Consider the following 54904-nt stretch of genomic DNA (forward strand, 5'->3'; position numbering starts at 1 on the left):
CTTCGGCAGCTCCTACACTGATCCCTGTAGGAGCTGCCGAAGGCTGCGATCTTTTGATCTTGTGTTAAGCCGACTTGGCCATGATCAATCCTGTCTCACTCGCCGCTTCCAACCGAATCGCAATGAACTTCGATGTCGGCGTGTGGCTGCCATCCCCGGTGCTCTCCAATGGCACCAACGGATTCACTTCCGGGTAGTAAGCCGCTGCCTGCCCCGCCGGGATATCAAACGCCAACAGCGTAAAGCCCTTCACCCGACGCTCGCGACCATCGTCCCACAGCGAAACGATGTCAGCCTTCTGTCCCGGGCGGAAGCCCAGGCGGATGATGTCGGCCTCGTTGGCGAACAACACATCACGCTGGCCCTTCACCCCGCGATAACGGTCGTCGAGGCCATAAATCGTGGTGTTGTACTGATCGTGGGAGCGCATCGATTGCAGGATCAGATCCGGCAATTGGCCGGTGGCGCGGGTGCGTTCGTGCACCAGGTCTTTGGGCAGCAGGTTCGCGCGGAAATTGGCGCGCGCCGACGGCGTGTTCCACTTGCGCGCGCCGGCGCTGTTGCCGAGGTAGAAACCGCCCGGGTTCTTGACCTTTTCGGCGAAGTCCTTGAAGCCCGGGATGGTGTCGGCGATCAGCTCGCGGATGCGCCCGTAATCGGCCACCAGCCAGTTCCAGTCCACCGGTTTGCTGCCCAGAGTGGCGGCAGCGATGCCCGCGATGATCGATGGTTCCGAGCGCATCTGGTTCGACAGCGGCTGCAACTGGCCGTTGGAGGCGTGAACCATGCTGAACGAGTCTTCGACGGTGACCGCTTGCGGGCCTTCGGTCTGGATGTCGATGTCGGTACGACCGAGGCACGGCAGGATCAACGCGTCTTTACCGTGTGCCAAATGGCTGCGGTTGAGCTTGGTGCTGATCTGCACGGTGAGGTCGCAATTGCTCAGCGCTTCGAACGTGCGCGGACTGTCCGGCGTCGCTTGCGCAAAATTGCCGCCCAGGCCGATGAAGACTTTGGCGCGACCTTCGGCCATCGCGTGGATCGCCTCGACCACGTTGTGACCGTTGTGACGCGGCACCTTGAATTGGAAGCGACGTTCCAGCGAATCGAGGAACGCCACCGGCGGACGCTCGTTGATGCCCATCGTGCGGTCGCCCTGCACGTTGCTGTGACCGCGCACCGGGCACAGGCCAGCGCCCGGTTTGCCGATGTTGCCGCGCAGCAGCATCAGGTTGGCGATTTCCTGGATGGTCGGCACCGAATGGCGATGCTGGGTGATGCCCATCGCCCAGCACATGATCACGTTCTTGCCTTTGGCGTACATGCGCGCGGCTTGCTCGATCTCGACCAGAGTCAGGCCGGACTGCTCAACGATTTGCTCCCACGGCGTGTCATCGACGACACCGAGGTACTCCAGCACATTGGCGCTGTGGGCATTGAGGAAGTCGTGATCGAACACGGCGGGTTCGCCAGCCTTCTGCGCATCGCGCTCCCATTGCAGCAGGAACTTGGCCATGCCACGCAGCACCGCCATGTCGCCGCCGAGTGCCGGGCGGAAATATGCAGTGTTGGTGGGCTTGTCGCCGTTGGTGAGCATTTCGATCGGGTGTTGCGGGTGTTGGAAACGTTCCAATCCGCGTTCTTTCAGCGGGTTGATGCACACCACTTGCGCGCCACGTTTCACCGCTTCACGCAGGGGTTCGAGCATGCGCGGGTGGTTGGTGCCCGGGTTCTGGCCCCAGACGAAAATCGCGTCGGCGTGTTCGAAATCGTCGAAGGTCACGGTGCCTTTGCCGACGCCAACGCTTTGCGCCAACGCGACACCGCTGGCCTCGTGGCACATGTTCGAGCAATCAGGGAAGTTGTTGGTGCCGTAGGCGCGCACAAACAGTTGGTACAAATACGCTGCTTCGTTGCTGGCACGACCCGAGGTGTAGAACTCGGCCAGATCCGGGCTCGGCAGACTTTGCAGGTGTTTGGCGATCAGCGCGTAAGCGCCGTCCCAGCTGATTGGCTTGTAGCGATCGGTTTCGGTGTCGTAGACCATTGGCTCGGTCAGACGACCCTGATATTCCAGCCAATAGTCGCTCTGCTCCAGCAGCGAAGTGACGCTGTGCTTGGCGAAGAATTTGGCATCGACGCGGCGCTTGGTCGCTTCCCAGTTCACCGCTTTCGCGCCGTTTTCGCAGAATTTGACCATGCCGCTTTCCGGCGAATCGCCCCACGCGCAACCCGGGCAATCGAAGCCGCCGTTCTGGTTGGTCTTGAGCATCATGCGCAGGTTTTTCAGCGCGTTGTCGCTGGTCAACCAGGCCTGGGCCACACTGATCAGGGCACCCCAGCCGCCGGCGGCGCCTTTGTAAGGCTTGTAGCGCGGGACAGGTTTCTGGTCGGCTTGATGATGTTGGCTCACGCTTGATTCTCCATCGCGGGGCTATACACCCGCGGCGCATTTTTCTGCGGCAGGTGGATGAGATTGAGGTTGTGTCGACGAGCCCATTGCACGGCAAGGCCCGTGGGTGCGGACAGGCTGATCAGGGTCTGGATGCCGGCACGCAAAACTTTCTGGATCAATTCGAGGCTGCAACGGCTGGTGACAATCGCCAGCCCGCCGTCTGTGGATATCTTCTGGCGGATCAGGCCGCCGATCAGTTTGTCGAGGGCGTTGTGCCGGCCGATGTCTTCGCGCCCGAGCAGCAATTCACCGCTGGCGTTCATGAACACTGCCGCATGCACCGCGCCGCAATGCTGCCCCAACGGCTGAAACGCGCCGATGCGTTGGCGCAAACCGTCGAGCCATTCAATCGGCGGCAACGGCGCACCCGCCAACACTTTGAGATCGGGGAGCGCCTGCTCCACCGCTTCAACACCGCACAATCCGCAACCGCTGGTGCCCGCCAGTTGCCGGCGCTGTTGCTTGAGGTTCCAGAACGCGCGGTTGGCGATGGTCACTTGCGCGTATTGCGCAGACCCGGCGCCGGTCAACTGCAGGTCGTAAATGTCTGTAGCGTCTTCGATGATGCCGCTGCCGAGGCTGAAGCCGACGATGAAGTCTTCAAGGTCGGTCGGCGTCACCAGCATCACCGCTTGGCTGATGCCGTTGTAGGCGATCGCCAACGCGACTTCTTCGGCCAACGCGGTGCTGGCCGATTCCTCACGGGGTAAATCGCTGTAACTGTAGGTCTGGCTGGCGGTTGGCGCGGGCGTTTCGAGTGCTGGCGCCGCGCAGGCTGGGCGCTTGGCGTTCATGACATCACCGACGGTTTGATCAACGTTAAGACTAGGCGCGGCAAGTTGTCGCGTCTAATCGCTAGTGTCGATCTATCGATAGATGCCGTCGATCAAGTCGCCGTTGGCGATTGCTGATAAAGCGCGAAACAGGCCTCGGCGAGCGCTGAACGCGGGGCGCCGCGACGCATGATCAGGCCAAGCGGGGCGAGGGTCCTAGCGTTTTCGATGGGTTGCAGACGCAGGTGATCGGTGAGTTTTTCCAGGCCAGCGTCGAGCGGCATGATTGCGCAGCAAAAACCGCCGTGCACGGCTTGTAACAATTGATGGACGGCATCGGTTTGCAGCAACGGTTGCGGCGTCAGGCCACGGCTGTGGAAGTTGTGGTCGATGGACTGGCGAAAGTGCATGCCGCTGGTGAGCATGCCCAGCGGCAGTTCGATCAGCGACTCCCAACTCAACGGCGCCTCGCCGAACGTGAAGGTGCGTTGATCGTAGAGCAGGCCCATGCGGGTTTCATGGAAGGCGAGGGACTCGAAGCGCTCATTATCCAGACGATCCAGATAAGACACGCCAATGTCGATGCGGTTATTCGCCAGGTGTTCGAGGATTTGCTCGGAGCTGAGTGCCGACATCTCGAAACGCAGGTTCGGATGCGCAGCGTGCAGGCGTTGCATCAACGGCAGCGGATCAAAGCTTGATAACGGCACCACACCGAGCCGCAACGTACCGATCAGGTTGCCACGACACGCCGCCGCCTCCGCGTGCAAACCGTCATAGGCCGCCATCACCGAGCGCGCCCACGCCAGAACGCGCTCCCCCGGCGCGGTAAAACCTTCGAAGCGCTGGCCGCGGTTGACCAGCGGCAGGTCGAGTTCTTCTTCGAGATTGCGCAAGCGCATCGACAGCGTCGGTTGGGTGATGTGGCAACGCGCGGCGGCCTGGCCGAAGTGGCGGGTTTCGTCGAGGGCGATGAGGAATTTCAGCTGCTTGATGTCCATCTTCGCTCCTGGGCTTGGCGGGGTGAGGGATTCTAACCCGTGTGCACAAGCAGGGTCATTGGTCGGCTTGGGATCGTGTTTGTCCGGGGTGGTCTAGGCTTGGACGACTGACCCTGTATTCAATGGAGAGAAGACGATGAGCCTTTTAAGTTTTGTCAAAGAAGCCGGTGAAAAACTGCTCGACCTGCTGACCCCCGGCAATGCCAATGCCGGTGAGCAGTTGAAGGAACACATTAGCAAGGTTGGCCTGGGTAACCCGAATGTGCAGGCGACGGTGGACGGTGACAAGGTCACAGTGACCGGTGAAGTGGCGAGCCAGGAAGAGAAAGAGAAGATTCTGCTGGCGGTGGGCAACATTGAAGGCGTGGGCAGCGTTGATGATCAGATCACCGTGAGCGGGCCCGTCGTGGCCGCCGCGCGTTTTGTGGTGGTTAAAAAAGGCGACACCCTCAGCGCGATTTCCCTCGCTGTGTATGGCAATGCCAACCAGTACAACAAGATTTTCGAGGCCAACAAACCGCTCCTCAAGGACGTGAACAAAATCTACCCAGGCCAGACCCTGCGTATTCCTGAGTAACACGACACCCCTGTAGGAGCTGCCGAAGGCTGCGATCTTTTGACTTTGATTTTTAAAAACAAGATCAAAAGATCGCAGCCTGCGGCAGCTCCTACAAAGATCAAAGCCCTGCAATCAAATCCCGATAATCTTCGACAGCCGCAAACTCAGCCGTGTCCTTCGGCCCTTTGCGGCTGTCCGGTTCTTTCACCGCCAGCAAATGCGCCACGCCAAAATCCCGCGCACTGCGCAGAATCGGCAAGGTGTCATCGATAAACAGGCTGCGCGCCGGATCAAAATCGATGTCCGCCTGCAGCGCATCCCAGAATTGCGGGTTCTCCTTGGGGAAACCGTAATCGTGCGAGCTGATCAGCCGTTCGAAATAAGGCGCCAGTTCGATCCGCTCCAGCTTCAACGACAGTGAGTCACGATGGGCATTGGTGATCATGATCACCCGTTTGCCCGCCCGTTTGATCGCCTCCAGAAACGTATCGGCGTCCGGTCGGAGGGCGATCAGATGGGCGGTTTCCTGTTTCAGCTCCCGCACCGACAGCTTCAGTTCGGCACTCCAGAAATCCAGGCAATACCATTGCAACTGGCCGGCGTGGCGTTTGAACAGTGGCTGCAATTCCAACTCGGCCATCGCCCGGCTCACCCCGTGCAACTCGGCGTAGCGCTGGGGCAGGTGTTCCAGCCAGAAGTGGTTGTCGAAGTGCAGATCCAGCAGCGTGCCGTCCATGTCCAGCAGAACGGTATCGATGTCGGACCACGGTAATGAAGGCATGGCAACGTCTCGAACGGTAGAAAGATATCCGACATAAACAATCGGGAAAGCCGCGTTATAGTAGCGCGTTCACGCCAAGGAGCTTTGCATGCGCCAGAAACCCACCGTACTTGCCCGCGAGATCGTCGCCACCAGTCGCCTGTTCTGCGTCGAAGAACTCAAACTGCGTTTCTCCAATGGCGTGGAGCGCACGTACGAGCGTTTGGTCGGCAAGGGTGCCGGGTATGGCGCGGTGATGATTGTGGCAATGCTCGACAGCGAGCATGCGGTGCTGGTCGAGGAATATTGCGGCGGCACCGACGAATACGAACTGTCCTTGCCCAAAGGCTTGATCGAGCCGGGCGAGGATGTGTTGGCAGCGGCCGAGCGTGAACTCAAGGAAGAAGCCGGGTTCGGTGCACGACAACTGGAACATCTGACCGAGCTGTCGCTGTCGCCCGGTTACATGAGTCAGAAGATTCAGGTGGTGCTGGCCACCGATTTGTACGAAGAGCGGCTGGAGGGCGACGAGCCTGAGCCGATGCGGGTCGACAAGGTCAACCTGCGTGATTTGTCATTGCTGGCGCAGAATCCGCAATTCTCCGAAGGGCGGGCGCTGGCGGCGTTGTACCTGACCCGAGACCTGCTGACGCAACGGGGTTTCTTTCAGTCATGAGTGAGATGTCGATGAATTTCCCCCATCCGTTGATGGCGCCCGTGGTCGAGTTGGCCTTGCAGGCGGGTGATGCGATTTTGCCGTTCTGGCGTTCAGGCGTTGAAGTCACGGCCAAGTCCGATGACTCGCCAGTAACGGCGGCAGATCTGGCCGCGCATCACCTGATCGTCGCCGGGCTGACGGCGCTGGACCCGAGCATTCCTGTGCTGTCCGAAGAGGACGCCAACATTGCGCAAAGCATCCGCGCCGGTTGGCAGCGCTGGTGGCTGGTGGACCCGCTGGACGGCACCAAGGAGTTCATCAGCGGCAGTGAAGAATTTACGGTGAATATTGCTCTGATCGACAACGGTCGGGTGGTGTTCGGTGTGGTGTCGATGCCGACCAACGGTCGTTACTACGTCGGCGGAGCCGGGCTCGGTGCCTGGCGTTGCGACCAGGGCGGCACGCCGGTTTCGATTCAGGTGCGTGATGTGCCGGGGCCGGGCGAAGCGTTCACTGTCGTCGCCAGCCGCCGCCACTCCAGTCCTGAACAGGAGCGTTTGCTGGCCGGATTGAGCGCGAGTCTGGGCGAACTGCAATTGGCGAATATCGGCAGCTCGTTGAAGTTTTGCCTGTTGGCTGAGGGCGCGGCGGATTGCTATCCGCGTCTGGCCCCGACTTCGCAGTGGGACACGGCGGCGGCGCAGGGTGTGCTGGAAGGGGCGGGCGGTGAGGTGCTGGATCTACGCGGTGAAGCGTTCTGCTATCCGGCGCGGGAATCGCTGCTCAATGAGTTCTTTTTGGCATTGCCGGCGAAGGCGGCTTGGCGCGCAAGATTGCTCGAATTGGCTCGCTCTTGATTTCAAAAGATCGCAGCCTTTGGCAGCTCCTATCGGGAATGTATTTCACTGTGGTAGCTGCCGAAGGCTGCGATCTTTTGCTTTACCGGTGCAAAACATACTGCCCGGTAAACGTCACGGCATCGTCCGCGCTGCCCTGATTGACGATCCGCGTCTGCAGCGTCAACCGCGCCCGTCCATAACGCTGATACGTCGCGAGAAACTTCTGCCACACCTTCGCATCAGGCGCCGGGCAAATCGCTGTGGCATCGCCGGTGACGGGCAATGGATAACTGATCTGCCCCTCCTGAATCACGATGTGCCCGTCCTCGATCCCTTCTTTCTTCAGGCGCAAATGCAGCCATCCCCAACCGGCCAGCACCGCGCCGCAGTAGAGGCTGCCGCCGAACATGGTGCTTTTGTGATTGACGTTAGGTTCGAGTGGCAAGTGCAGGCTTAGCTGCTGCTCATGCCAGTCGAGCACCTTGAGCCCCATGTCACGGGTCAGCGGGATGTCGTGATGCAGGACCGATTCCAGATAGCGAGTGTCGCTGCTCATTCGTTTTCCTCGGCATGGCTGCTGTCGCCGAAATTCAAGCCATGCTTGCGCAGTTTGTCGTGCAGGGTCTTGCGCGGAATGCCCAAGGCTTCGGCGAGGCTGCGCACTGAACTGTGCGAGCGCGCCAGTTCAGCGGCGATCAGCGATTTTTCGAAATGTTCGACCTGCTCGCTGAGCCCGCCGTTTATGACCTCGACAGAGCTGCCGCCGCTGCCTTCGACGCCACTGTTATCCAGCGCCAATTCCAGGCCAAGGGCGAAACGCTCGGCGGCGTTTTGCAATTCGCGCACATTGCCCGGCCAGGTGTGGCGCAGCAGCAGAGCGCGTTGTGCCGGTTGCAATTCGTGGGGCGGCAGACCGTGACGGGCACTGGCTTCGTCGGCGTAATGCTGGAACAGCAGCAGCGCATCTTCGCCGCGCTCGCGCAGCGGCGGGATGCGCAGTGGCGCGACGTTGAGGCGGTAATACAAGTCGGCGCGGAAACGGCCCTGATCGGCGGCCTGGCGCAGGTCTTCCTTGGTCGCGGCGATGACGCGGATGTCCAGCGGAATCAATTGATTGCCGCCCAGCCGTTCGACCACGCGCTCTTGCAGCATGCGCAGCAGCTTCACCTGCACATCCATGCTCATGCTTTCGATTTCATCGAGGAACAGCGTGCCGCCGTTGGCGAACTCGAACTTGCCGATCCGGCGTTTTTGCGCGCCGGTGAAGGCGCCGGGTTCGTGGCCGAACAGTTCGCTTTCCACCACGGACTCGGCCAGTGCGCCAGCGTTGATCGCCACGAACGGGCCGTTACGCCGGCTCGACAAATCGTGCAGGGCGCGGGCGACCACTTCTTTACCGGCGCCGGTTTCACCGAGGATCAGCACGTCAGCCTTGGTCGCTGCCAATGCGCCGATCTGCTCGCGCAGGCGCAGCATCGGTGCCGAGTGGCCGACCAGCCGCGCACTGAGCTCGTTGCGGTCACTCAAGGCCAGCCGCAGGCTGCGGTTGTCCAGTACCAGTCGGCGCAAGGACAGGGCGCGGCGCACGCTGTCGAGCAATGCATCGCTGGCAAAGGGTTTTTCGAGAAAGTCATACGCCCCGGCACGCATCGCTTGCACCGCCAGCGGCACGTCGCCGTGGCCGGTGATCAGCAGCACCGGCAGCTCGGGATCTTGCGCGTGCAACTCGCTCAATAATTCGAGGCCATCCATGCCCGGCATGCGAATGTCGCTAACCACCACGCCGGGCCAGTCACGCTCCAGTTGCCCGGCCAGACCTTTGGCTTCGGCCAGCGGCAGGATTTTCAGGCCGGCCAGATCCAGTGTCTGGCCGAGGGCCTGACGCAGGTGTGGATCGTCGTCGATCAACACCACCTGAATGCGATTTTCGATGGTCATGCACTTCGATCCTCGGACGGTTGCAGGCTGACCCCGGGTGCGCCGGCGCGCAGCCGCAGGGTGATCAAGGCGCCGCCTTGCTTGTGATTGGCAAATGACAATTCGCCACCGAAGGCGCGCATCAGCGTTTCACAGATGGCGAGCCCCAGACCCAGACCTTGGGTGCGGGTCTTGGTGGTGTAAAAAGGTTCGCTGGCGCGGCCGAGTGCTTCCATGCAGAAGCCTGGGCCGTTGTCGCGAATGTACAGATTGACGCCGTCCTCGGTGGATTCGGCACTCAACCACAGTTTGCGCGGCGGGCCTTTTTCGGTGAGGGCATCCAGCGCGTTGGCCAGCAGATTCCCCAGCACCTGACGCAAACGGGTTTCCCCGGCTTCAACCCACAACGTGGCAGCGGGCAGGTCGCGAATCAGCTCGACCTCCATGCTGCGGCGCCGTTTGGCCAGCAGCGCCAGCGCATCGTCCAACGCCGGTTGCAGGGCAACGCTTTCCGGGGCGTGGCGATCGCGGCGAGCGAAGGCGCGCAAGTGGGCGATGATCGAGGCCATGCGCCCGGTCAGTTCGCTGATCAGTTTGAGATTGCCGCGAGCATCGTCGGTGCGTTGATGATCGAGCAAGACTTCGGCGTTTTCGGCGTAGCTGCGGATTGCGGCCAGCGGCTGATTGAGTTCGTGGCTGATGCTCGCCGACATGGTGCCCAGCGCCGAAAGTTTGCCGGCCTGAACCAGATCATCCTGAGCGCGGACCAATTCCTGTTGCGCTGTTTCGCGCTCAAGCACTTCCTGCTTCAAGCGGCGGTTCAAACCTTCGAGATCGCTCGTTCGCTCGGCGACCCGCCCCTCCAACTCCCGACGCGCCTTGGCTTCGAACGCGATGCGTTCCAGATAGTGGCGACGACGCTGCATCATCAAACCGAGCAGCAGCATCACCACCAACAGCGTCGCGCCGCCGATGGCCACCACGGTGCGTACCGGACGATCGATCAGCGTGCGCGGCGCCAGAATGCTCACGCTCCAACCGGTCTCGGCAATGTCGTGGGTCTGGATCAGCCACGCGGTAGGGCTCAGGTTCAAGGGGCGTGGTTCGCGAGTTGGATAAGGCTGGATCGCGGTGATCGCTGAGCGCTCGGTGTCGCTCAAGTCACGGGTCGAGCGGAAACGCCATTCCGGGCGCGAGGTGAGAATGACCACGCCGTTGTGGTCGGTCACCAGCAGTTGTTCCGGGGTTTTGCCCCACAGACTTTCGGTGTGATCGAGATCGACCTTGATCACCAGCACGCCAATGATTTTTTCGCCGTTGCGCACGGCGGCGGCGAAGAAGTAACCGCGTTTGGCTGAGGTCGTACCGAGGCCGAAAAAACGTCCGAGGCGCCCGGCCATGGCTTCGCTGAAATACGGACGGAAGGAGAAATTACGGCCGACGAAACTGTCGTGCTTGTCCCAGTTCGACGCCGCCAGGGTCTGGCCGTTGGTGTCCATCAGGTACATGACTTCGGCGCCGGTCTGCGCGGCGATGTTTTTCAACAGGCGATTGGCGTTGCCTTGGCTCACGCCATCATCCGGTGCGCCGAGTACCGAGCGCAGAGCCGGCAGATCGCCGAGAATCTGCGGCAACACTTCGTAGCGGTGCAAGGTGCCCAGCAGGTTGGCGACGTACAGGTCGAGGGTCTGGCGGTTCTGGCCGGCCAGTTCGCTACGGTAGTAGCGCTCGGCGAGATGTTCCAGCGGCCACAGCAACGGCGCCAGACACAGGGCCAGCAGGGCGAGGCTGCGCCAGCGAGGTCTGCGGGGAAGGGTGGGTTTCATAAGCCGGTTGCGCCTGAGGTGACAGGCGCATTATGCCCGGCCTCAGGCGAAGACGTCAGCGTCCTTGAGCAGCGCTGCGGCCTGATCCTTGGCCGACAGCTTCGGCGCTTCGTCCAACTGCCAGTCGATGCCCAGCGCGGGGTCGTCCCAGCGAATGCTGCGTTCGGACGACGGGTCGTAGTACTTGGTGGTCTTGTAGAGGAATTCGGCGAACTCGCTGAGCACCACAAAACCATGGGCGAAACCTTCCGGGACCCACAACTGACGGTGATTGTCAGCAGAAAGACGCACGGCTACGGACTTGCCGAAATGCGGCGAGCTGCGGCGGATGTCCACGGCAACATCGAGGACTTCACCGGCGGTCACGCGGACCAGTTTGCCCTGGGTGTTTTCCAGTTGGTAATGCAGACCGCGCAGCACGCCTTTTTGCGAGCGCGAATGGTTGTCCTGCACGAATTGCGTATCCAGCCCGGTCGCTTCCTGGAACGCCTTGGCGTTGAAACTTTCGTAGAAGAATCCGCGCTCGTCACCAAAAACCTTGGGTTCGATGATCAGAACACCGGGCAGATCGGTGGTGATTACATTCATGAGGATTTCCATAGACAGGTGTGAATGGCTGCCATTCTTGCGCAAAGTGCCGAAGGGCGCGAGTGTTCGAATACAAATAGAGGCGAGCGGTGTACCGACGGTTAGGGGTTGCGCATCCTCTGCAGCAATGGCGATATAGGCGCCTAATAAAATTTCAGGGGTCGTTTCATGCCGCTCGCCACGTTGATTCATCGCGCCAGTTTGCCCAGCCCGCAGGTTTCTGCGGAGCAGGCCCAGCAGTGGCTGGCAGAACATTACGGGCTCAGCGGCACGTTGCAGGCGCTTGGCAGCCAGCAGGATCTCAATTTTCGCGTCGACAGCGCACGCGGACGGTTCGTGCTGAAAATCTGCCGTGGCGATTACGCTCTGGTGGAGTTGCAGGCCCAGCACGCCGGGCTCAAGTATCTGGCTGAACATTCCCATGTGCCGGTGCCTCGGGTGATTTCCGCCAACAATGGGCAGGACCTGTTGACGCTGGATACGGCGGGCCAAGCGGTGCATGTGCGTCTGCTCGATTACATCGAGGGCCAGCCGCTGACCGATCTCGATCATCTGGGCCAGGAGGTGGTGGCCGGATTTGGCCGGCTCTGCGGCGAGATGGATCTGGCACTGGCGGGTTTCGATCATCCGGGCCTTGAGCGCACCTTGCAGTGGGATGCCCGCCACGCCAGTGCGTTGATCAATCATTTGCTGCCCGTGATCAAAGACGAGCAGCAGCGCGCGTTAATCGCTTCTGCCGCCGAGCAAGCCGAGCATCGCTTGCAGCCCTTGCAGGACAAGCTGCCGGTGCAGGCGATCCACATGGACATTACCGACGACAACGCCGTTTGGGCGCGCGACGCTCAGCGTCATTGGCAGTTGCAGGGCGTGATCGATTTCGGTGATCTGGTGCGCACCTGGCGCATCACCGATCTGTCGGTGACGTGCGCGGCGCTGCTGCATCACGCGGCAGGTGATCCGTTTGTCATCCTGCCCGCTGTGCAGGCGTATCACGCAGTCAATCCGCTGCAGCAAGAAGAGTTGCAGGCGTTGTGGCCATTGATCGTTGCACGCGCCGCAGTGCTGGTGCTCAGCGGCGAGCAACAGGTCAGCATCGATCCGGCGAATACTTACAGCCGCGACAATCTTACCCACGAGTGGGAAATCTTCCGCGTCGCGACTTCGGTGCCGCTGGCACTGATGGAAGCGGCGATTCTGACTGCCGTCGGTCACGTTTTGCCGGCAATCGACAGCGCGGGTTTTGCGCCTTTGTTGCCGGGGCTGGTCGGGCGTGAATTTGCCTTGATCGATCTCGGTGTTCTCAGCCCGCATTTCGAGGCCGGCAACTGGGAACAGGCCGGTATCGACCAGCGTCTGTTGACTGAAGCCGCGGCGGCGCATGGTTTGGCGGCAAGCCGCTATGGTCAATACCGTTTGTCACGTACCCAGCCCGATAGCGCCGTTGAACCGGACACCTTCCCGTTGCACGTCGAACTGCGCGTGCCAAATGGCACGGCGGTGGAATCGCCGTTCGCTGGCGTCATGCATCAAGCAGCAGACGGTGCCTTGCAACTGGACGGCGCGCTGCTCAGCGTGCGGCTGTGGGGCGTAACGCCTTCACTGCACAGCGGCGCGGCACTGGTGAAAGGTCAGGAGCTGGGCGCGGTCAGCGGCCCATTGCGGGTGCAGATGTGTCGCGGGTCGGATTTGAACGCGCCGCTGTTTTGCACGCCATCTCACGCAGCGGCTTGGCAGGCGCTTTGCCCCTCGCCTGCGGCGTTGCTGGGACTGGCCTGTGATGCCGAGCCAGAGCTGGACGGGAAAACCCTGCTCGAACGGCGTGACGCCAGTTTCGCACGCACGCAAAAACATTATTACGTTGACCCGCCGCGCATTGAGCGCGGCTGGCGCAATCACCTGATCGACATGCAGGGCCGTTCCTACCTCGACATGCTCAACAACGTCGCTGTGCTCGGTCACGGCCACCCGCGCATGGCGGCGGTCGCGGCGCGGCAGTGGTCGCTGCTCAACACCAATTCGCGCTTCAACTACGCGGCGGTTGCCGAGTTTTCCGAGCGCTTGCTGGCGCTGGCGCCGGAAGGCATGGATCGCGTGTTTCTGGTCAACAGCGGCAGCGAGGCCAATGACCTCGCCATTCGCCTGGCCTGGGCCTACAGCGGCGGGCGCGACATGATCAGCGTGCTCGAGGCGTATCACGGCTGGACAGTCGGTGCTGACGCAGTGTCGACCTCGATCGCCGATAACCCGAAAGCCCTGGAGAGCCGCCCGGACTGGGTGCATCCGGTGACCGCGCCGAATACCTACCGCGGTGAGTTCCGTGGCGCCGATGCGGCAGCGGATTACGTGCGCAGTGTTGACCATCACCTGGAAAAACTTGCCGAGCAGAAACGCCAACTGGCCGGGTTTATTTGCGAGCCGGTGTACGGCAATGCCGGGGGGATTTCATTGCCGCCGGGATACCTCAAGCAGGTCTACGCATTGGTGCGCGCGCAGGGCGGGGTGTGCATCGCCGACGAAGTGCAGGTCGGTTACGGGCGCATGGGCAAGTTCTTTTGGGGTTTCGAAGATCAGGGCGTGGTGCCAGACATCATCACCATGGCCAAAGGCATGGGCAACGGCCAGCCGCTGGGCGCGGTGATCACCCGTCGAGAGATCGCCGAGGCGCTGGAGGCCGAAGGCTATTTCTTCTCCTCGGCGGGCGGCAGTCCGGTCAGCTGCCAGATCGGCATGGCGGTGCTGGACGTCATGGCAGAAGAAAAGCTCTGGGAGAACGCGCAGGTCGTCGGTGGCCACTTCAGGGCGCGGCTCGAAGCATTGATCGATAAACATCCGCTGGTGGGCGCGGTGCACGGTTCCGGGTTCTATCTCGGGCTGGAACTGATCCGTAATCGCGAAACGCTGGAACCGGCGACCGAGGAAACCGCGTTGCTCTGCGATCGCTTGCGCGAGCTGGGGATTTTCATGCAGCCGACCGGCGATGACCTGAACATCCTCAAGATCAAACCACCGATGGTGACCTCGCGGCGCAGTGTCGATTTCTTTGTTGATAGGCTCGATCAGGTGCTCGAGGAAGGTCTGTAAATCCACCGGATCTTCTGTGGGAGCAAGCTCGCTCCCACATAGGTTTGTCCGCATAGTTCGATTTGTATCGGGTTTAATTGGGTTAATTTAGACGAAATACATTTTTGCAGATTTTAAATACGATATTTATCGGTTATAAAGTCGCCATCGCTTTGAAAGCCTTCGACGGTTCCCAGGAGTCCAGATCCCATGACCACTTTGAAAAGTACCCCGCGCGCTGACGGTTTCTACATGCCGGCCGAGTGGGCGCCGCAGACGCAAACCTGGATGATCTGGCCCGAGCGCCCGGACAACTGGCGTCTGGGTGGCAAACCGGCGCAAGCCGCCCATGCCGCCGTGGCCAAAGCCATCGCCCGTTTTGAGCCGGTAACCGTGGCGGTCTCCGCCGGCCAATACGAAAACGCTCGTGCGCGTCTCGATGTGCCGAATATCCGAGTGGTCGAGATGTCCAGCGATGACGCCTGGGTACGCGACAGCGGCCCGACCTTTGTCATCAACAACAGCGGCGAAGTGCGCGGTGTGAATTGGGACTTCAACGCGTGGGGCGGTTTCGACGGCGGCCTGTACTCGCCGTGGAATCGCGACTCGCAGGTCGGCGGCAAGATCCTCGAGATCGAGCGTAGTCCGCGTTATCGCACTGAAGGTTTTGTGCTCGAAGGTGGCTCGATTCACGTCGACGGCGAAGGCACGCTGATCACCACCGAAGAGTGCCTGCTCAACCGCAATCGCAACCCGCACCTGGGCCGCGAGGAAATCGAAGCGGTGCTGAGCGCCAATCTGGCTGTGGATAAAATCATTTGGCTACCGGACGGTTTGTTCAACGACGAAACCGACGGCCATGTGGATAACTTCTGCTGCTACGTGCGACCGGGCGAAGTGTTGCTGGCGTGGACTGATGATCCGCAGGATCCGAACTACCCACGCTGCCAAGCTGCCATGAACGTGCTGCAAAACAGCACCGACGCCAAGGGCCGCCCATTTACGGTGCACAAGATGCCGATTCCGGGGCCGCTGTATGCGACCGAGGAAGAGTGCGCCGGTGTTGATCCGGTGGACGGCACGCAGGAGCGCAATCCATCCGTGCGCCTGGCGGGTTCCTACGTGAACTTCCTGATCGTCAACGGCGGCATCATCGCGCCGAGCTTCAACGATCCGATGGACGCGCCGGCGAAAGAAATTCTGCAGAAACTGTTCCCGCAGCACGAAGTGGTGATGGTGCCGGGCCGCGAACTGTTACTCGGTGGCGGCAATATCCACTGCCTTACCCAACAGCAGCCAGCGCCGCACAAAGAGTGAGTTGAGTCGTAACAGCTTGAGTTGATTACCAAATCAGCCGGGCAATGATTAGCTCGCTATGCACGTAGAGAAGCCCGCAGCCCGAAAGGACGGCGGGCTTCTTTGTATCCACTTGTCGACAAATGAGAAACATTGGCATAGCTCTTGTATTCATCACCCGTGCACTAGGGAGGGGGGAGAACTTCAACAGTTCTGTCATAAACCTTGGATAACGTAGCCGCTCACGAACGGGGAGAGAGCGCTGAAATGAACGCCGAAGTGAACGTAATCAGCGAGCGGACTTTGCATCCCATGGCCGTCAACAGCGAATCGCTCCAGATTGTTGCGCACTGGTTGAAATCCAATGGAACGCGTCAGATCAGAGAGCCTGATCCGCGCCGGATGATGATCGAGCGTTACCCCGCTGGCCTGTTCAGCGAGGCCGAACTGGAAGCGTTGTGGGATGTGATGGAAGGATAAGAAGTACAACAGGGATTGGTAAAAGCGCTGCCGGGATGGCGGCGCTTTTTTATGCGCAACAACAAAACCATCGTGGTCGTTAAACACTTGGATGATGCGGTAGCGAGGATGCATTTGACCCCACCGAATTCACTGGAAGTACGCATTTCCGTGCAAGGAGCCAGCGCAAAAATTACGTTTCTTAGACGTTTTTTACCTATTTAAAGACGATTCTTGAAATTGACACATAGTTCAGGGCGCGGCTACGATTCGGCCCAACGCCTGTGGCCAACCGCCATGACTCAAAAAAAATGAAAGGGCTCGCCAGGGTTTGGCTTTGGCGAGCCGTTTTATTTCGGGGTGAAAAGAAGAGTGCAAAAGCGCCGTTTCAGCCGTTCGACACAGCGCGTTTCAACCCGTAATAAGGAAAACAAAATGTTGAACAAGCGGATCAGTCTGATCGCATTGGGGATGTTGAGCGCCACTCAGGCCATGGCTAACGACCAAGCCGAGTCCAAAGGTTTTGTTGAAGACAGCAGCCTCAAAGTGCTGCTGCGCAATGCCTACATCAATCGTGACTACAAAGACGGCAACGCCGACAAAGCCGAGTGGGGCCAAGCGGCCATCGGTACGTTCTCGTCTGGCTTCACCCAAGGCACCATCGGTGTCGGTGTTGACGCCTTCGGTCTTTACGCACTGCGTCTGGATGGCGGCAAAGGCCGCAGCGGCGCCGGTGGTATCGACTTCTTCAAACAAGACAACGGCAACGTTGCAGGCACGCACGGCGATGCTTCGAGCGATCTGGCCAAGGCTGGCGCAGCGGTAAAATTCCGCTTCTCCAACACCGTGCTGACTTACGGTGACCAGATGCCGGCTCTGCCGGTGCTGAACTACGACAACTCGCGTCTGCTGCCGGAAAGCTATACCGGTACTTTGATCACCTCCAGAGAGATCAAGGGCCTGGAGCTGAATGCTGGTCGTTTCACCGCCGAATCGCGCAAGAGCGATGAAGGTCGTGACAGCGGTGGCCTCAAGTCGATCAATGTATTGGGCGGTAGCTACCAGTTCACTGAACACTTCAAAGGTGCGTTGTACGCTTCCGACGTTGAAGACGTGTTGAAGAAACAATACGTAAACGCCAACTACGTGTTGCCGTTCAACAAGGATCAGTCGCTGACTCTGGACTTCAACGGCTACCGCACCAAGTTGGACAACTCCTATGTCCGCGAAAACGGTGTGACCGGCGACGACAACAAGATCTGGAGCCTGGCTGCTACATTCGCTACGGGCCCGCACTCGTTCACCGTGGCGCATCAGCGTTCTACCGGTGACAGCAACCTCGGCTACGCCTACGGCGGCTACCAGAAAGATCAAAATCGTGTTGGTGACGGTGGCAACACTATCTACTTGGCCAACTCCTACTGGTCCGACTTCAACGCTGAAGACGAACGCAGCTGGCAGTTGGGCTATGGCCTGGACTTCGGCGCATTCGGCGTGCCGGGTCTGAGCTACAACTTCGCGTACGTGCGTGGTGACAACATCACCACTTCCACCAGCACCGGTGGCACCGAGCGCGAAATTTTCAACCAGTTCAAGTACGTCGTGCAGTCCGGCCCGGCCAAAGACCTGAGCGTGAAACTGCGCAGCTCGATCCTGCGTGTATCGCAGAAATCCAGCGAATACAACGTGGGCGGCAACGAAGTGCGTGTGTTCGTGGATTACCCGATCAACATCTTCTGATGATCGATCGAGTGTAAGAAACTTGAGAAAAACCCCGACTAGCTCGGGGTTTTTTTTCGACGGTTTTTCGATGAAAACCGGAAAAAACCCGTGTTTTTGTCATGTAAAAGTTGTTTTTAAGTCGCTTCAAACACCGTTTCAAACAGCGCTTTAAATGCCTGAAATTCTTTCTCATGGACGCAAATTCTCCACCTAATAGATTAGGCCGCTCAACGCAGTGGAGAATTGGGTAATGATCGTTTTGAACAGAGAAGTGGGCGAATCGCTACGGCGCGACAAGTTTGTCAACGTCCAGGGTGGTGACTTCAATCTCTACGGTCATTTTGCCGACTTCGTCAGACTGACCAAAAGTTGGGAAAACATGGAACCTGACAGTTATTACGGTCAGGCCGAAGCCGGCATGCGTTACCGTCGATACAGCGACTTCGAGTACAACCCGAAGACGCGTGAATTGAAGCAACTCGAGCACCGCGCGTACGTGCAGTCGAAGGAAAACAACGCTTATGTCGGCGGGCTGGTGCGGCACTTCCAGGATTTCTCCGATGAAGTGATCAGTTCTCCAGTCATGCGTAGCCTGATCGACACCGATTTCGAAGTGTACAAAAGCGTGCTGCCGGAAGAGTTGCACGATGAAATCTGGCAGTGCCAGATCCATCAGATCCGCATCGAGATCAAACCGGGCAAGCAACTTGAAATCACTCCGGAAGGCATTCACTGCGACGGTTACCCGTTCAGCGGTGTGCATTTCTGGGGGCGCAACAATGTCGAGGGTGCCGAGAGTCGTCTGTACGACATCCACGAGCATCAACTGGCGTCGACCACTTACCAGGAAATTCTCGACACCACTTACTTCCTCGACCGCGACATGCGCCACTACGTCACGCCAGCGCGCAACAGTCACACCCATGCCATGGCATACCGGCAGATTCTGGCGATTTCTTTCTCGCGGCCCGGGACCGCTTTCGACATTGTTCGCTAATCAGATCACCCCAATCGACGGCGTCGAGTGCTCGACGCCGGTGGTGCTGCGACGCGCCACGGCCAAGGATGCGCAGCGCATGGAGCGCTTCTTCCGCCAGTTCGACGAAGTGTCCTTCTGCGAGTGGCAGGACGCCAAGTGTCTGCGTGGCGTGCTGATCCAGAAAACCACCACGTCGTATCTCGCCTTCGACATCGCCGGCGAAATTGTCGGCGCAGTGCTCGGCGGCATGCTCGGCAGTCGCGGCACGATCAATCATCTGGCGGTCTGCCCGCGTTATCGCAGCCAAGGCGTCGGTCAACGTTTGGTTGAAGCCGCCTCGTCCGACATGAAGCGCGTGGGTGTGTTGCGGATGTTTCTGTTCGTTGACGATGCTAACCTCGCGGGCAAGCGTTTTTGGACTGCCCAGGGTTTTTGCGAGCCCCATGGCGAACGGACATTTGAGAGGGATCTATGAATGAAACGTCCGGCAGTGCGCCGCTGATGGCTGCCCATCAGCCGTCGCGCACGTTTGCCGAAGCCAGCCCGGTGGTCGCCGGGTATTTCACGGTGTCATTCGTGTTCGGGCTGATGGCCGTCAACGCCGGGCTGCCGATGTGGCTGCCGGTGGCGATGTGTCTGTTCGTGTATGCCGGCGCTTCGCAATTCGCCGCACTGGCGCTGATCTCCAGCGGCGCATCGCTGACCACCATTGTGTTGACCACATTCCTGATCAATGCGCGGCACATGCTGATGTCGGTGTACATGGCCAAAGCCCTGCGTGCATTGGGCCTGAGCCGTATGGAGCGGTGGTGCTACGCCGGTGGCCTGACGGACGAATCCTTCGCTTTCCACAGTGTGAAGCTCGGCACGGGTGCGCCGGTCAATGTGCGTTATCTGATCGGCTTCAACCTGTTCTGCCACACCTCTTGGGTACTCGGTGGCCTGCTCGGCGCGGTGTGCGCGCAGTACGCCGCGCACCTGATCAAATACCAGCTCGACTACGCACTGACCGCGATGATGCTCTACGTGCTGGTGTCGCTGTGCAATACCCGTAACAAGCTCATCGCCGCTGCGGCCGCGGTGCTGTGCATGGGCGCACTGAGCCTGATCGGCAGTTCGCCGTTTAACGTTTTCATCGCCACGTTTGTGGGCTGCGGAGTGGGTGTATGCCTGACCAAACGTTCCTGATTCTGGTTGTGGCGCTGATGATGGCCGTGACCTTCCTGCCACGCGCCTTGCCACTGCAAGTCAACACCGAGCACTGGCCGCCGTTCATTGCGCGGGCGCTGGAATACTTGCCGGTGGCGATCGTCGCTGCGATCAGCCTGACACCCTTGTTGATCAAGGATCAGCACATACAGCTCGATCGCCCGGAATTCTATGCCGCGATTCCGACGTTGTTATGTGCGTATTTCAGCAAAAACCTCTTTCTCAGTGTGGCGGTTGGGACGGCTGCGTACATTGCGCTCGGCTCGTTCATGTAAAGGCAGATCGACGACGTCGCTGAGCGCCTGGTTCGACAACTCCGGATTGTTCACCGCCAGGCGCACTTCGAGGAAATCCTCGAAACCGGGGAAAATCGTCAGGCCGTTCTTTTGTGCGGCCTCACGCGAGACCATGCCGACCGCGTCCATCTGCGTGATCAGCGACAGCGTCAACGTTTCACTGCACGAATAAACCATGCGTTGACCGTTCTCGTGATTGCCCAACCCAGCGTCTAGAAAACGCAAAAAGCTGTGGGAATACGGACAATCTTCCGCAGGACGCACCTGAAACTTGTTGCCCAGCAACGTCAGCGGATCATTTTCCTGGCCGCAATGCGCCCCGACCACTTGCACCTGCACGTCCGGCAACACAATGCTCGGTAGACCCGGTCGTTGCGGGCCGATCAACACGGCAAGATCAAAGTCCTCGTTTTTCAGTTTGCTGAGGTTCTCCATCGACTCGGCGTAACTGAATTCCATCTGATAATCGGGAAACACCTCGATCAGGCGTCCGATCATTCGCCGGTTGAAATCGGGCGACAACGTATTGTTCAACGCCACCTTCAACGTGCGCTGGCCCGGCACCTTCAGCGCCTCGACCTTTTCTTCCATCTGTCGCGTGGCAATCAGCACTTTGTCCATATAAGGCGTCAGCTCAGTGCCTTGCGGCGTCAGCGTCAGCCCTTTGTTGGAACGACGAAACAAGCGGAAACCGAACTGCTCTTCGACCTTGTTCAACTGCGCGGCCAACGCCTGCACAGTCAGGCACGAATGCTCGGCTGCGGCCGACAACGAGCCGGTCTGCACGATGCGCATCAGGTTGCGTAAGGTTCTGCTATCCATGGGTAATGCCCTCTAAAGTGGGCTGGGTATTGTTGTTTACGGGACTGCCGATCCGGCGCCATATGCTGGCTATATTCCTGTACCTGAGCATAGTTGTCGCGGGTTTAGTAGCGAATTGATGTCCCCGCCGATGGCTGGAGGCTGACACAGGATCGGGGTTTTTGGTGACGTGGGGGTGATGGAGGTCAAAAAAAGTGCGTGGTTTTGGTGCGTGGGGGCGGTTTTTCCGATGAGAAACGGCTTACATCTTCCGAGGTTTTTGCCTGCGTCACGCGCAGAACGATCTCAGGCAGAGTAGCGATTTAGCTGATAGCGCTTACCTGTCAAACGAGTTGAAATAGATGCCTGGCCTTCGATCCATGGCGGTTAACAACCACCTATCCACTTCGCGTTGACCGACGAAGATCCCTCCGACCACAATGTAGAGGTAGCGCTGATGTAGCTACAAAATCACAACGAGGTAATCGTAATGGCTGCACTACTGAAAACTACCGATGTGCGTTGCCGCATTGATGAGGATTTGAAAACGCGTGCCACTGAAGTCTTAAACGCTTGCGGGCTGAGCATCAGCGACGCTATGCGACTTTTTCTGCGACAGGTTGTTGCCACTCAGGGGCTTCCCTTCGAGGTGCGAGTTCCATCAGAGAAAACGGCGCGCGCAATGATGGAAGCACGAGAAATCCGTCAGCGTTTCGACTCCATAGACGACATGCTGAGGACTGCTGATGGCGAAACCGGAGAAAACGCAAAAACGCGCTGATCGGCCTAAACAGTGTGCACAGACTTCTGAATTCAAGAAGTCTTGGGATCGTTATAACCGTGCCGGAAGGCGAGACATGAACGACGTCCGGAATGTGATGGCGTTGTTGTTCTTGGGGCAGCAATTACCGGCAGAATATCTGGATCATGCGCTGACTGGAGATTGGTCTGGATTCCGCGAGTGTCATATCGGTGGCGATTTTCTGTTGGTTTATGAGAACACACGCCCAGACCTGATCACGTTTGTGGATTTGGGGAGCCATTCGGAATTGTTTAGATAGCGCAGAAATACATAAGCCGGCTTGACTCCGGCTTCTGTGCGTTTGATTGTTACGATTGTACGTTTGTGTATCAAAACTCTAAAAAGTTACAGTTACGTACTAGTCTTCAGCTAAGACAAAACATCAGGAGGCGTCTATGCCTACCTCATCCCCAGCCCCAACCCCACGCGAACAACTCGACGCCCCCGAAGCCGGTCGCGTCGCGCTGAAGTTCTTCTTCAACCTTATGGAGCATTGGGGCTGCAGCGCCGAGCAGCAACGCACATTGCTCGGCGGCGTCGGCAACACCACGTTCTATAAATACAAACATCTGCCGAACATACGTCTCCCACACGACACCCTTGAGCGCATCTCCTACCTGATGGGCATTCACAAGGCGTTGAGCATCATCTTCAGCAACAGCCGTGAGCGCGCCTACAAGTGGGTTAGCAGCCCGAACATGGCGGCGCCGTTTAATGGCCAAACGGCGCTGGATTACATGCTGGCGGGCAGGGTGGTCGATATCGCCGACGTGCGCCGTTACCTCGACGGGGTGCGCGGTTGAGAGCGCCGCCGCTGGTGGACGTGCCATGGCCGCGAGCCTACCGCATCGTCAATAGCAGCTTCCCGCCGATTGCGTTGTTCGAAGACGTGCTCGATCCGGAAGACCTGGAAGTTGCTTACGCCATCGAAGCGCTGACCAATGATCGCCTGATCGAACAGGCCGGTGTCCTCGCCCGAGTGCGTCCCGAAGACCGACTTTCCGGCCCCGGCTCGACTCCGGTTATGGCGGCGTTTACCCACATCGGCAAGCGCAGTCGCTTTTGCGACGGTACGTTCGGCGTGTATTACGCCGCGAGCAGCCAAGCGGCCGCTATCGCCGAAACCTGTTATCACCAGGAGCGATTTCTCGCCGCGACCCAGGAAGCGGATCTTGAGTTGACCATGCGCACTTACGTCAATCGCGTGGTTAAACCTTTGCACGACGTCCGTCACGACTTCCCGGATCTGCACAACCCGGATCCCGAGGCTTACGGACCGTCTCAGGGATTTGCCCGGCAGCTGCGCGAAACCGAGTCCTGGGGCCTTCTCTACAACAGCGTTCGCCTAGCGGGTCACGAATGTATTGCCGCGTTTCGGCCGCCTGCGGTGTCGATTCCGAAGCAGGGTAAGCATTTGCGCTATGTGTGGAGTGCGGGTCAGCAGAAGATTTCATTCGTGCTTGAGATCACTCAGGTCTGAAATGCAAAAGGCCCTCGCATCGGCGAGGGCCTTACACCACCACTCGTCCTTGGCCTTTTCCAAGCAACAAAACGAGGAGATCAGCGATGGTCGATGAACTGGAGCAATTCCAGCAGGACAGACTGGAGTCTGTACGTCAGATGAAGGCCGGTGAGGCAGCGCGCGTAACGCCGATGCCGTTCTCTGTGGCGGAGGAACCAAGCGTCGAGGCATCAAGCACTCTTGGACTGGGAAACCAGGTTGCCATTGACTCCGCCGGTTCAGTGCACTGAGAAACGCCTGCTCATGCAATTACACCGTTTTATGGGCAGGCCATAATTATTGCCAGTTCATAATTTGGCATAAAAGCGGAAATTCGGGCATTTTTGGCAAAAGCTGTGCTTTGGGGGAGAAGGGCGTCTGGCGATCAGATCGACGTGTGGGGAGGAAGGGCGCTGTTTCTACTGAAGCTGAAATGCAGCTAAAAATATAAACACCCAGAAACAACAAAGCCCCTGCATTTCTGCAGGGGCTTTGTTTTGTATGGTGCCGGCACCAGGAGTCGAACCCGGGACCTACTGATTACAAGTCAGTTGCTCTACCAACTGAGCTATACCGGCGTGTGGGCGACGATTATAGCGACTGGATAATTTCTGTAAACCCCTGAATTCAGACTATTTTTGCATCGATGCAAATCAAGCCCTGCGCAGCACATTTCGCAACGTTTGCACTGCCTTCAATGTGCGGCTGTTTTGCAGGGCAGCCAGTTGAGCTTCGGCCTGTTCGGCGCGTTGCAGAGCGTTGGCCAGTAGTTGAGCGGTGTCGAGATCGCTCGGGCTGATCGGGTGGGCGAAAGCGTGGCCTTTGCACAGTTGGAAGTTGTCGAGGTTGCACGGTGGGATGTCGAAAGCCGGTTTCAGCTTCATATATTCGTCGGCGAGGAACCAGGTGTTGAGTCCGTCGAACAGGATCGCTTGGTAACCCGCGTCGGTGACCAGCGGTTCCCAGGTGTGGTCGCGCTCCCATGGGGTCTCGATGACGATGATCCAGGGGCGGAAGCGAGCGAAGTCCATGCCGCGCAGGACGCTTTCTTCGTGGCCTTCGACGTCGATTTTCAGAAAATGGATGGGCCGGTCAGCAGCGTATTGTTCGCAGATCGAGGTCAGTGTGCGCGACTTGACTGTGAGGCTGCGCACGTCCATGCCTTGGTCTTTGTGGTGCTGGGCGACCGCTGGGTCGGCGGTAGAAAGGCCGGTATCGGGGATGGCGTAGAAGGTCACTTCGCCGGGCTGATCGCTGGCAATGCATTGCACGGTGGCGTCGCGTGGGCGTTGCTGGCAGAGCGCGTCGTAATAGTCCTGCATCGGCTCGACGTTGACGCCTTTCCAGCCGTGGTCATAGAAGGCTTTGGTGACCGAGTCGTGGTTCGGGTCGTTGGCGCCGATATCGATATAGAAGCCGTTGTCGACCTGCTTGAGGGCTCGCCATAAGCGGACGTCTTCAAAATTCTGTGCGTAAGAAATGAACGTCACGGTCGCTTCCTGTCGGTCTGATTGTTCTTGTTGGGGGCACGCTGTGGCCTTGTATAGCAAGGCTGGCGATACGTCGCAATTTTTCGCTACGAACGGATGGGTTTCGGCAGTTATGTCGTTTTGATTGGCGGCTTATGCACAACGGACTGGCACGAAACCGCGCTTAGGCAGGTTTTTGTGGAAGCGTTCTCATTTTGTTCGCAAATCCCTGTTTTATTGGTTTTTTATCCATGTGAACAAAAAATGACCAGTGCTGTTAAAGGCTTGAAACAGGCGTGAATATTGGATCCACGAAGATTTCATCAACAGAGTTATCCACAGGTCGTCAGTGGCTTACTCGCGTTCGGCCAATAGCAGCAAGTTGCGGGGTGTAAGGGGTGTTGCGCAGAAGGTGCCGAGGCGTACGACGTAGCCCTGTTCGACGAGGAAAAGTGCCCGGTCGAGATTCAGCCAAAGCTCCAACGGTCGTCGGAATAATCCGCGCATCAGTTCCAGGTTGCGAACTTCGGCCAACCGCCGCCAACCGGCTGCCTCCAGTGCTGTCCAATCTGGCGAACCGATTGTGGATAACTCTTTTAAGGCTGCCAAACCGCGACAGTAATCGGCGAAGGGTTTATCCAGCCAGGCACTGGGCAGCGATGGCGTCGGCAGGTATTGGTCGACCCCTCGTGCCTGGCGCTGCAGCAGATCAAAGGCCAGGCGTCGGGCCATCGAGGTGTCACGCTGGCGTCGGACGCGTGCACCGGCGGTGACGGTTTCACTCATCGGCAACGCTAGATCTTCGAGCGAGAGCTGTAGGAGTGATGCCGATGCGGGTGAGGACAATGGCTGATATTCGCTGCAATCGATGCGGTTGTAGCAGCACGGAGCGATGGCCATTTGTTGGCAACCGGCAGCACTAGCCAGTTGCATCAGGCGAACATGCAGATCGCCGCAGGCGTGAAGGGCGACGGGCGTGTGAGTCGCGCTCAATACGCCTGAGGCGTCCGCCGCCAGTACATCCTGTTCCACGTGCAAAGCGTGTAAATGATGACGCTGACTCAACGCCTGACCGCTGGCCACCAATGCAGGGTCGTACTCAACGCACGTGAGTTGTTGACCCGATTCCAACAGGCGTCGACCCAGGTGGCCTTTGCCCGAACACCAATCCAGCCAATGCGTCGGTTGCGTGGCAAACGACAAGCGGCTGGCAAACGCTTCGATCTGTTGCCACTTGCGCCCCGGCACATCGACATTCAAGCGATGGCCGGCGACTTCGAGCGCGTGCCCGGGCAACTCGCCCACCGCGCTGAGTTCAGCCGACAACGCTGCCAGTGAAGCAAAAGGCTCTGGCGCATCGCGGAGATCTGCAGGGGTGTTATGTGCGTTTTCCGCGTCTTCCAGTGACCTTGCCCGTAGCCATACGGCCAACTCTGGGTAGGACGCTTCCCAGGGAAGCGAAAGATGCGTGAACGGTCGAGGTTTCCACAACGCCTGATGGGTTGTGAGAAACGTATCCAGCGCGGTGAAGCGGGCGAGTAGGTGTTCGCCCGTCAGCACGTGGGAAGAATCAACGCCCTTGGCAGGCATCGACGCGCAGCCAGCGCTCCAGCAGCTTGAAGCCGCGTACCAGCACGTAAGCCATCAGCAGATAGAACACGCCCGCGGCGAAGAAGATCTCCACCGGCAGATAGGTGCGGGCAATGATCGTGCGCGCCATGCCGGTCAGTTCCAGCAACGTGACGGTGCTGGCCAGTGCACTGGCCTTGAGCATCAGGATCACTTCGTTGCTGTAGGCCGGCAGGCCGATGCGCGCGGCACGCGGTAGGATGATGTAGAACATCGCTTTCGGCTTGGACATGCCCAAGGCCCGCGCCGCTTCGATTTCGCCCGGCGGAATCGCCTGGATCGCACCGCGCAGGATCTCTGCGATGTACGCCGCCGTGTGCAGCGTCATGGTCACGGTCGCACACCAGAACGGATCGCGTAGGTACGGCCACAACGCGCTTTCACGCACCGCGTCGAACTGCGCCAGCCCGTAATAAACCAGGAACAGCTGAACCAGCAGCGGCGTGCCACGGAAAAAGAAGATGTACGCGTAAGGCAGCGAGCGCACGTACCAAAGTTTCGAAGAGCGGGCGATACCCAGCGGGATCGCCAGCAGCAGACCGGCAATCACGGCGATGGCGACCAGTTCCAGCGTCAGGGTCGCGCCCTGCGCCAGTTTCGGCAACCATTTGATAATGACTTCCCAGTTCATGAAGCGCTCCTCGCAAAGCCGCGCCCGGCGCGTTTTTCCAGGAAGTGCATGCCGGTCATCGCCAGCACGGTCAGGCCCAGGTACATCACGGCAGCGACCATATAGAAGGTGAACGGTTGTTTCGACACGGTCACGCCGATTTGCGCGTGACGCATGATTTCTTCCAGGCCAATCACCGAGACCAGCGCGGTATCTTTCATCAGGATCATGAACAGATTGCCCAGGCCGGGCAGGGCGATGCGCCACATCTGCGGCATGATCAGCCGGGTGAAGATCCGCCATTTCGACAGGCCCAGGGCCTGGCCGGCCTCACGGTGGCCTTTGGGAATGGCGAGGATCGCACCACGAAACACTTCCGTGGCATAAGCGCCGAAGCACAGACCGAGAGCGATTACACCGGCGGCGAAGGCGTTGAGTTGCAGGTCGGGGTTGCCGAAGAACTCACCGAGGGCGCGCATCAGGTTGACCGTGCCGAAGTAGATCAACAGCACCCAGAGCAATTCCGGGACGCCACGCACCAGGGTCGAATAAGTGCCGCCAAGCCATTGCAGCGGCTTGTACGGGGAAGTCTTGGCCAAGGCGCCGAGCAGGCCGAGCACCAGTCCCAGGCACAGGGCCGTGAGGGCCAGTTGGACGGTCATCAGCGCGCCGGCAGCGAGTGCCGGGCCGAATCCGTAGAGGTCGATAATCATGGAATTCTGTTCAAATTGCGGCAGGCAAAGTCGGGAGCCGGCGCCGTTGCATCACGGCGCCAGTCCCACAGGTCAGGATCAGTAGATGCTGAACGGGAAGTACTTGTCGTTGATCTTCTTGTAGGTACCGTCGGCGACGATTTCCTTCAGCGCGGCGTTCAGCTTCTCGCGCAGCGGGTCGCCTTTGCGCACAGCGATGCCGATCTTGTCGCTTTCTACAACCGGGTCGCCTTTGAACTCGTAGTTCTTGCCGGCGTCGCTTTTCAACCAGTCATAGTTGGCGTACTTGTCGGCGAGGATCGCGTCGACACGACCGGAAGTCAGGTCGAGGTAGGCGTTTTCCTGAGTGTCGTAGAGGCTGACCTTGATGTCATCGGCGTAGGTGTCTTCCAGCCAGGTACCGGCCAAGGTCGCACGCTGGGTGCCGATGGTCTTGCCTTTCAGCGAGTCCTTATCGGTTTTGAAGTCGACGTTTTTCGGGGCGATGAACTGCAGCTTGTTCGAGTAGTACGGGTCGGTGAAGTCGACCGCGCCCTTGCGCTCTTCGGTGATCGACAGCGAGGAGATCAGGAAGTCGAACTTCTTCGCGTTCAGGGCCGGGATGATGCCGTCCCAATCGGAGGTGACCACGGTGCATTCGACTTTCATCTTCGCGCACAGGGCGTCGCCGATGTCTTTGTCGAAGCCGACCACGTTGCCGCTGGCGTCTTTGTTGTTGAACGGCGGGTAGGCCGCTTCGATGCCCATCTTCAGGGTTTCAGCCATGGCACCGGCGCTGAACGCGAGGGTGACGGCGGCGGCCAGGAGGACCTTCTTGAAATTCTGCATGCATGTTGCTCCGTTAGCGGTTGCTGGACATGAATTGTTTGCAGCGCGCCGAAAGCGGGTTTTCGAACACCTGCTGTGGCGATCCTTGCTCTTCTATAAGGCCTTGGTGAAGGAACACCACTTCGCTGGAGACCTGACGGGCGAAGCCCATTTCGTGGGTCACGAGCAGCATGGTGCGGCCTTCTTCGGCCAATGCGCGGATGACACTAAGTACTTCCTGAACCATTTCCGGGTCAAGCGCCGAGGTGGGCTCGTCGAACAGGATCACCTTCGGCTGCATCGCCAGCGTGCGGGCAATTGCCGCGCGTTGTTGCTGGCCGCCGGACAGTTGCGCCGGGTAGGCGTGACGCTTGTCAGAGATGCCGACCTTGGCCAGCAGCGCTTCGGCGACTTCGATGGCCTCGGCCTTGCTCTGGCCAAGTACGCGGCGCGGCGCTTCGATGATGTTGTCGAGGATGCTCATGTGCGGCCACAGATTAAAGTTTTGAAACACAAAACCAATCTCGGAGCGCAGGCGGTTGATCTGTTTGCCATCGGCGGCAACCAGTTCGCCATTCTTGGCGGCCTTGAGCTTGAGTTCTTCACCGGCCACCAGGATCTGGCCCTGATGCGGGTTTTCCAGCAGGTTGATGCAACGCAGGAACGTGGACTTGCCGGAACCGGAGGAACCGAGGATCGAGATCACATCGCCGTCGCGGGCGGTCAGCGAGATGCCTTTGAGCACCTCAAGCTGTCCGTAGCGTTTGTGCAAGTTGCGGATTTCAAGCGCGGGCGTGGCCTCAGCCATGTGCGTTCCTCATATATGTTGCGCTCCAGCTGTTGGATGGCCTTCCTGGCGAGGCGGCCAAGCTAGCATAGCGTTTCAATGGCAGCCAACAGCGCTGCGAGCGGTAAAGGGTTGGCATGTGGCAGGTTGTCGCATCGGCACAGCAGACTGTCGCCCCGTCAACAACCGAACGGGTGTTTGATCGTGCAAACCCGTGGGTGTCGCGTAAAAAAAGGCGCGATGTTGCCAGCTTTGGCGGGGTGTTGGAAGCGCTATCCGGCCGAACGTTCATGATTCGCCCTTTTATTGTGCATCCCACACTTTTTCAGTGTGTTTCTGGTGCGCTGATTCGTCTTGAAAGTGAGTCGCAGGGTAACGCTCTGGCGGATTGCCATTAAATCCAAGGACTTGCGATGACTGTCCGGTCGCACGCAAGGCCCCGGCCCAGAACACTTTGAAATATTTTGGCGCAATTATTGCGTGCAGAATAAGGAACGCCCCGTTGGTTTCTTTTTACGAGAAGGAAATGCCAGACGGGCCGGACGCAATCGCTTTCCTCGCAAAGGTAGTTTCGATGAGCAGTACCCCAAGCTCCAATGGCCTCGAACAGGGGCTCAAACCGCGTCATGTGACCATGTTGTCGATCGCCGGTGTAATCGGCGCCGGTCTGTTCGTTGGCTCCGGCCACGCCATCGCTGCCGCCGGCCCGGCCGTGCTGCTGGCTTATGCCGCCGCCGGGACCCTGGTGGTATTGGTGATGCGTATGCTCGGCGAGATGGCCGTTGCCTCGCCGGACACCGGTTCGTTCTCGACTTACGCCGACCGTGCCATTGGCCATTGGGCCGGTTTCACCATCGGCTGGCTCTACTGGTGGTTCTGGGTATTGGTGATTCCACTGGAAGCCAACGCCGCCGCGACCATCCTCCATGCATGGTTCCCTGATGTCGGCATCTGGGCGTTCGCGCTGATCATCACCATGTTGCTTACGGTCACCAACCTGTTCAGCGTGAAGAATTACGGCGAATTTGAATTCTGGTTTGCCCTGATCAAGGTGCTGGCGATCATCGGCTTTATCGGCCTCGGGCTCGCCGCCATTTTCGGCTTCCTGCCGAACAGTCAGGTCAGCGGTGTGTCGCACCTGTTCGACAGCGGCGGCTTCCTGCCAAACGGCATGGGCGCGGTACTGGGCGCAATCCTGACCACCATGTTCTCCTTCATGGGTACCGAAATCGTCACCATCGCGGCTGCGGAATCGAAGAATCCGGGTAAGCAAATCTCCAAGGCCACCAACTCGGTGATCTGGCGGATCGGCTTGTTCTACCTCGTCTCGATCTTCATCGTTGTGGCTCTGGTGCCGTGGAACGATCCTACGCTGGCCAACCTCGGTTCCTACCAGACCGTGCTTGAGCGCATGGGCATTCCTAACGCGAAAATGATCGTCGACATCGTGGTTCTGGTCGCGGTAACCAGCTGCCTGAACTCGGCGCTCTACACCTCGTCGCGCATGCTCTTCTCCCTCGGCAAGCGTGGCGATGCACCGGCCATGTCGACCCGCACCAACAAAAGCGGCACGCCTTACTGGGCAGTGATGTTGTCCACCGGCGCGGCGTTCCTGTGCACATTCGCCAACTACGTGGCCCCGGCCGCAGTGTTCGAATTCCTCCTGGCCAGCTCCGGCGCGATCGCACTGTTGGTGTACTTGGTGATCGCTTTCTCGCAATTGCGTATGCGTAAACAGCGCATGGCGCGCGGCGAGAAGATCGTCTTCAGCATGTGGCTGTTTCCGGGCCTGACCTACGCGGTGATCATTTTCATCGTCGCGGCCCTGACCATCATGCTGTTCCAGGAAGCGCATCGCGTGGAGATCCTCGCGACTGGCCTGCTGAGCCTGATGGTGGTGGCTGCCGGTCTACTGGTGGCGCGCCGTCGCAAGCTGGAAAAACGTGGCGCGGTGGTGTTGAACTGATCCGCAACGCGTAATGCAAAACGGCCGCTGTCAGTGATGACTAGCGGCCGTTTTTGTTTGTGAGCGTGATTTATTCGCTCTTGTCTTCCTGTGCTTCCACCGACTTGCCATATGCATCCAGCGCAACCCCGAAATCGGTGATGAACTGTGGCTCGCTCAGCCAGGCCTGGGCTTCTTCGATCGTTACGCCTTCGGCCCACATGCGGTAGTCGATCAGCATGTCGGCGGCCAGGTGGGTGGCGGCCATGCCTTCGTTGTCGGCGTTTTCCATGTCCAGCAGCTCTGGATGGTCAACGATGACGAACGCGAGTTCGCGCAGCAGGGTCAGCAGCATTTCGTTGCGGCTGATGGCTTCGGCGTCGCGCATTTTGCTGAACATCGCCAGGACGTATTCCGGCACCGGCTCGGCGAGGTGGTCGAGGTCTTCGTCCTGTTCCAGTGGCTTGCGGCCGACCATACGGATTTGTTTGGCTTTGGCCTTGGCGCGTTTGGCGCGTTTCTGTTGCTTGTTCAGGGATGCCATGGGAGCTCAGTTCTTTGGTTGGGTTTGCGCGGCGATTGCGTCGGACGCCGCCACATAGTCGGCCTGGAAGGCCGGGGATTCGATCCACGCCAGCGCGCCGGCCTCGTCGGTTTCCTGCGACCACTGGCGATACTCAATCAGCGCGGCGAGGATGAAATCCATCGCGCCTTCTTCGCCTTCCTGTTCGTAAACCAGTTCGAGCAGCGGGTCTTCGAGGAATGCGCTGCACAGGGCTTGCTGGCTGATCTTCTCGGCGTCGATCATCTTTTTGAACAGTTCGGTCAGATCCACCGATTCGAAGTCGATGCGGTCGTCGTTCGGGTCCAGCTCGACCGGCGCTTCAGCGCGCTTGGTGCGGTTCTGCTTGGCCTTGGCTTTGGCCCGAGTGGCGCGTTTTTGCTGCTTGTTGGCGGAGGCCATGATGTGTTCCGTCGTGCGTTGAGAGGGCTCAGCTGCGTGGGACTTGCCGCCCGGGTGAGTCGGGGGCCAGTGCGCCGGTTTGCAGCCAAGTCAGAGCGATGGGCCATAGTGTGGCTTGGTATTCGCTGCGAAAAAAGGCGAAATGTCCGACTTGTTGTTCGCCGATGTCCTGCGGCTCGATGCGCAGGTGGGTTTTGGTCGCGTTGCAGAAGTAGCCCAGCAGGCGTTCGATGGCGGGAATCGTGCCGTAGGGATCGTCGCTGATGCTGATCGCCAGGGTCTGCGCGCGGACGCTGGCGAAGGGCAGGGCGCCAGTCTTTTTCATCAGTGCGTGGCCGCTGGGACGTCGCTCGTATTGCGCGGCAGACCTGCTCCAGTCGCGCACGACGCCTGTGGGCGTGTCCTCGAGCCAGCCGAGGCGTTTGCCGGGGAAGAATCCGCAGAACAGCGTCAGCAACGGCATCACGACATGCCATTTGCCGAACATGCGCCAGCGATGCTCAGGGGCGTAATCGCGCCAGTAGGCGAACTGCGCGCCGACAGTGACCAACCGTCGGATAACTCGTCCGGACTCGCCTAGGCCTGCCGCGCACCCGCCAAAGCTGTGGCCGACTACATCAATCGGCTGCCCGGGAAACTCCCGTTGCGCGCGTTTGAGCATCGCTTCGAAATCGAGTGCGCCCCAGTCGGTCCATGAGGCTTTCAAGCCTTTGATCGACGCGTGTCGCGATTCGCCAATGCCGCGGTAGTCGTAAGTGATGACGTCGAAGCCGTTGGCGAACAGATAAGCCGCAAAACGCGAGTAGTGACGGCAACGCACGGAGGTGGCGGCGTTGATGATGACCACCGGGCGCTGAGCATCGGCTGATGCGTGACGCCAAGTGAGACCGCCCAGCACATACCCGTCGGCAGCCGCTTCCTTGAAAGGCTCACCTTGTGCTGCATCCAAAGTCGGCGACTTTGACGGCGTGACCTGCATTGCGGGCGTGTCCTGACAGCTCATGACGATCGACCTTGGCGGGTAAGCTGCCAACGATAGTCTTCGCGCCGTCCGGGAACAATCCGCAGGTTTATTCAGTGGATTCAGTGAGCATGCGTTCCTCGATCAAGGCCTGTTCGCGATTGAGTTCAGCGCGCAGCTCCTCTTCACTCGGCAGGATCGTCTTGTAACTGCTGGCAAACAGTTGCTCATTGCCCTTGAGCATTGAGTAGCGCGCCACCGAGTCATTGCTCTCGGCTGACAGAATGATCCCGACAGTCGGCTTGTCGCCCTCGCTGCGCATGAGCTCGTCGTACATGCGCACATACATGTCCATCTGCCCGACATCACGGGCGCTGAGCTTGCCGCGTTTGAGATCGATGATCACAAAGCATTTGAGCAGATAGTTGTAGAACACCAGATCGATGTACAGATCGACGCCATCGGCACTGATGCGTTGCTGACGAGCAACCAAGGAAAAGCCTTTGCCCAGTTCAAGAAGGAAGCCTTGCAGGTGATCGATCAGGGCTTGTTCGAGACTGCTTTCCCTGACCTTGCCCGCTGACGGCAGACCGAGGAACTCCAGCATGACGGGATCGCGAATGAACTCACGCGGACTGCATTTCATCGCTTCGATGTTGGTGGTGGCTTCGTCGATCACATCAGCTTTGTCCCGGCTCATGAGGAGGCGCTCGTAGTAGAGCGTATTGATCTGGCGGTCGAGGGCGCGGCTAGACCAATTCAGGGTGGCGCATTCGTCCATGTACCAATGGCGTGCTTTTTCGCATCCGACCCGCAGTAGTCGGCGATAGTGGGTCCAGCTCAATTCGGGACGCAGTGCGTCTCGAATTGGAAATTTTTGATAAAACAGGCGCATCTTCCACAAGTTGGTTTCATCAAATCCTTTCCCGAACTGCCCAGTCAGGTCCTTCGCCAGCAGGCCAATCAGCTGTTTTCCATAGCCCGCACGCTGGGCACCTTGTTGTTCAAACTCGACGATATGTCGGCCGATCTGCCAGCAGGTCTGCACTTGGATCGTATCAACCGCTCGCAGCACTTTTTGCCGCGCCTGACGAATCAACTCGCCAAGCTCCCCCAGCAATGAATCGATTTTCGGGTCTTGCATGTCTGCAGGTTTTAGCTGGCTCATCGGTCTTCCGCGTCATTGGGAACAGAGGCAAAAGCATGCCAAGAGTTACCGTTTCGGTATGTCGGGAGAGGCGACGAAATCCGCAGGAAGAGGCGGTGGGTGTTGCAGGACATTGCCGAGCTAAACAGCTTAAGCGGGCTGGGTCTGTAGTCCGTTTCGGACGAACACCAAGCCCTACCGGGGTTTGCGCATGGCCTTGGTCGCAGGTTTGTCGATGCGTGTCAGTCGATGCCACGCCACACCGGCGACCAGCAGCAATCCGCCGAAAAATCCTTCAATAACGATATGAAACCAGTACGCGCCCGGTTGCCTGGCCAGTGTGTAGACCTTGGCCGGCCCGCCGCGAGTGGCGGTAGTGATGGAGTCGTGGATCAGGCCATCGATGGCGGAGTAGCTCAGCAGCACGCCGGTAAAAATCAGAAACACGCTGATCATGATCGCCAATCCTCTCGACACCAGGCTTTTCTGGGGCGGAGACGGATGGGGCTGGGGGATGCGGGTTCGTTTCTGGCTCATCTAGGATGACCCTCTTCCGTAAGGGGCGGATCTCTGGGGAGGGATCGCGGTTTTTTTCATGGGTGCGGCGCGGTGGTGCTTAAAACGAGGCCACTGCCTGAGAGACCACAACGCGCAATGGGTTACTTTCCATACTCAATAGTTTGATGGCCAAGGCGCAGCAAACCACGATCAACATCGGTTTTATCAATCGCGGCCCGACCCGAACAGCGGCACGGGCGCCTAACTGAGCGCCGACAAACGCCGCCAGTGCCATGGCAATTGCGACTGGCCAGATAATCACGCCTTTGGTGATGAACACCGCCAGCGAGCCGAGGTTGCATGAAGCGTTGGCCAGTTTGGTAAAGCTCATGGCTCGCATCATGCCGAGGCCGCAGAGAAGTACGAAGCCAACAATGAAGAACGATCCCACACCAGGCCCGAATATACCGTCGTAGAAGCCTAGTATCGGCGCCACGGTGAACGAAAACAGCATGATGCCGATGCGCTTGCGGCGATCTTCATTTGCCAGTTTCGGCGACAGCGCGAAATAGATTGCCACCAGAATCAACATGATCGGCACGCAGGCTTCGAGGTAGCGTTTGTCGATTGAGCTGACCAGCAATGCACCGCTGGCGCCCCCGACAAATCCGCAGATCGCCAGGAAGCGGCCTTCGCGCCATTCGATCATTCCTTTGCGGGCAAACGTGACCGTTGCCGAGACAGTCGCTGAGGCTGCCTGAAATTTGTTAGTGGCAATCGCACTGATCGGGTCCATGCCTGCCAGAAACAACGCCGGCAGAGTTATCAAGCCGCCACCCCCGGCAATCGCATCAAAAAAACCGGCGCAAAACGCGACGAGTGCCAACGTGCCGATGATGTCCCAGGACATTCCTTTTCCTCTTTACTTGATATGGATGAGCACCCAGGCGGTCTGTTGCTCACTAGCGCTGTTGTTCAAACCTAGCCCTGAAGCAATAGCGGGTCATCCGAAATGACGATCGGGGACGAGAACTTTGAAATACCGAAAATTCTAATCAAAACCCGTCTGTTGTCTTTGATGACGTCACGGCAGTGCAGCGCTCGAGTGTTGTTTATTACCATCACCGACTCTTGTGTCAGCACATGCTCGGAGGGCGTTGCCTGTTCGATGCCACGACGAAGAGTGGCGTAGGCGGTCTTCACAAGGCTGGAGGCGTTGTCATTGACAGAAAAACGATACGAGTTAAACCGTGCTGCGAATCCCGTCCGGTCGTCGAACTCTAGAATCGAAACATTGCTGCCATCCTCCCCTTTGCCTTTGGTAAAGGAGTCGCTGCGAGTGAATTGGAAATTGCCTGAGGTCAGTGCCAGGCAGTTGTTGAAGCCGATACTTTCGAGTACGGGTGTTAGCGGTATTACCCTTGTGGGTTCAAGGGACGGGTTCCACAGGGCCGATAGTATGAGAGACGAAGGAGAGGGGGAGCGTCCGTGTTTGGCGTTCACAGCACACCAGTAAGGCGCCTCGGTATGAGGGCCAAGAGCAAGGCCGGAGTGAGAGCTAAGTTCTTTGATTTCCGGTTCGCCTATTATTTCGTTCGCTCCGCCCCCCTTGAAGTTGGCCACCAGCCGTACCAGTTTTCCTTCATTGTCCATGTCGTAGGCAAAGGATTCGTTATCGACAAGTTTTAGCAGGATCTGATTGCGAGCGGCTAAGCAGAGGACGTCGCACCGATTTTCCAAGGAGGACAGATCTGGCAGTTCTTCTGGAGGTTCGGAGTTGCTGAGCTGTTGCAGCCCTTCGAAGATAAGAACGGATAGCAAACCATCGGAATAGGCATTTAGCAGCTCACGCTGGGCCTGCGAAAATGAGCGTTTCAACTCAGAGGCAGCCAGAGTTGCCTTGGACTTGGCCCCTGCTGACTGAGGTCCGCCCATGGCGGCCAGATCTTCAGTGAACCTATGAAGCAATGCTGACTGTTGGATAGTGAAGTGAAGGGCTTTGATTTCTTGGTCAATACCTGGTTCAGCGGTTTGGGCCTCTGAGCCGATGGTGCGAATGATCATGTACATCCCTGATTTGAAGCTGCTCCGGGGTGTCTGGAGCTCCTCTGGATATTCTGCTCAGCTCAATGATGGAAATCTGTCGTCCGTTACTGTTTGAGCGTACGGAGTGTTCCGGCGGATCTGAGGGATGGTGGCAAGACGTTTGTAGGCCTTTTCGTTCGCGAGCCCATCAGTGGTAAAGGTACTGGCTGGTGTGATGAGCGGAAGCGAAAGCGTGCCGATGTCCGTCACTACGACGAAAGGAAACGTCGCTCCACCAAATTGCAGGCATAAAAAAACCCTGAATCTTGCGATTCAGGGTTTTCGGTATTTGGTGCCCAGAGACGGAATCGAACCGCCGACACGGGGATTTTCAATCCCCTGCTCTACCGACTGAGCTATCTGGGCAACGGGGCGCATTAAAAGGGTTTTTCGGATTTACGTCAACGACTTTTTTAAAATTTCTTAAATTAATTCCGTCGCTTACGATCCGACCCCCGATTTTGCGGGTTTACTCTGCGGGCGGAACGTAGCCTTCGGCCTTGGCGTATTCCTCGCCGGAGAAGTACTTGTCCATTTCGCCCTGAAGATATTTGCGGTCTTCGGCGTTCATCATGTTCAGTCGCTTTTCGTTGATCAGCAGGGTCTGGTGTTTCTGCCAGTCAGCCCAGGCCTTGGCCGAGACGTGGTCAAAAATATCCTGACCTTTAGCGCCCGGGAAAGGGGCGCGTTCCAGCGCGGGCAGTTCTTCTTTGTACTTGCGGCACATTACGGTGCGGGTCATGGCGACTCTCCTGCGTTCAATACGGCGGCCGCGCGTTCGAGCAAGGTTTTGACCGGGGCGGCGAGGCCCAGGCGCGGCGGGGTGGCGAGGTTATACCAGAGCCAGTCGGCCTCGGCCACGTGATGGGCGGCTTCCTGCACCTGAACCAGCCAGGGTTCGATGGACAGCTGGAAATGGCTGAAAGTATGGACGAGGCTCGGCAGCGCCAGCTGCTCGCCCATGGTCAGCGCGTGCTGGTCGGCGAGATGTTGCAGGTCGTCGAGGTCGTCGAGTTCCGGCAGGCTCCACAGCCCGCCCCACAAACCGCTCGAGGGGCGACGGTAAAGCAGAATCGCGCCGTCGCCATTGGCGAGCATCGGCATCAGCGTGCGCTTCTGCGGGATGGCTTTGCGCGGTTTGGGGATCGGGTAGCGGGTCTCCAGGCCGAGCATATGCGCCTCGCAGCCGCGCTCCAGCGGACACAGCAGGCAACTTGGCTTGCTGCGCGTGCAGAGCGTGGCGCCAAGATCCATCATCGCCTGGGTATAGGCGTTGACCCGATCGTGCGGCGTAAAGCGCTCAGCGTTGGCCCAGAGCTGTTTGGCGACCTTCGGCTCGCCGGGGTAGCCTTCTTGCGCAGTAAAACGCGCCAAAACGCGTTTGACGTTGCCGTCGAGAATCGGCGCACGCAGGCCCATGCTAATGCTGGCGATGGCGCCGGCAGTCGACAGGCCAATGCCCGGCAGATCCGTGAGTTTTTCGACGTCACGGGGAAATTCGCCGCCGTACTGGCTGACGACGATCTTTGCGGTCTTCTGCAAATTGCGCGCACGGGTGTAGTAACCCAGCCCGGTCCACAGGTGCAGCACTTCGTCTTCCGGCGCTTCGGCCAGCGCTTCGACCGTCGGCAGCGCGGCCATGAAGCGGTCGAAGTAATTGAGCACGGTGCTGACTTGGGTCTGCTGCAACATGATCTCCGACACCCACACCCGGTACGGGTTGATGTCCTGCTGCCACGGCAAATCGTGGCGGCCGTGGCGGTCAAACCAATCCAGCACCGCCGTGGAAAACTGCTCCGCTCTCATCGCTTGAACAGCCCCTTCAATGCGTTTTTCAATTCCGGGCTGACCTTGTCACCGAGTTTCTCGTCGATCTTCTCACTCAGCTTGTCGCCAGCCATTTTGGTCGCGACCTGACCCAGACGATCGTTGTCGATACGGCAGGCCTTGGCGCCGAGTTCCAGCGGGCCACGGCAGCGCAGTGGCCACTCGACGCCGACGAATTTGTCGCCGACCTGGCAAGCCGGATCCGGCATGGCACTGGTGTCGCCTTCGACGATGATGCCGACGCGGTAATCCATGCCGAGCACGCGCAGGTCGATGTCGCCGTCACCGTTGACGGTCATGCCAGGGATGCGCACTTTCAGGTCCGGGTTGCTGGCGACGCCGTTGCGGAAGGTCAGGTTGCCCTTGAGTTCCTGGAACGGCGTGTCCTTGCCGCGTGGCTCGCCACTCAAGGTTTTGCGGTTGAGCGTGGCGATGCCTTTGCACAGTTGCTGTTCAAGGTTGGCGTTGAGTAGCACGCCGTTGTTGATCACAAAACTGGCGTTGCCGTTGAGGGTGTCGATCAGTGCCTGCTGGCTGTTGCCGCTGCTGGTCACGTTGCTGTTGAGCGTCACCAGACCTTTGACCGGCGGGTTCTTGCCCTGGCTTTCGAGGATTTTTTCCGCTGGCACACGGTTGAGTTTGGTCTGCAGGTTCAGCACCGGCGCGCTTGGGCGCACATCGAGAGTGCCCTTGGCCTCGAAACCGCCGTTGTACAGTTCGCCGCTCAGATTGCTCAGGGTCAGCAGGCCGCCCTGGCCCGTCGCTTTCAGTGCGGCGTTCTGGATCGGCAGCTTGTCGAGGGTCAACTGGCCGAAGCTCAGGTCGGCATCGACGTCGAGTTTGGCCAGACGCTCCACCGGCAGCAGGCGCTCAGTGCTCCAGGCGGTTTTGCTTGGCTTGTCCGGCAGCGGCGTGGAACCGGCGCCAGCCATTGCATCGGCTTCGGTGCTGGCGACTTCGGCCTGACGCACTTGCGTAGCGCTGTTGGCTTGCGCGGACTTCGGCGGCAGGTAACGGTCGACGTTGAACGTGTCGGCCTTAAGGACCGCGCGCAGCGATTGCTTGGCGAAATCTTCGACGGCAATGCGACCGCTGAAGCTGCTGTCGTCGAGTTTCAGATTGATGTTGTCGAAAGCGACGCTGGTTGGCGTGGCGGCCACGCGGCTGACCAGCTCGACTTTGCTCAGGCTGCCTTCGGCCATCGCCGGGAGTTTCTGGCCGATGCTGTCGACGAACTTCGCCAGATCGAACTGGGCGATGGAGAGGCCGCCGGTGATCTGCGGAGTTTTGTCGAGGTCGTTGGCTTTCAACTCGCCCAAGGCGCGCAACTGGTTGGCGGAGATCTTGATGCCAGTCCATTCGGCGACGTTTGCGGCTTTATCCAGCAACAACTGCCCTTGGGCGGCGAAGGTCATGGTCTTGCCTTGCAGCGGATCGCCAGCCAGTTCACCGGACAACTTCATGTCTTCGAATTTGTAGCGCTGCAGTGCGCGCTCGATGCGCAGCTCGCCAGTCAATTCGGTGCGCACACGTAAAACCGGCTGGTTGGTGCCGAGGAATGCGGTAGCTTTTACCGGGATGTTGGTCGAATCGTGTACCGGCCCGGTGCTCAGCTGAATGCTTTCGGCGCTGAATTGCTTGCCGGTCAGCTCGTCGTTGTATTCAACGCGGGCGTTGTTGACAGTCAGACTGTCGATGTCGAGGCGGATCGGCTGTGGCGGTTTTTCTACCGCAACAGGGGTCTCCCTGGCAGGTTGCCCCGGTGCAGCGGATGGCGGCGTTGCTCCAGCCGGAGCGGGCACCTTGCCGATGTCTTCCCAGTTGCCATGGCCATTTTTGTCGCGATTCAGGCGCAGGTTCAGGCCTTCGACACGCACGTCACTCATCTGCACTTCGCGGCGCAGCAGCGGCAGCACGCGCACGGACAGACCGAGCATCTGCAGGTCGGCAAACGGTTCGGCGGGCTTGGCTAGGGTGGCGACGCTGGCCTCGTGCAATTCCAGGCCGAGCCATGGGAACAGGCTCCAGCCGATATCGCCATTGAGCGTCAGCTCGATGTGGGCCTTGTCGCGGGCTATCTGGCGGATCTCGTCTTTGTAATCGTTGGGATCGAAGAGGTGGGTCAGGGCAAAACCTGCCGCCACAATGATCAGCAACAGCCCGAGAAGTACCAGACCCAGGATTTTGCCGAACGCTTTCATGGGCGAGTCCTTGTAGTTAGTCGAATTCGTAATTTAGCCGGGGAGTATAGCGCTGCTATGGCCCGGTTCGGTGTGGCGTCATATTGCCAGTGGTCCATGCGGCACCTGCAACTTCGCCGACAATGCCTGAACCTCGGGATGCCCGGCAGGCGCCACAAGACGCAGTTCTGCCCACGCTTGCGACGCCATTTTCTGTGCTTGGTTCACCAGCCGTTCGGCAACTGCACGGCGACGAGTAACTTTTCGTACACATAAATGGGACGGATACCCGACGTCGTGGTGCCTTTGCAGGCATGCTGCGCCTAAAAAATCAGATCAAAAGATCGCAGCGTTCCGCAGCTCCTACGGCGATGGAGATCAGATGACATAAAAAAGGTGATATCAGTTTGGTTTTTCTGTCACCTGCAAATGGTAACCTTCGCCCGTTCGTCCGTCCTTCTGCGACTTAACGTCGCGCCTTCAAGGAGCTTCACCTTAAAAAACGGTCATGCCTGCGTGCATAAGTCCGAGGGTGAGCAGTGGCTGGCGAACCATACTAATAATTGGGGGATACACAATGAGCACGAGCATTACGGCGGACGGTCTCAAAGCCGACCAGCCTGCGTTCCTGTCCAAGGAACGCATCATCGCCAAGCCCGGTTTCAACCGTTGGCTGGTGCCACCGGCCGCTCTGGCCATCCACCTGTGCATCGGCATGGCCTACGGCTTCTCGGTGTTCTGGTTGCCGCTGTCCAAGGCGCTGGGCGTCACCGCTCCAGTGGCTTGCGCACCGGACATGAGCTTCATCGCACAGGTATTTTCGTCGAACTGCGACTGGCCGATCTCGATGCTCGGCTGGATCTACACGCTGTTCTTCATCTTCCTCGGCTGCTCGGCAGCTATCTGGGGCGGCTGGCTGGAACACGCAGGGCCACGTAAGGCTGGCGTTGTATCGGCACTGTGCTGGTGCGGCGGTCTGCTGATTTCGGCGCTGGGGATTTATACCCACCAGATCTGGCTGATGTGGATCGGCTCGGGCGTGATCGGCGGTATCGGTCTGGGCCTGGGCTACATTTCGCCGGTCTCGACCCTGATCAAGTGGTTCCCGGACAAGCGCGGCATGGCCACCGGCATGGCAATCATGGGCTTCGGTGGTGGCGCGATGGTCGGTGCACCGCTGGCGACTGCGCTGATGAGCCATTTTGGCTCGGCTGAGGGTGTCGGCGTATGGCAGAGCTTCGTGGCCATGGCGGCGATCTACTTTGTGTTCATGATCGGTGGTGCTCTGGCCTACCGCGTGCCGCCAACCGGTTGGAAGCCTGAGGGCTGGACCGCTCCGGCAAAGAAAGCTGCCAACGCAATGATCACCCACCGTCACGTGCACGTGAATGTGGCGTGGAAAACCCCGCAATTCCGTCTGGTTTGGCTGGTGCTGTGCCTGAACGTTTCTGCCGGTATCGGCATCCTCGGCATGGCTTCGCCACTGCTGCAGGAAGTGTTCGGCGGCAAGCTGCTGGGTGTTGATGTGCCGTTTGGTCAGCTCGATGCCGGGCAACTGGCTTCGATCGCGGCGATTGCTGCCGGGTTCACCGGTCTGCTGAGCCTGTTCAACATCGGTGGCCGCTTCTTCTGGGCCTCGTTCTCGGACTACCTGGGCCGCAAAAACACGTATTTCGTGTTCTTCGCCCTGGGCTTTGCCCTGTACGCGCTGATTCCGAACATGGGCCATTTGGGCAACGTTGCGCTGTTCGTGGCTGCGTTCTGCATCATCCTGTCGATGTACGGCGGTGGTTTTGCCACGGTTCCGGCGTATCTGGCCGACCTGTTCGGTACGCAGATGGTCGGCGCGATCCACGGTCGTCTGCTGACCGCCTGGGCTGCGGCCGGCGTGCTCGGTCCAGTGCTGGTGAACTACCTGCGTGAGTATCAGTTGAGCATCGGCGTAGAACGCGCTGCCGCTTACGACATCACGCTGTACATCCTCGCCGGTCTGCTGGTGCTGGGCTTCCTGTGCAACCTGATGGTGCGTCCGGTGGCTGACAAATACTTCATGACCGACGCTGAACTGGCGGCCGAACAGGCGCTGGGTCACGACAAAGGTGCAGATGCCAGCACGGTTCTGGAGTGGAAAGCCGCACCGGGCAGCAAGCCGTTGGCGATTGCTGCATGGCTGGCTGTGGGTATTCCGTTGGCGTGGGGTGTGTGGGTGACCCTGCAGAAGACGGCGGTACTGTTTCACTAAGTAAAAACGCAGTACCTCTGTAGGAGTGAGCCTGCTCGCGATAGCGGTCTGACAGTCACAGAAATGTTGACTGTGAGGCCCTCATCGCGAGCAGGCTCACTCCTACAGTTGTTTTCGGTTGCCTGTAATGGCTTGTATGGACATGTCTACCCGCGACAGTCGGGGGTTCTATCCGTCAGCCATCTCACCTCTCATGTTTCTGTTTCGGCCCCGCGTGCCTATAATGGCTGCCTTTTTCGCCCAATGATTTTGCGGAGCTGGTGATGGCCGAACGTAAGGCGTCTGTCGAGCGCGACACTCTGGAAACCCAGATCAAAGCCTCGATCAACCTTGATGGCACCGGAAAGGCCCGATTCGATATCGGTGTACCTTTTCTTGAGCACATGCTGGATCAGATCGCCCGTCACGGGTTGATCGACCTGGATATTGAATGCAAGGGCGATCTGCATATCGACGACCACCATACGGTGGAAGACGTCGGTATCACCCTCGGCCAGGCGTTTGCCAAAGCCATCGGCGATAAAAAAGGCATCCGTCGCTACGGTCATGCCTACGTGCCGCTCGATGAAGCGCTGTCGCGCGTGGTGATCGATTTCTCCGGTCGTCCAGGCCTGCAGATGCACGTGCCGTACACCCGCGCCACCGTCGGCGGCTTCGACGTTGACCTGTTCCAGGAATTCTTCCAGGGCTTCGTCAACCATGCGTTGGTCAGCATGCACATCGATAACCTGCGTGGCACCAACACCCACCACCAGATCGAAACCGTGTTCAAGGCTTTCGGCCGCGCGCTGCGCATGGCCGTCGAGCTGGATGAGCGCATGGCCGGGCAAATGCCATCGACCAAAGGCGTTCTGTAATGCAGACGGTTGCAGTTATCGATTACGGCATGGGTAACCTGCACTCGGTGGCCAAGGCCCTCGAGCACGTCGGCGCCGGCAAGGTGCTGATCACCAGCGACGCCAACGTGATTCGCGAAGCTGACCGCGTGGTGTTTCCCGGTGTTGGCGCGATTCGCGATTGCATGGCGGAGATCCGTCGTCTCGGTTTCGATTCGCTGGTGCGTGAAGTCAGTCAGGATCGTCCGTTCCTCGGCATCTGTGTCGGCATGCAAGCCTTGCTCGACACCAGCGAAGAGAACGATGGCGTCGACTGCATCGGCCTGTTCCCCGGTGCGGTTAAGTTCTTCGGCAAAGACCTGCATGAAGACGGCGAACACCTGAAAGTCCCGCACATGGGCTGGAACGAGGTGAAGCAGAAGGTCAGCCACCCGCTGTGGCATGACATTCCGGACATGGCGCGTTTCTACTTCGTGCACAGCTACTACATCGCTGCCGCCAATGCGCGGCAGGTGGTGGGTGGCGGCCATTACGGCGTCGATTTCGCTGCAGCGCTGGCCGATGGCTCGCGCTTCGCCGTGCAGTTCCACCCGGAGAAGAGCCATACCCATGGCCTGCAATTGCTGCAGAACTTCGCCGCGTGGGACGGTCGCTGGTAAATGGCTGCCAAGAAGTCCAAACCGCCGATCCTGACCCTCACTCCCGAGCAGGAGAGTGACGCCAATCGCAAGATTCAGCGGTTCATGGAAGACCGTTTCGAACTGGACCTGGGTTCGTTCGAGGCGGCAGAAATTCTTGAGCTGTTTACCCGCGAAATTGCTCCGCACTATTACAACAGGGCGATTTTCGATGTGCAGACCCATCTCAAAGAGCGGTTTGAAAGCATCGAAAGTGACCTGTGGGCGCTCGAGAAAAACTGATTTCCGAGCCAAGCTGAACATTCAAATTTGAAGGTTTGCCAGATGCTGATTATTCCCGCTATCGATCTTAAAGACGGTGCCTGCGTACGTCTGCGCCAGGGCCGCATGGAAGATTCCACGGTGTTCTCCGATGACCCGGTGAGCATGGCTGCCAAGTGGGTGGAGGGCGGTTGCCGCCGTCTGCATCTGGTCGACCTGAACGGCGCTTTTGAAGGCCAGCCAGTCAACGGCGAAGTCGTTACCGCGATTGCCAAGCGCTACCCGACCTTGCCGATCCAGATCGGCGGCGGCATCCGCTCGCTGGAAACCATCGAGCACTACGTCAAGGCTGGCGTGAGCTACGTGATCATCGGCACCAAAGCCGTGAAAGATCCGGCGTTTGTCGCTGAAGCCTGCCGCGCGTTCCCGGGCAAGATCATCGTTGGTCTGGATGCCAAAGACGGTTTCGTCGCCACCGATGGCTGGGCTGAAATCAGCACCGTGCAGGTCATCGATCTGGCCAAGCAGTTTGAAGCCGACGGCGTGTCTTCGATCGTTTATACCGACATCGCCAAAGACGGCATGATGCAGGGCTGCAACGTGCCGTTCACCGCTGCACTGGCCGCTGCCACCAAGATTCCGGTGATCGCTTCCGGCGGTATCCACAATCTGGGTGACATCAAGTCGCTGCTCGACGCCAAAGCGCCAGGCATCATCGGCGCCATCACTGGCCGGGCGATCTACGAAGGCACCCTCGACGTCGCTGAAGCGCAAGCTTTCTGCGATTCGTACCAAGGCTGAGGACTGACCATGGCGCTGGCCAAACGCATCATCCCTTGCCTGGACGTGGACAACGGCCGGGTCGTCAAAGGTGTGAAGTTCGAAAACATCCGCGACGCCGGTGACCCGGTGGAAATCGCCCGTCGCTATGACGAGCAGGGTGCCGACGAGATTACCTTCCTCGACATCACCGCCAGCGTCGATGGCCGCGACACTACGCTGCATACCGTCGAGCGCATGGCCAGCCAGGTGTTCATCCCGCTGACCGTCGGCGGTGGCGTGCGTACCGTGCAGGACATTCGCAATCTGCTGAATGCCGGCGCGGACAAGGTGTCGATCAACACCGCAGCCGTGTTTAACCCGGAGTTCGTCGGTGAAGCGGCGCAGCATTTCGGCTCGCAGTGCATCGTCGTCGCCATTGACGCCAAAAAGGTTTCCGGCCCGGGCGAAACCCCGCGCTGGGAAATCTTCACCCACGGCGGGCGCAAGCCAACCGGCCTGGACGCCGTCGAGTGGGCGAAGAAAATGGAAAACCTCGGTGCCGGTGAAATCCTGCTGACCAGCATGGATCAGGACGGCATGAAAAACGGCTTCGACCTCGGTGTGACCCGTGCGATCAGCGACGCGCTGGGGATTCCGGTAATCGCTTCCGGCGGTGTCGGCAACTTGCAGCACTTGGCGGACGGCATTCTCGAAGGCCACGCCAGCGCAGTTCTCGCGGCGAGTATTTTCCACTTCGGCGAATACACCGTGCAGGAAGCCAAGGCCTACATGGCCAAACGCGGCATCGTGATGCGTTAAGCGTCAAAATCGATACAGGCCAGTGGACACCATGGCGCACCCAAGGCACTCTTGGGCACGCCATGGATTTCGGTAGCCCAACATGATCAAACGCCTGCTTCTAGTTCTTGCCAGCGCCTCTCTGTTGCTCATCAACACGGCCCGCGCCGAAACCAGTCCCGACACCGATCTGGTGCTCCTTACCGAAAACTTCCCGCCGTATAACATGGCGAAGAACGGCAAGAATTTCGCCCAAGGCGAAAACATCAACGGCATTGCCACCGACATCGTTCGCGAGATGTTCCAGCGCGCCGGCATCACTTATAGCCTGACCCTGCGTTTCCCTTGGGAACGCGTCTACAAACTCGCCTTGGAAAATCCTGGCTACGGCGCCTTTGTGATGGCGCGCCTGCCGGATCGCGAAAAACTCTTCAAATGGGTCGGCCCGATTGGCCCGGATGACTGGATCCTGCTGGCCAAGGCCGACAGCAAGATCACCCTGGAAACCCTCAATGACGCGCGCAAATACAAGATCGGCGCGTACAAGGGTGATGCGATTGCCGAGACGCTGACCAAACAAGGCTTGAAGCCGGTAGTGGTGTTGCGCGATCAGGACAACGCCAAGAAGCTGGTCAATGGGCAAATTGATTTGTGGGCCACGGGTGACCCGGCCGGGCGCTATCTGGCGCGGCAGGATGGCGTGACGGGGTTGAAGACTGTGTTGCGCTTCAACAGCGCGGAGTTGTATCTGGCGCTGAACAAGGACGTGCCGGAAGAAACCGTGAAGAAACTACAGGCTGCGCTGGATCAGATGCGTAAGGATGGTGTAGTGGATGACATCATGGGGCGGTATTTGTAGCGCTTGTTACAAGATCGCAGCCTTCGGCAGCTCCTACAGGGGAATGCATTGCCAATGTAGGAGCTGCCGGAGGCTGCGATCTTTCAGCGGTAAACGCCATCCTTGCCATGAGCCGCAGTCGCTTTGTTACTGCGCACGCTGATCATCTGCCGAATATCGATCCACTCAATCCCCTGAGCCTTCAGCTTCGGCAGTTCTCGCTCCAGCACCGCCAACGTCTGCGGATACGGATGGCCGATCATCACCGCCGAGCCCTGCTTGTGCGCCAGGCTGATCGCCGTCTGCAACTGGGTGGAGATCGCCGCCTCGGTACGCTCGTCATCGAGAAACACATCCCTCGAAACACTGGCCAGATCGATCTTCTGCGCCTGCTGCGCAGCAACGGTCTGCGCACTGGTGCGGCTGTCGACGAAGAACTTGTGCCGGCGCTGCAACTCGCCCATCAACCACGCCATCGCCACGGGTTGCGCAGTCATGCGGCTGCCCATGTGGTTATTGATGCCAGCGGTGTAGGGGACCATTTTGAATGCAGCGTCGAGGCGTTTTTGCAGTTCTTCGATCGGCAGTTCCGGGTGCCAGGCGTAGGGCCCGGTGGCCGGGTCCATGGGCATGTGCAGGATGACGATCTTGCCGGCGCGATGGGCTTCGCGGGCAAATTCGGTGGCGTGCGGGGTGTCAGGCATGATCGCCGTGGTCACCGGGCCCGGCAGGGCTAGCACGCGGCGATCCCGGGGCAGGTTCTGCCCCAGGTCATCGATGATCAGTGTCAGGTAGGCTTTGTGTGGCTTTGGGCTGGCGGGCTCTGCGTGAGCAGCACCCGCCAGACAGCACAACAGAACGAAGACGAAACGCAAAGACATCCTCAACGGCCGGACGTAATGCTCAGCCCTTTGAGCAGGCTCAGGGCCTGGGCCAACTGGTAATCGTCATCCTGCGGCATCGCTTTGGCCTTGGCGCCGGAACCGGTTGGTTTGTCCGCGCCGCCGTTGCCATTGCCCAAGTGACCTTGCAGGTCGGCTTCCTTGAAGTAATCGCTGTCGGCCTCGCTGGTGATCTTGGCCTTGCGCACTTCGATATCCGGGACGATGCCTTGCGCCTGAATCGAGCGGCCATTCGGCGTGAAGTACAGCGCGGTGGTGATCTTCAGCGCGCGGTCGTTGTTCAGCGGCAGCACGGTTTGTACCGAGCCCTTGCCGAAACTGGTGGTGCCCATGACCACGGCGCGCTTCTGATCCTGCAGGGCGCCGGCGACGATTTCCGAGGCCGAGGCGCTGCCACCGTTGATCAACACCACCATCGGCACCGCTTCGCTTTCGTCTTTGCCGGTGGCCGAGAAGCGCAGTTCGGAGTTGGCGATGCGGCCCTTGGTGTAAACGATCAGACCTTTGGTGATGAAGTGGTCGACCACTTCCACCGCCGCCTGCAGAACACCGCCCGGGTTGTTGCGCAGGTCGAGAATGATGCCGTTGAGTTTCTTGCCGTTGTCCTTGCGCAGCTTGGCCAGGGCCTTGGAAACCTCTTCGCCGGTCTTGACCTGGAACTGGGTGATGCGGATATACGCATAGCCGGTTTCCAGCAATTGCGCCTTGACGCTCTTCACCTGAATCACTGCGCGCGCCAGGGTTACGTCGAACGGCGTGCCGCCATCGCGAACCAGGGTCAATGTGATTTTCTGGCCGATCTTGCCGCGCATCTTGTCGACGGCTTCGGTCATGGTCTGGCCACGAGTCGGCTGGCCGTTGATCTTGACGATGAAATCGCCGGCCTGAATGCCGGCCTTCGATGCTGGGGTGTCGTCGATTGGCGAGACCACTTTGATGAAGCCGTCTTCGGCGCCGACTTCGATACCCAGACCGCCGAATTCACCGCTGGTGCTTTCCTGCAGCTCGGTGAAATCTTCCGGGCCGAGGTAGGCCGAGTGCGGATCAAGGTTGCTGAGCATGCCCTTGATCGCGTTTTCCAGCAGGGTCTTGTCGTCAACCGGCTCGACGTACGCGGCTTTGATCCGGTCCATGACCTCGGCGAAGGTGCGCAACTCTTCCAGTGGCAGCGGCGCCTTGGAGGTCGCGGCAGTGCCTGCCGGAGCGACGGCCGGGGCTGGTTGCGCGGCGAACGCCAGAGGCGCGCCGATCACCAGAGCGATCGTCAGGGCCAGCGAGGTAAGGCGGGACAAATGCAGCATGTCGAACGAACTCCTGAATTAGATGCCGTGCTTATCCTTGCGCACGACACCATTGCGCCGGATCACTCGGGTGACCCTGCTGACGAATTGCGAAATACAGCGCTGGTGTGTCCTGACCGCCACTGGTACCGACAGTGGAGATCGACTCACCGGCTTTAACCACGTCCCCAGCCGACTTGAGCAGCGTCTGGTTGTGACCGTAAAGACTCAGAAAACCGTTGCCGTGATCGAGGATCACCAGCAGTCCGGCGCCACGCAACCAGTCGGCGAACACCACGCGACCGCCGTGTACGGCATGCACCTGGCTGCCGGCGGAGGCGCTGATCATCACGCCGTCCCACTTGGTCCGGGCGTCGTCGCCACGGGTTTCGCCGTAGCGCGCCAGTAGTCGACCATCAACCGGCCAAGGAAGTTTTCCCCGGGTTGCAGCAAAAGGGCCACCGAAGGTCTCGCCGCTGCTGGAGACGAGCGCGCCGGGAGTGGATCGGGCGGGTTTTCGTGGGGCGTCGCTGTTTTCAGCCTGCGCCTCACGCAAGCGCTTTTTTTCCGCTTCCTGCTGGGCGATCAGCGCTTTCTGCCGCGCTTCTTCTGCCTCACGAGCCTGGCGGGCCAGGGTTTCTTCAATGGTTTTAAGGACTTTAGACAGGTCTGCCTGATCCTGCTCGCGCGCAGCCAGTTTCTGGTCGCGGGCTTTCACGTCATCGTTGAGCTTGGCGAGGACTTGCTGGCGTTCCTTGCGGACATTTTCCAGTTCGTCACGCTGGGTATCGAGGCTGCTTTTCTGCACCAGCAATTGTGCTTGCTGGGCGGCAATGTCTTTTTCGACATTGGCCAATTGGCGCAGGGTTTCGTTGAAGTTTTTCAACTGCTCCAGGCGAGCCTGGCTCAGGTAATCGTAATAGGTGAGGGTGCGGGCGAATTTCTCTGGATTCTGCTGGTTGAGCAGCAGCTTGAGGTATTCCTGCCGACCGTTCTGATAAGCCGCTCGAGCCTGAATGGCGATCAGTCGCTGCTGTTCAGTGCGCGCGCTCTGGAGTTTTTTTTTCTCTGCATCGAGTCGTTGGAGCTCGGATTCGCTTTTCTGCAGTTCTTTCTGCAACGCGTCGACCTGCTTCTGCAGCTTGGCCAGCTCGGTTTCAGTGCCCTTGAGCTCTTTCTGTACGCCGGACTTTTCTTCCTGGACCTTGCTCAGCAGCTTCTTCAGCTCGGCAATGTCCTGACGCGTGGCGTCCAACTGCTGTTGGGTTTGCGCGCGCTCGTCAGCGAAGGCCGGTTGGAGCAGGCAGGTCAGAGCGAGGGCGATCAGGACGCGGAGCATAGAGGCGGGCGGCACCAGGGTAAGGGACGGCCTAGTATGCCCGCCCGAGGCTGCAAAAAAAACGCCCAATTGGGGCTGTGTGATAACTGGAGCTAGCAATAGACCCGATTCCATTTCGAAAACTCCATAAACCACTGTGGGAGCTGGCTTGCCAGCGATGGCATCTGCACATTCAACATAGATGTTGGCTGTCAGATTGCTATCGCTGGCAAGCCAGCTCCCACAGGGTTTTGCGGTGTTTTCTGGATTCGGGTCAGACCAGAATCGAAGTACCCGTCATTTCCGCAGGTTTTTCCAGACCCAGCAGTTTCAGCATGGTCGGCGCCACATCCGCCAGCACGCCGCCTTCACGGACTTTCAGATCACGTTTACCGACATAAATGAACGGCACCGGCTCGGTGGTGTGCGCAGTGTGCGCCTGATGGGTTTCTTCATCGGCCATTTTTTCGACGTTGCCGTGGTCAGCAGTGATCAGCGCTTCGCCGCCGACCTTTTCCAGGGCTTCGACGATGCGACCGACGCAGGTGTCGAGGCATTCAACCGCTTTCACTGCCGCGTCGAACACACCGCTGTGACCGACCATGTCACCGTTGGCGTAGTTGACTACGATCACGTCGTATCGCTGGTTTTCGATCGCCTCGACGATGCGATCAGTAACCTCAGGCGCGCTCATTTCCGGCTGCAAGTCGTAGGTGGCGACCTTCGGCGACGGGATCAGGATGCGCTCTTCGCCCGGGAACGGTTCTTCACGGCCGCCGGAGAAGAAGAAGGTCACGTGGGCATATTTTTCGGTTTCGGCGATACGCAACTGAGTCTTGCCGTTCTTCGCGAGATAGTCACCGAGGACGTTTTCCAGGCTGCCTGCCGCGAACGCCGACGGTGCTGGAATGCTTGCCGCGTATTGGGTCAGCATGACGAACCCGGCCAGTTTCGGCTGGCGAGCGCGCTCGAATTCCTTGAAATCGTCTTCGACAAACACGCGAGTCAGCTCGCGGGCACGGTCGGCGCGGAAGTTCATGAACACCACGGCGTCGCCGTCTTCGACTTTCACCGGCTCGCCAATGGTCGTGGCTTTGACGAATTCGTCGCTCTCGCCGCGCGCGTAGGCAGCATCCAGACCTTCCTGGGCGGTGGCGGCGTTGAATTCGCTGACGCCGTCGACGATCAGGTTGTAGGCCTGGGCGACGCGATCCCAACGGTTGTCACGGTCCATGGCGAAGTAACGACCGATGATGCTGGCGATGCGGCCCTTGCCGAGTGCCTGGAAGGTCGCGTCGAGCAGTTCGATCGACGAAGTGGCACTTTTCGGCGGCGTGTCGCGGCCATCAAGGAAGGCATGCAGGTAGATTTTTTCAGCGCCGCGTTTGTAGGCCAGTTCGGCCATGGCGATCAGGTGATCCTGGTGGCTGTGCACGCCGCCATCGGACAACAGGCCCATGAAGTGCACGGCTTTGCCGGCGGCCACAGCTTTATCTACAGCGGCGCAAATGGTCGGGTTCTCGAAGAATTCGCCGTCGCGGATCGACTTGGTCACGCGAGTGAAGTCCTGATATACCACGCGACCGGCGCCGAGGTTCATGTGACCGACTTCAGAGTTGCCCATCTGGCCGTCCGGCAGGCCGACGTCCATGCCGCTGCCCGAGATCAAGCCGTTCGGCACGGTGGCCCACAGGCGATCAAGAACAGGCTTCTTCGCCGCGAAAACGGCGTTGGATTCGGGGCTGTCGCTGTGACCGAAGCCGTCGAGAATCATCAGGACCAAAGGTTTAGGCGTAGTCGTCATGGAATCCACTCGTGGCTAATAAAGAAGAGGGCGATGGAAAAGGGAGTTGGAGTTTAAAGCTAAGTTCCGACCGCGTCACCGCCGGACGGGGTTTGGCCGACCATAGTGGCTGTGTATACTGGCCGACATTTTAACGCCCTGGAACCTCCTTCGATGGTTGCTCACCTGATTGAATTTGCCACTAACCACTACATTCTTGTCGGTATCTTCGTCGTACTGCTGGCTCTGCTGCTGGCGCACACGATGCAGGGCGGCGGTAAAAGCCTGAGCACCGGCGAGCTGACCGCGCTGGTCAATAAAGATGCAGGCGTGGTGGTGGACATCCGTCCGGCCAAGGATTTCGCTGCTGGCCACATCGTTGGCGCGGTGAACATTCCCCAGGACAAACTGGCTGCACGCGTTGCGGAGCTGGAAAAACACAAGGCCAAGACCATTATTCTGGTCGACGCCTTGGGCCAGACCGCTGGCACCCACGCCCGCGAACTGATGAAATCCGGCTTCACCGCCGCCAAGCTGTCCGGCGGGATTTCCAGCTGGAAAGGCGACAACCTGCCGTTGGTGAAGTGATATGAGCGAAGTCATCGTCTACTCCAGCGATTACTGCCCTTATTGCTCGCGAGCCAAGTACCTGCTCGAGAACAAAGGCGTGGCGTTCAAAGAGATCAAGGTCGATGGCAAGCCGCAGGTGCGCGCCGAAATGGCCCAGAAAGCCGGACGCACGTCCGTGCCGCAGATCTGGATCGGCAGCAAGCACATCGGCGGTTGTGACGATTTGTATGCCCTGGAGCGTGCCGGCAAGCTCGACGCGCTGCTCAAGGCCTGAACGGCTGCACCCACGTACAGCACTCCCTAAAAGACCCAAGATCGATAAGGATCTGAGATGACTGACCAACAGAACACTGCAGCCAGCGAAGAAGAAACCGCACCGCAATTCTCCTTGCAGCGCATCTATGTACGCGACCTGTCCTTTGAAGCCCCGAAAAGCCCGGCGATCTTCCGCCAGCAGTGGGATCCGGCGGTTGCGCTGGATCTGAACACTCGCCAGAAAGCGCTGGAAGGTGATTTCTTCGAAGTCGTGCTGACCCTGTCCGTTACCGTGAAAAACGGTGAAGAAGTGGCCTTCATCGCTGAAGTGCAGCAGGCCGGTATCTTCCTGATCAAGAACCTCGACGCGGCTTCGATGAGCCACACGCTGGGTGCGTTCTGCCCGAACATCCTGTTCCCGTACGCCCGCGAAACCCTGGACAGCCTGGTGACCCGTGGTTCGTTCCCGGCACTGATGCTGGCCCCGGTGAACTTCGACGCTCTGTACGCGCAAGAATTGCAGCGCATGCAGGAAAGCGGCGAGACGCCAACCGTTCAGTAAACGGTCTGAGCGACAACGAAAAAAGCGCCGTAACGGGCGCTTTTTTCTTGGGCTGAAATACTCGTGGCTGATCGTTCCTACGCTCCGCGTGGGAATGCCTCTGGGGACGCTCCGCGTCCAGTGACGCGGAGCGTCACGGGTTGCATTCCCACGCAGAGCGTGGGAACGATCAGGTGTGGTTTTACTTGAAGTCGTTCTGGCGCCAGGCTTCGTACACGGCGACCGCGACGGTGTTGGACAGGTTCAGGCTGCGGCAGCCTTCGCGCATCGGCAGGCGCAGACGCTGTTCCGCCGGCAAAGCGTCGAGCACTTCCGGCGGCAGGCCACGGCTTTCCGGGCCGAAGATGAACGCATCGGCCGGGACGAACGCGGCATCATGAAACGGCCGCGAGCCTTTGGTGGTGAACGCAAACACCCGAGGGTTGCCGATGCTCTCCAGGCAACTGGCGAGGTCGGCGTGGCGTTGCAGCGTGGCATATTCGTGGTAGTCGAGACCGGCACGGCGCAAGCGCTTGTCGTCCATCTCGAAGCCCAGCGGTTCGATCAAATGCAGGTGGCAGCCGCTGTTGGCGCACAGCCTGATAACGTTGCCGGTATTCGGCGGAATTTCTGGTTGAAAAAGGATGACGTGAAACATGCACGGCTCCGAAGGTAAAGATGAGCGGCATTCTACGCCGCCTGTGGACAACCGTTCGAAACTATTCCCGCGCGTGATCGCTTCGCTGGCGATTGTCGG

58 protein-coding genes, 2 tRNA genes and 2 pseudogenes (1 of these 62 cut by a window edge) are annotated in these 54904 nt (G+C 59.1%); 29 read left to right on the forward strand and 33 right to left on the reverse strand.

The genetic code is table 11. From position 1 onward, the window contains the following. Positions 1–64: 64 nt before the first annotated feature. From EJA71_RS22295 to EJA71_RS22305, 3 genes are all read right to left on the reverse strand, one after another. Positions 65–2413 carry an FdhF/YdeP family oxidoreductase gene (locus EJA71_RS22295; protein WP_158959689.1) on the reverse strand — a complete coding sequence of 783 codons (2349 nt, stop codon included), beginning with the start codon at positions 2411–2413 and terminating at the stop codon, positions 65–67. Then, positions 2410–3249: a formate dehydrogenase accessory sulfurtransferase FdhD gene (gene fdhD, locus EJA71_RS22300; RefSeq protein ID WP_158959690.1), complete on the reverse strand. Its 840-nt coding sequence runs from the start codon at positions 3247–3249 to the stop codon at positions 2410–2412. Before fdhD ends, EJA71_RS22295 begins: the two co-directional genes overlap by 4 nt. Before the next feature lie 92 nt (positions 3250–3341). After that, the gene (locus tag EJA71_RS22305) at positions 3342–4229 is read right to left on the reverse strand and encodes a LysR family transcriptional regulator (protein ID WP_158959691.1); all 888 of its coding nucleotides are present in this window, start codon (positions 4227–4229) and stop codon (positions 3342–3344) included. Between the two features lie 136 nt (positions 4230–4365). On the opposite strand from EJA71_RS22305, the gene lysM reads away from it, so the two are divergent. Continuing rightward, positions 4366–4806 (forward strand): peptidoglycan-binding protein LysM, encoded by a 441-nt coding sequence (gene lysM / locus EJA71_RS22310; RefSeq protein ID WP_158959692.1) that lies wholly within the window; start codon positions 4366–4368, stop codon positions 4804–4806. Positions 4807–4906: 100 nt separating this feature from the next. On the opposite strand, the gene yrfG is transcribed toward lysM, so the two are convergent. Next, the gene (gene yrfG, locus EJA71_RS22315) at positions 4907–5569 is read right to left on the reverse strand and encodes a GMP/IMP nucleotidase (protein WP_158959693.1); all 663 of its coding nucleotides are present in this window, start codon (positions 5567–5569) and stop codon (positions 4907–4909) included. 88 nt (positions 5570–5657) lie between these two features. Here yrfG and nudE point away from each other — a divergent pair, with 88 nt between their 5' ends. Both nudE and cysQ read left to right on the forward strand, forming a co-directional pair. Continuing rightward, positions 5658–6224 carry an ADP compounds hydrolase NudE gene (gene nudE, locus EJA71_RS22320; RefSeq protein WP_158959694.1) on the forward strand — a complete coding sequence of 189 codons (567 nt, stop codon included), beginning with the start codon at positions 5658–5660 and terminating at the stop codon, positions 6222–6224. 11 nt (positions 6225–6235) lie between these two features. Then, positions 6236–7063 carry a 3'(2'),5'-bisphosphate nucleotidase CysQ gene (gene cysQ, locus EJA71_RS22325; protein ID WP_158959695.1) on the forward strand — a complete coding sequence of 276 codons (828 nt, stop codon included), beginning with the start codon at positions 6236–6238 and terminating at the stop codon, positions 7061–7063. 82 nt (positions 7064–7145) lie between these two features. On the opposite strand, the gene EJA71_RS22330 is transcribed toward cysQ, so the two are convergent. The 4 genes from EJA71_RS22330 to rfbC are packed head-to-tail and all read right to left on the reverse strand — an operon-like array spanning position 7146 to position 11376. Beyond that, the gene (locus EJA71_RS22330) at positions 7146–7601 is read right to left on the reverse strand and encodes a YiiD C-terminal domain-containing protein (protein ID WP_158959696.1); all 456 of its coding nucleotides are present in this window, start codon (positions 7599–7601) and stop codon (positions 7146–7148) included. Beyond that, complete coding sequence (locus tag EJA71_RS22335) at positions 7598–8983, reverse strand: sigma-54 dependent transcriptional regulator (RefSeq protein ID WP_158959697.1); 1386 nt, start codon at positions 8981–8983, stop codon at positions 7598–7600. Before EJA71_RS22335 ends, EJA71_RS22330 begins: the two co-directional genes overlap by 4 nt. Continuing rightward, positions 8980–10788 (reverse strand): ATP-binding protein, encoded by a 1809-nt coding sequence (locus tag EJA71_RS22340; protein WP_158959698.1) that lies wholly within the window; start codon positions 10786–10788, stop codon positions 8980–8982. The genes EJA71_RS22335 and EJA71_RS22340 overlap by 4 nt, the downstream gene beginning before the upstream one ends. Before the next feature lie 42 nt (positions 10789–10830). Beyond that, positions 10831–11376: a dTDP-4-dehydrorhamnose 3,5-epimerase gene (gene rfbC / locus EJA71_RS22345; protein ID WP_158959699.1), complete on the reverse strand. Its 546-nt coding sequence runs from the start codon at positions 11374–11376 to the stop codon at positions 10831–10833. A 168-nt stretch (positions 11377–11544) separates the two neighbouring features. Between rfbC and EJA71_RS22350 the strand changes: the two genes are divergently transcribed. The 8 genes from EJA71_RS22350 to EJA71_RS22385 all read left to right on the forward strand — a co-directional run bounded on the left by EJA71_RS22350 (position 11545) and on the right by EJA71_RS22385 (position 20376). Further along, positions 11545–14457, forward strand: coding sequence for an aminotransferase (locus EJA71_RS22350; protein WP_158959700.1), 2913 nt, complete (start codon positions 11545–11547; stop codon positions 14455–14457). Positions 14458–14646: 189 nt separating this feature from the next. Continuing rightward, positions 14647–15753, forward strand: a complete 1107-nt coding sequence (aguA, locus tag EJA71_RS22355; RefSeq protein ID WP_158959701.1) for an agmatine deiminase — start codon at positions 14647–14649, stop codon at positions 15751–15753. A gap of 246 nt (positions 15754–15999) precedes the next feature. Then, on the forward strand, positions 16000–16212 hold the full coding sequence (locus EJA71_RS22360) for a hypothetical protein (protein WP_007952633.1): 213 nt from the start codon (positions 16000–16002) through the stop codon (positions 16210–16212). Positions 16213–16626: 414 nt separating this feature from the next. Then, positions 16627–17931, forward strand: a complete 1305-nt coding sequence (locus EJA71_RS22365; RefSeq protein WP_158959702.1) for an OprD family porin — start codon at positions 16627–16629, stop codon at positions 17929–17931. Between the two features lie 232 nt (positions 17932–18163). After that, positions 18164–18910, forward strand: coding sequence for a 2OG-Fe dioxygenase family protein (locus tag EJA71_RS22370; protein WP_158959703.1), 747 nt, complete (start codon positions 18164–18166; stop codon positions 18908–18910). Positions 18911–18989: 79 nt separating this feature from the next. Next, positions 18990–19367, forward strand: coding sequence for a GNAT family N-acetyltransferase (locus EJA71_RS22375; RefSeq protein ID WP_158959735.1), 378 nt, complete (start codon positions 18990–18992; stop codon positions 19365–19367). Beyond that, positions 19364–20080 carry an AzlC family ABC transporter permease gene (locus EJA71_RS22380; protein ID WP_158959704.1) on the forward strand — a complete coding sequence of 239 codons (717 nt, stop codon included), beginning with the start codon at positions 19364–19366 and terminating at the stop codon, positions 20078–20080. The genes EJA71_RS22375 and EJA71_RS22380 overlap by 4 nt, the downstream gene beginning before the upstream one ends. Beyond that, positions 20059–20376 carry an AzlD domain-containing protein gene (locus EJA71_RS22385; protein ID WP_007909127.1) on the forward strand — a complete coding sequence of 106 codons (318 nt, stop codon included), beginning with the start codon at positions 20059–20061 and terminating at the stop codon, positions 20374–20376. The genes EJA71_RS22380 and EJA71_RS22385 overlap by 22 nt, the downstream gene beginning before the upstream one ends. Here EJA71_RS22385 and EJA71_RS22390 read toward each other — a convergent pair. Beyond that, a complete protein-coding gene (locus EJA71_RS22390) occupies positions 20293–21219 on the reverse strand; it encodes a LysR family transcriptional regulator (RefSeq protein WP_158959705.1) in 927 nt (308 codons plus the stop codon). The two genes, EJA71_RS22385 and EJA71_RS22390, sit on opposite strands and share 84 nt — an antisense overlap. Before the next feature lie 469 nt (positions 21220–21688). Here EJA71_RS22390 and EJA71_RS22395 point away from each other — a divergent pair, with 469 nt between their 5' ends. The 5 genes and pseudogenes from EJA71_RS22395 to EJA71_RS22415 all read left to right on the forward strand — a co-directional run. Next, positions 21689–21979, forward strand: coding sequence for a type II toxin-antitoxin system RelB/DinJ family antitoxin (locus EJA71_RS22395; protein ID WP_158959706.1), 291 nt, complete (start codon positions 21689–21691; stop codon positions 21977–21979). Next, positions 21945–22259, forward strand: coding sequence for a type II toxin-antitoxin system YafQ family toxin (locus tag EJA71_RS22400; RefSeq protein WP_158959707.1), 315 nt, complete (start codon positions 21945–21947; stop codon positions 22257–22259). Before EJA71_RS22395 ends, EJA71_RS22400 begins: the two co-directional genes overlap by 35 nt. Positions 22260–22395: 136 nt before the next feature. Next, a complete protein-coding gene (locus tag EJA71_RS22405) occupies positions 22396–22803 on the forward strand; it encodes an MbcA/ParS/Xre antitoxin family protein (RefSeq protein ID WP_158959708.1) in 408 nt (135 codons plus the stop codon). Next, positions 22800–23480, forward strand: coding sequence for an RES family NAD+ phosphorylase (locus EJA71_RS22410; protein WP_256671783.1), 681 nt, complete (start codon positions 22800–22802; stop codon positions 23478–23480). The genes EJA71_RS22405 and EJA71_RS22410 overlap by 4 nt, the downstream gene beginning before the upstream one ends. A gap of 86 nt (positions 23481–23566) precedes the next feature. After that, positions 23567–23677, forward strand: a pseudogene (locus EJA71_RS22415) (transcriptional regulator); the annotation flags it as partial. A 326-nt stretch (positions 23678–24003) separates the two neighbouring features. On the opposite strand, the gene EJA71_RS22420 reads toward EJA71_RS22415, so the two are convergent. The 7 genes from EJA71_RS22420 to EJA71_RS22450 form a co-directional block, all read right to left on the reverse strand. Continuing rightward, a tRNA-Thr gene (locus EJA71_RS22420) sits at positions 24004–24079 on the reverse strand. Between the two features lie 75 nt (positions 24080–24154). After that, on the reverse strand, positions 24155–24991 hold the full coding sequence (locus EJA71_RS22425; protein WP_158959709.1) for an FkbM family methyltransferase: 837 nt from the start codon (positions 24989–24991) through the stop codon (positions 24155–24157). Positions 24992–25324: 333 nt separating this feature from the next. Continuing rightward, the gene (locus EJA71_RS22430; RefSeq protein ID WP_158959710.1) at positions 25325–26560 is read right to left on the reverse strand and encodes a methyltransferase; all 1236 of its coding nucleotides are present in this window, start codon (positions 26558–26560) and stop codon (positions 25325–25327) included. Then, positions 26541–27230 carry an ABC transporter permease gene (locus EJA71_RS22435; protein WP_007909164.1) on the reverse strand — a complete coding sequence of 230 codons (690 nt, stop codon included), beginning with the start codon at positions 27228–27230 and terminating at the stop codon, positions 26541–26543. Before EJA71_RS22435 ends, EJA71_RS22430 begins: the two co-directional genes overlap by 20 nt. Continuing rightward, the gene (locus EJA71_RS22440; protein WP_158959711.1) at positions 27227–27922 is read right to left on the reverse strand and encodes an ABC transporter permease; all 696 of its coding nucleotides are present in this window, start codon (positions 27920–27922) and stop codon (positions 27227–27229) included. The genes EJA71_RS22435 and EJA71_RS22440 overlap by 4 nt, the downstream gene beginning before the upstream one ends. Positions 27923–28000: 78 nt before the next feature. Continuing rightward, a complete protein-coding gene (locus EJA71_RS22445) occupies positions 28001–28750 on the reverse strand; it encodes an ABC transporter substrate-binding protein (protein WP_158959712.1) in 750 nt (249 codons plus the stop codon). A gap of 13 nt (positions 28751–28763) precedes the next feature. Next, complete coding sequence (locus tag EJA71_RS22450; protein WP_053116575.1) at positions 28764–29537, reverse strand: ABC transporter ATP-binding protein; 774 nt, start codon at positions 29535–29537, stop codon at positions 28764–28766. Between the two features lie 116 nt (positions 29538–29653). Here EJA71_RS22450 and EJA71_RS22455 point away from each other — a divergent pair, with 116 nt between their 5' ends. Together EJA71_RS22455 and gabP are read left to right on the forward strand one after the other, a co-directional pair. Then, positions 29654–29914, forward strand: coding sequence for a hypothetical protein (locus EJA71_RS22455; protein WP_158959713.1), 261 nt, complete (start codon positions 29654–29656; stop codon positions 29912–29914). A 176-nt stretch (positions 29915–30090) separates the two neighbouring features. Further along, complete coding sequence (gabP, locus tag EJA71_RS22460) at positions 30091–31482, forward strand: GABA permease (RefSeq protein WP_158959714.1); 1392 nt, start codon at positions 30091–30093, stop codon at positions 31480–31482. Positions 31483–31552: 70 nt separating this feature from the next. Here the strand turns inward: gabP and EJA71_RS22465 are convergent, their stop codons facing one another. From EJA71_RS22465 to EJA71_RS22520, 12 genes and pseudogenes are all read right to left on the reverse strand, one after another. Next, the gene (locus EJA71_RS22465; protein ID WP_008080542.1) at positions 31553–32005 is read right to left on the reverse strand and encodes a hypothetical protein; all 453 of its coding nucleotides are present in this window, start codon (positions 32003–32005) and stop codon (positions 31553–31555) included. Positions 32006–32011: 6 nt separating this feature from the next. After that, positions 32012–32425 carry a hypothetical protein gene (locus tag EJA71_RS22470; protein ID WP_158959715.1) on the reverse strand — a complete coding sequence of 138 codons (414 nt, stop codon included), beginning with the start codon at positions 32423–32425 and terminating at the stop codon, positions 32012–32014. 28 nt (positions 32426–32453) lie between these two features. Beyond that, complete coding sequence (locus EJA71_RS22475) at positions 32454–33428, reverse strand: alpha/beta fold hydrolase (RefSeq protein WP_158959716.1); 975 nt, start codon at positions 33426–33428, stop codon at positions 32454–32456. 67 nt (positions 33429–33495) lie between these two features. Then, positions 33496–34554 carry a YhcG family protein gene (locus EJA71_RS22480; protein ID WP_158959717.1) on the reverse strand — a complete coding sequence of 353 codons (1059 nt, stop codon included), beginning with the start codon at positions 34552–34554 and terminating at the stop codon, positions 33496–33498. A gap of 174 nt (positions 34555–34728) precedes the next feature. Further along, on the reverse strand, positions 34729–34989 hold the full coding sequence (locus tag EJA71_RS22485; protein ID WP_158959718.1) for a hypothetical protein: 261 nt from the start codon (positions 34987–34989) through the stop codon (positions 34729–34731). A gap of 160 nt (positions 34990–35149) precedes the next feature. Beyond that, positions 35150–35941 carry a TSUP family transporter gene (locus EJA71_RS22490; RefSeq protein ID WP_158959719.1) on the reverse strand — a complete coding sequence of 264 codons (792 nt, stop codon included), beginning with the start codon at positions 35939–35941 and terminating at the stop codon, positions 35150–35152. A 71-nt stretch (positions 35942–36012) separates the two neighbouring features. Continuing rightward, positions 36013–37095, reverse strand: coding sequence for a hypothetical protein (locus tag EJA71_RS22495; RefSeq protein WP_158959720.1), 1083 nt, complete (start codon positions 37093–37095; stop codon positions 36013–36015). A gap of 311 nt (positions 37096–37406) precedes the next feature. Further along, positions 37407–37482 (reverse strand) — tRNA-Phe (locus EJA71_RS22500). Positions 37483–37585: 103 nt separating this feature from the next. Continuing rightward, positions 37586–37858 (reverse strand): oxidative damage protection protein, encoded by a 273-nt coding sequence (locus tag EJA71_RS22505; RefSeq protein ID WP_016772129.1) that lies wholly within the window; start codon positions 37856–37858, stop codon positions 37586–37588. Beyond that, on the reverse strand, positions 37855–38922 hold the full coding sequence (mutY, locus tag EJA71_RS22510; RefSeq protein ID WP_158959721.1) for an A/G-specific adenine glycosylase: 1068 nt from the start codon (positions 38920–38922) through the stop codon (positions 37855–37857). Before mutY ends, EJA71_RS22505 begins: the two co-directional genes overlap by 4 nt. Continuing rightward, on the reverse strand, positions 38919–41144 hold the full coding sequence (locus tag EJA71_RS22515; RefSeq protein ID WP_158959722.1) for an AsmA family protein: 2226 nt from the start codon (positions 41142–41144) through the stop codon (positions 38919–38921). Before EJA71_RS22515 ends, mutY begins: the two co-directional genes overlap by 4 nt. A 78-nt stretch (positions 41145–41222) precedes the next feature. Next, positions 41223–41450, reverse strand: a pseudogene (locus tag EJA71_RS22520) (acetyl-CoA sensor PanZ family protein); the annotation flags it as partial. A gap of 250 nt (positions 41451–41700) precedes the next feature. Between EJA71_RS22520 and EJA71_RS22525 the strand changes: the two are divergent. The 7 genes from EJA71_RS22525 (at position 41701) to EJA71_RS22555 (ending at position 47519) form a co-directional block, all read left to right on the forward strand. Next, entirely contained in the window at positions 41701–43365 is a 1665-nt protein-coding gene (locus tag EJA71_RS22525) for an OFA family MFS transporter (protein ID WP_158959723.1), read from the forward strand. Between the two features lie 263 nt (positions 43366–43628). Further along, on the forward strand, positions 43629–44222 hold the full coding sequence (gene hisB, locus EJA71_RS22530) for an imidazoleglycerol-phosphate dehydratase HisB (protein WP_042557195.1): 594 nt from the start codon (positions 43629–43631) through the stop codon (positions 44220–44222). Continuing rightward, a complete protein-coding gene (gene hisH, locus EJA71_RS22535) occupies positions 44222–44860 on the forward strand; it encodes an imidazole glycerol phosphate synthase subunit HisH (protein WP_008080553.1) in 639 nt (212 codons plus the stop codon). Before hisB ends, hisH begins: the two co-directional genes overlap by 1 nt. Beyond that, the gene (locus EJA71_RS22540; RefSeq protein ID WP_122593988.1) at positions 44861–45121 is read left to right on the forward strand and encodes a DUF2164 domain-containing protein; all 261 of its coding nucleotides are present in this window, start codon (positions 44861–44863) and stop codon (positions 45119–45121) included. Between the two features lie 42 nt (positions 45122–45163). Beyond that, the gene (hisA, locus tag EJA71_RS22545; protein ID WP_003220753.1) at positions 45164–45901 is read left to right on the forward strand and encodes a 1-(5-phosphoribosyl)-5-[(5-phosphoribosylamino)methylideneamino]imidazole-4-carboxamide isomerase; all 738 of its coding nucleotides are present in this window, start codon (positions 45164–45166) and stop codon (positions 45899–45901) included. Positions 45902–45910: 9 nt separating this feature from the next. Further along, positions 45911–46681: an imidazole glycerol phosphate synthase subunit HisF gene (gene hisF / locus EJA71_RS22550; protein ID WP_158959724.1), complete on the forward strand. Its 771-nt coding sequence runs from the start codon at positions 45911–45913 to the stop codon at positions 46679–46681. An 82-nt stretch (positions 46682–46763) separates the two neighbouring features. Further along, the gene (locus tag EJA71_RS22555) at positions 46764–47519 is read left to right on the forward strand and encodes an ABC transporter substrate-binding protein (RefSeq protein ID WP_158959725.1); all 756 of its coding nucleotides are present in this window, start codon (positions 46764–46766) and stop codon (positions 47517–47519) included. Between the two features lie 83 nt (positions 47520–47602). On the opposite strand, the gene EJA71_RS22560 is transcribed toward EJA71_RS22555, so the two are convergent. From EJA71_RS22560 to gpmI, 4 genes are all read right to left on the reverse strand, one after another. Next, positions 47603–48379: a divergent polysaccharide deacetylase family protein gene (locus tag EJA71_RS22560; protein WP_158959726.1), complete on the reverse strand. Its 777-nt coding sequence runs from the start codon at positions 48377–48379 to the stop codon at positions 47603–47605. Positions 48380–48381: 2 nt separating this feature from the next. Next, positions 48382–49701, reverse strand: coding sequence for a S41 family peptidase (locus EJA71_RS22565; protein ID WP_158959727.1), 1320 nt, complete (start codon positions 49699–49701; stop codon positions 48382–48384). Between the two features lie 31 nt (positions 49702–49732). Further along, positions 49733–51019, reverse strand: coding sequence for a murein hydrolase activator EnvC (locus EJA71_RS22570; RefSeq protein ID WP_158959728.1), 1287 nt, complete (start codon positions 51017–51019; stop codon positions 49733–49735). Between the two features lie 253 nt (positions 51020–51272). Beyond that, the gene (gene gpmI, locus EJA71_RS22575; RefSeq protein WP_158959729.1) at positions 51273–52802 is read right to left on the reverse strand and encodes a 2,3-bisphosphoglycerate-independent phosphoglycerate mutase; all 1530 of its coding nucleotides are present in this window, start codon (positions 52800–52802) and stop codon (positions 51273–51275) included. Between the two features lie 153 nt (positions 52803–52955). Between gpmI and EJA71_RS22580 the strand changes: the two genes are divergently transcribed. The 3 genes from EJA71_RS22580 to secB are packed head-to-tail and all read left to right on the forward strand — an operon-like array spanning position 52956 to position 54168. Next, positions 52956–53369 carry a rhodanese-like domain-containing protein gene (locus tag EJA71_RS22580; protein ID WP_016986346.1) on the forward strand — a complete coding sequence of 138 codons (414 nt, stop codon included), beginning with the start codon at positions 52956–52958 and terminating at the stop codon, positions 53367–53369. Between the two features lies 1 nt (position 53370). Beyond that, positions 53371–53625 carry a glutaredoxin 3 gene (gene grxC / locus EJA71_RS22585; RefSeq protein WP_008080561.1) on the forward strand — a complete coding sequence of 85 codons (255 nt, stop codon included), beginning with the start codon at positions 53371–53373 and terminating at the stop codon, positions 53623–53625. A 57-nt stretch (positions 53626–53682) separates the two neighbouring features. Further along, positions 53683–54168 carry a protein-export chaperone SecB gene (gene secB, locus EJA71_RS22590; protein WP_064117041.1) on the forward strand — a complete coding sequence of 162 codons (486 nt, stop codon included), beginning with the start codon at positions 53683–53685 and terminating at the stop codon, positions 54166–54168. Between the two features lie 181 nt (positions 54169–54349). Here the strand turns inward: secB and EJA71_RS22595 are convergent, their stop codons facing one another. After that, positions 54350–54805 carry a tRNA (cytidine(34)-2'-O)-methyltransferase gene (locus EJA71_RS22595; RefSeq protein ID WP_158959730.1) on the reverse strand — a complete coding sequence of 152 codons (456 nt, stop codon included), beginning with the start codon at positions 54803–54805 and terminating at the stop codon, positions 54350–54352. Here EJA71_RS22595 and EJA71_RS22600 point away from each other — a divergent pair. After that, positions 54804–54904, forward strand: partial view of a hypothetical protein gene (locus EJA71_RS22600; protein ID WP_158959731.1) — the start only. 340 nt of this gene lie beyond the right edge of the window; only the first 101 of its 441 coding nucleotides appear in the window; it begins with the start codon at positions 54804–54806; the stop codon falls past the right edge of the window. The genes EJA71_RS22595 and EJA71_RS22600 overlap by 2 nt on opposite strands.

Origin of the sequence: Pseudomonas sp. PB106 (assembly GCF_009764645.1) — a bacterium.
In the GTDB taxonomy this organism is placed as follows: domain Bacteria; phylum Pseudomonadota; class Gammaproteobacteria; order Pseudomonadales; family Pseudomonadaceae; genus Aquipseudomonas.

Excerpts from the sequence above, each read along its gene's own strand:
- secB (WP_064117041.1), top strand. The coding sequence starts at position 53,683 with ATGACTGACCAACAGAACACTGCAGCCAGCGAAGAAGAAACCGCACCG.
- lysM (WP_158959692.1), top strand. The coding sequence starts at position 4,366 with ATGAGCCTTTTAAGTTTTGTCAAAGAAGCCGGTGAAAAACTGCTCGAC.
- gpmI (WP_158959729.1), bottom strand. The coding sequence starts at position 52,802 with ATGACGACTACGCCTAAACCTTTGGTCCTGATGATTCTCGACGGCTTC.
- rfbC (WP_158959699.1), bottom strand. The coding sequence starts at position 11,376 with ATGAATGTAATCACCACCGATCTGCCCGGTGTTCTGATCATCGAACCC.
- EJA71_RS22365 (WP_158959702.1), top strand. The coding sequence starts at position 16,627 with ATGTTGAACAAGCGGATCAGTCTGATCGCATTGGGGATGTTGAGCGCC.
- EJA71_RS22435 (WP_007909164.1), bottom strand. The coding sequence starts at position 27,230 with ATGAACTGGGAAGTCATTATCAAATGGTTGCCGAAACTGGCGCAGGGC.
- mutY (WP_158959721.1), bottom strand. The coding sequence starts at position 38,922 with ATGAGAGCGGAGCAGTTTTCCACGGCGGTGCTGGATTGGTTTGACCGC.
- EJA71_RS22485 (WP_158959718.1), bottom strand. The coding sequence starts at position 34,989 with ATGATCAGCGTGTTTCTGATTTTTACCGGCGTGCTGCTGAGCTACTCC.
- EJA71_RS22395 (WP_158959706.1), top strand. The coding sequence starts at position 21,689 with ATGGCTGCACTACTGAAAACTACCGATGTGCGTTGCCGCATTGATGAG.
- hisF (WP_158959724.1), top strand. The coding sequence starts at position 45,911 with ATGGCGCTGGCCAAACGCATCATCCCTTGCCTGGACGTGGACAACGGC.
- EJA71_RS22330 (WP_158959696.1), bottom strand. The coding sequence starts at position 7,601 with ATGAGCAGCGACACTCGCTATCTGGAATCGGTCCTGCATCACGACATC.
- EJA71_RS22560 (WP_158959726.1), bottom strand. The coding sequence starts at position 48,379 with ATGTCTTTGCGTTTCGTCTTCGTTCTGTTGTGCTGTCTGGCGGGTGCT.
- EJA71_RS22430 (WP_158959710.1), bottom strand. The coding sequence starts at position 26,560 with ATGCCTGCCAAGGGCGTTGATTCTTCCCACGTGCTGACGGGCGAACAC.
- aguA (WP_158959701.1), top strand. The coding sequence starts at position 14,647 with ATGACCACTTTGAAAAGTACCCCGCGCGCTGACGGTTTCTACATGCCG.
- gabP (WP_158959714.1), top strand. The coding sequence starts at position 30,091 with ATGAGCAGTACCCCAAGCTCCAATGGCCTCGAACAGGGGCTCAAACCG.
- EJA71_RS22450 (WP_053116575.1), bottom strand. The coding sequence starts at position 29,537 with ATGGCTGAGGCCACGCCCGCGCTTGAAATCCGCAACTTGCACAAACGC.
- EJA71_RS22555 (WP_158959725.1), top strand. The coding sequence starts at position 46,764 with ATGATCAAACGCCTGCTTCTAGTTCTTGCCAGCGCCTCTCTGTTGCTC.
- EJA71_RS22565 (WP_158959727.1), bottom strand. The coding sequence starts at position 49,701 with ATGCTGCATTTGTCCCGCCTTACCTCGCTGGCCCTGACGATCGCTCTG.
- EJA71_RS22380 (WP_158959704.1), top strand. The coding sequence starts at position 19,364 with ATGAATGAAACGTCCGGCAGTGCGCCGCTGATGGCTGCCCATCAGCCG.
- EJA71_RS22480 (WP_158959717.1), bottom strand. The coding sequence starts at position 34,554 with ATGAGCCAGCTAAAACCTGCAGACATGCAAGACCCGAAAATCGATTCA.
- EJA71_RS22495 (WP_158959720.1), bottom strand. The coding sequence starts at position 37,095 with ATGATCATTCGCACCATCGGCTCAGAGGCCCAAACCGCTGAACCAGGT.
- EJA71_RS22515 (WP_158959722.1), bottom strand. The coding sequence starts at position 41,144 with ATGAAAGCGTTCGGCAAAATCCTGGGTCTGGTACTTCTCGGGCTGTTG.
- EJA71_RS22470 (WP_158959715.1), bottom strand. The coding sequence starts at position 32,425 with ATGGCCTCCGCCAACAAGCAGCAAAAACGCGCCACTCGGGCCAAAGCC.
- grxC (WP_008080561.1), top strand. The coding sequence starts at position 53,371 with ATGAGCGAAGTCATCGTCTACTCCAGCGATTACTGCCCTTATTGCTCG.
- EJA71_RS22595 (WP_158959730.1), bottom strand. The coding sequence starts at position 54,805 with ATGTTTCACGTCATCCTTTTTCAACCAGAAATTCCGCCGAATACCGGC.
- EJA71_RS22525 (WP_158959723.1), top strand. The coding sequence starts at position 41,701 with ATGAGCACGAGCATTACGGCGGACGGTCTCAAAGCCGACCAGCCTGCG.
- EJA71_RS22455 (WP_158959713.1), top strand. The coding sequence starts at position 29,654 with ATGTGGCAGGTTGTCGCATCGGCACAGCAGACTGTCGCCCCGTCAACA.
- EJA71_RS22370 (WP_158959703.1), top strand. The coding sequence starts at position 18,164 with ATGATCGTTTTGAACAGAGAAGTGGGCGAATCGCTACGGCGCGACAAG.
- EJA71_RS22475 (WP_158959716.1), bottom strand. The coding sequence starts at position 33,428 with ATGAGCTGTCAGGACACGCCCGCAATGCAGGTCACGCCGTCAAAGTCG.
- EJA71_RS22375 (WP_158959735.1), top strand. The coding sequence starts at position 18,990 with ATGGAGCGCTTCTTCCGCCAGTTCGACGAAGTGTCCTTCTGCGAGTGG.
- hisB (WP_042557195.1), top strand. The coding sequence starts at position 43,629 with ATGGCCGAACGTAAGGCGTCTGTCGAGCGCGACACTCTGGAAACCCAG.
- hisH (WP_008080553.1), top strand. The coding sequence starts at position 44,222 with ATGCAGACGGTTGCAGTTATCGATTACGGCATGGGTAACCTGCACTCG.
- yrfG (WP_158959693.1), bottom strand. The coding sequence starts at position 5,569 with ATGCCTTCATTACCGTGGTCCGACATCGATACCGTTCTGCTGGACATG.
- EJA71_RS22505 (WP_016772129.1), bottom strand. The coding sequence starts at position 37,858 with ATGACCCGCACCGTAATGTGCCGCAAGTACAAAGAAGAACTGCCCGCG.
- hisA (WP_003220753.1), top strand. The coding sequence starts at position 45,164 with ATGCTGATTATTCCCGCTATCGATCTTAAAGACGGTGCCTGCGTACGT.
- EJA71_RS22305 (WP_158959691.1), bottom strand. The coding sequence starts at position 4,229 with ATGGACATCAAGCAGCTGAAATTCCTCATCGCCCTCGACGAAACCCGC.
- EJA71_RS22335 (WP_158959697.1), bottom strand. The coding sequence starts at position 8,983 with ATGACCATCGAAAATCGCATTCAGGTGGTGTTGATCGACGACGATCCA.
- EJA71_RS22570 (WP_158959728.1), bottom strand. The coding sequence starts at position 51,019 with ATGCTCCGCGTCCTGATCGCCCTCGCTCTGACCTGCCTGCTCCAACCG.
- EJA71_RS22360 (WP_007952633.1), top strand. The coding sequence starts at position 16,000 with ATGAACGCCGAAGTGAACGTAATCAGCGAGCGGACTTTGCATCCCATG.
- EJA71_RS22400 (WP_158959707.1), top strand. The coding sequence starts at position 21,945 with ATGGCGAAACCGGAGAAAACGCAAAAACGCGCTGATCGGCCTAAACAG.
- EJA71_RS22390 (WP_158959705.1), bottom strand. The coding sequence starts at position 21,219 with ATGGATAGCAGAACCTTACGCAACCTGATGCGCATCGTGCAGACCGGC.
- EJA71_RS22340 (WP_158959698.1), bottom strand. The coding sequence starts at position 10,788 with ATGAAACCCACCCTTCCCCGCAGACCTCGCTGGCGCAGCCTCGCCCTG.
- EJA71_RS22540 (WP_122593988.1), top strand. The coding sequence starts at position 44,861 with ATGGCTGCCAAGAAGTCCAAACCGCCGATCCTGACCCTCACTCCCGAG.
- EJA71_RS22440 (WP_158959711.1), bottom strand. The coding sequence starts at position 27,922 with ATGATTATCGACCTCTACGGATTCGGCCCGGCACTCGCTGCCGGCGCG.
- EJA71_RS22405 (WP_158959708.1), top strand. The coding sequence starts at position 22,396 with ATGCCTACCTCATCCCCAGCCCCAACCCCACGCGAACAACTCGACGCC.
- cysQ (WP_158959695.1), top strand. The coding sequence starts at position 6,236 with ATGAATTTCCCCCATCCGTTGATGGCGCCCGTGGTCGAGTTGGCCTTG.
- EJA71_RS22350 (WP_158959700.1), top strand. The coding sequence starts at position 11,545 with ATGCCGCTCGCCACGTTGATTCATCGCGCCAGTTTGCCCAGCCCGCAG.
- EJA71_RS22385 (WP_007909127.1), top strand. The coding sequence starts at position 20,059 with ATGCCTGACCAAACGTTCCTGATTCTGGTTGTGGCGCTGATGATGGCC.
- EJA71_RS22490 (WP_158959719.1), bottom strand. The coding sequence starts at position 35,941 with ATGTCCTGGGACATCATCGGCACGTTGGCACTCGTCGCGTTTTGCGCC.
- fdhD (WP_158959690.1), bottom strand. The coding sequence starts at position 3,249 with ATGAACGCCAAGCGCCCAGCCTGCGCGGCGCCAGCACTCGAAACGCCC.
- nudE (WP_158959694.1), top strand. The coding sequence starts at position 5,658 with ATGCGCCAGAAACCCACCGTACTTGCCCGCGAGATCGTCGCCACCAGT.
- EJA71_RS22445 (WP_158959712.1), bottom strand. The coding sequence starts at position 28,750 with ATGCAGAATTTCAAGAAGGTCCTCCTGGCCGCCGCCGTCACCCTCGCG.
- EJA71_RS22580 (WP_016986346.1), top strand. The coding sequence starts at position 52,956 with ATGGTTGCTCACCTGATTGAATTTGCCACTAACCACTACATTCTTGTC.
- EJA71_RS22465 (WP_008080542.1), bottom strand. The coding sequence starts at position 32,005 with ATGGCATCCCTGAACAAGCAACAGAAACGCGCCAAACGCGCCAAGGCC.